A 57671-nucleotide genomic window follows, 5' to 3' on the forward strand; every position below is an offset into this window, starting at 1 on the left:
CATGATCAACCAGGGTCTCACCCAGCCGCTCAGAGGTTAAAACTCAAGCTAGGGCGTGTCCTGCAAGTTCGTCAGGTGAGAGACGCGGGCGAGAGTCCCGGAGGCGGTGCCGCCGTCACGCCCTCATACCGGGCGTATTCGGGCGTTGCGGCGGTGCCGTCTCCGGGGCCCTCGCCTGCCGCTGTCGCCCGACGAGACTTGCAGGACAGGCGCTAGCCGAGCGTGCCGCGGATGTTCGCGTGACCCTTGAGCAGGTTGCGGGCGATCGTGCGGCGCTGGATCTCGTCGGTGCCCTCGTAGATGCGCAGCAGCCGCAGTTCGCGGTACCAGCGCTCGATCGGCAGTTCGCGGGTGTAGCCCATGCCGCCGTGGATCTGCAGCACGCGGTCGACGATCTCGTTGGCCTTGATGCCGCCGTAGAGCTTCGCGATCGACTGCGCCTGCCGCGAGTCCTTCTTCTGGTCGACGAGCCACGCGGCGTGCAGCACGAGCCAGCGCAGCGCCTCGATCTCGACGGCCGAGTCGGCGATCATCCACTGGATGGCCTGGTACTCGGCGATGGGCTGGCCGAACGTGACGCGGTTCTTGGCCTGCTCGATCGCCATCTCGACCAGCCGCTCGACGCTGCCGATCGCGCGGGCGGGCAGCAGGTAGCGGCCCTGGCCGATCCACTGCATCGCGAGGTGGAAGCCCTTGCCCTCCTCGCCGAGGATGTTCTCGTGCGGCACGCGCACGTTGTCGAACACGAGCGCCGCGGGACCCCACTGGCCCATGGTCGGGATGGGCTCGGACTTCCAGCCCATGTCGCGGTCGACGAGGAAGCACGTGACGCCGCCGTCGGCGCCCTTCTCCTTGTCCGTCACCGCGAACACCATCACGAAGTCGGCCTCGTTGCCCTGCGTGATGAACGTCTTCTCGCCGTTGATCACCCACTCGTCGCCGTCCCGGACGGCGGTGGTGCGGATGGCCTTGGCGTCACTGCCGGCGCCGGGCTCGGTGATCGCGAAGCACGACACGCGTTCACCGGAGATCGTCGGCAGCAGGTAGCGCTGCTTCTGCTCGTCGTTGCCGTGGAACAGGATGTTGTCCGCGTAGCCGCCGAAGCGGAACGGCACGAAGCTGCGGCCCAGTTCGGCCTCGAGCAGCGCCGTCATGACCGCGCCGAGACCCATGCCGCCGTACTCCTGCGGCGTCAGCACGCCGAAGAAGCCGGCCTGCTTGGCCTTGTCCTGCAGCGCCTTCAGCTCGTCCCTGGTCAGACCCGGCTGGCCCGCGCGTTCGCGGCGCAGCACCTCGGGCTCCAGCGGGATGATCTCCTTGCGCACGAAGGTCCGCACCCAGTCGCGGATCTCCTTCTGCTCCTCGTCGAGCGTGAAGTCCATTGCTTTCCTCTCAGATGAACGCGTTGACGCCCGTGAGCGCGCGACCGATGAGCAGTTTCTGGATCTGGCTGGTGCCCTCGTAGAGGGTGGTGACCCTGGCGTCCCGCAGGTACTTGCCCACGGGGTACTCGTCGATGTAGCCGTACCCGCCGAAGACCTGGATGGCGTTGTTGGCGACCTTGACCGCCGCCTCGCTGGCGAAGAGCTTCGCCATGCTCGCCTCGGTGCCGAACGGCTGACCGCGGTCGGCGAGATCGGCCACGCGCCACGTCAGCAGCCGGGCGGCGTCGGTCTCCACGGCCATGTCGGCGAGGAGCTCCTGGACGAGCTGGAAGCCCGCGATGGGCTTGCCGAACTGCTCGCGTTCCCCGGCGTACTTCAGCGCGGCCTCCAGGGCACCCCTCGCGGCGCCGACGCAGCCCGCCGCGACGGACATGCGGCCCTTGTCGAGCGCGCCCATCGCGAGCTTGAAGCCCTCGGTGCTGAGCAGGGCGTCCTCCGCCACCTCGACGTCGTCGAGGGTGATCTCGGCGGTGGCCTGGCCGCGCATGCCGAGCTTGCCCTTGATCTCGGTGGCCGTGAAGCCGGGCGCGTCCGTGGGGACGAGGAACGCGCTGATGCCCTTCGGGCCCGGTCCGCCGGTGCGGGCGAACACGAGGGCGACGTCGGCCCACGTGCCGTTGGTGATGAAGACCTTGCGGCCGGTGATCCGGTAGCCGCCGTCCGTCTTCACGGCCTTGGTGACGAGGTTGCCCGCGTCGCTGCCGGTGCCGGGTTCGGTGAGGGCGAAGCAGGCGATCTGCGTGCCGGCGGTGAGGCCGGGCAGCCAGCGCTGCTTCTGCTCCTCCGTGCCGTGCCGGGCGATCGACTTCGCGACCAGCCCGAGCGAGACGGAGATGATGCCCCTGACCGCGCTGTCGCCGCGCGCGACCTCTTCGAGGACCAGGCAGTAGGCGAGGTTGTCGCCGCCGCTCCCGCCGTAGCGCTCGTCGATGCCGAGCCCGAGGAACCCGACCTCGCCCAGGGCGGGGACCAGCTCCCTGTCGATCGCCTCCTCACGGTCCCAGCGCGTGGCGTGAGGCACGATGCGGTCGTCGGTGAACCGCCGGGCCAGCTCCCTGAGCTGCCGGTGTTCGTCCGAAAGCGTTAGATCCACGAACCCTCCCGACTAACCGAACAGTGTTAGGTTAACTCACATGCCCCGGCCGAGCACCCCTCTGCTGAGTCCCGGCCGCATCAGGTCGGTGGCTCTGGCCATCATCGACCGCGACGGCCTCGACGGCCTGTCCATGCGCAAGCTCGCCGCGGAGCTGGGCGTGCAGGCCGCGTCGCTCTACGGGCACGTGCGCACCAAGGACCAGCTCCTGAACGACATCGCGTCGACCGTCCTCTCGGCCGTCGACGTCTCGGGGTTCGAGGTGGACTGGCGCGAGGGCCTGATCCGATGCGCGCGCTCGTACCGTGCGGCCCTGTTGACGCACCCGAACATCGTGCCGTTCCTGGCGTACGGCCCCGCCGGCCGTGACGAGTCCCTCCAACGCCTCGACCTGCTGCACGGCGCCCTCGTTGACGCGGGCTGGTCGCGCCGCGAGGCCACGATGATCGCCGCGGGCCTCATGTACATCGTGTTCGGCGCGGCCTTGAGCTCGTTCTCCAGCGGGTTCTCCTCGGACCCCGCGGACTACGTCGACCGCTACCCGCACCTCGACCGCGCCCACCTGCTGCCGGGCGTCGCCCGCGAGCTCGACCGCGACAGCTTCGAACTGGCGCTCGCGGCGTTCGTCCGCGGCCTTTAGGGTTCTGCCGTGGCTTCCAAGGCGATCGAGCTAGAGGTAGGCGACCAGCTCGTCCGGGTGTCCAACCCGGACAAGCCGTACTTCCCCGCGCGCGGCATCACCAAGGGGCAGGTGGTCGAGTACTACCGCACCGTCGCACCCCACCTGCTGTCGGTGCTGCGCGACCGCCCCGTCGTCCTGAAGCGCTACGTCGACGGCGTCGAGGGCGAGGCGTTCTACCAGAAGCGCGTGCCCAAGGGCGCCCCCGCGTACGTGGAGACGGTGCAGGTCCGCTTCCCCTCCGGCCGTCCCGCCGACGAGATCTGCCCGACCTCGGAAGCCGTGATCGTGTGGGCCGCGAACCTCGGCACCTTCGACTTCCACCCGTGGCCGGTCCGCCGTTCCGACGTCGACCACCCGGACGAGCTTCGCATCGACCTGGACCCGCAGCCCGGCACCGACTTCTCCGACGCCGCCCGCGTGGCGCTGGTCCTGCGCGAGGTGCTCGCCGACGCGGGCCTCACCGGCTACCCCAAGACCTCCGGCGGCCGCGGCATCCACGTCGCCGTGCGCATCCGGCCCGAGTGGGACTTCATCGACGTCCGCCACGCCGTGATCGCGCTGGCCCGCGAGGTCGAGAAGCGCGCCCCGGCCCTCGCCACTTCGGCCTGGTGGAAGGAAGAACGCGGCGAGCGCGTGTTCATCGACTTCAACCAGGCCGCCCGCGACCGGACGATCGCCTCGGCATGGTCGGTGCGCGGCACCCCTCGCGCGACCGTCTCGACGCCGGTCCTGTGGGACGAACTGTCCACTGTGGATCCGGACGACTTCGACGTGCTGACGGTGCCGGGGTACCTCGCCGAGCGCGGTGATCCGCACGCCTCGCTGGACTCGGAGGCGTTCGGCATCGAGACGCTGCTGGAGTGGTACGCGGGTGATCCGCGTGGGGAGATGCCCTATCCGCCGGACTACCCGAAGATGCCGGGCGAGCCGTTGCGCGTGCAGCCCTCCCGCGCCCGCAAGCAGGAGTAACAGGGCACCGTTTGGAGCCGATCCTGTCTGCGTGACAGCGATCGCGACCGTCGTCGCGGACTTGGCCGAGACCGCCGTGCGCTGGGTGAGCGCCTCTTCCGTGCCGATGTCCGGCCTCGTGCGCCGCCGCGTCGAGGACTACCTGCGTGGGCCCGCCTGCGCCTCGCTGCTGGAACTGCTGTGTCAGCTCGACTACACCGAAGAGGGCAAGTTCTACCAGTCGGTGGACAGGGGAGAACTCGCTGAGGCGTTCCGCCGCGAGTTCCAGCGGGCCGTTCGCCACGAGGGCGCGAGGTCCGCCGACTTCGCGTCGTCGTTGTGGTCCGTGATCGAGCAGGACGTGCCGTACCGCGCCGTCGACAGCCGCGACCGGATCCGGATCACCGTGACGGGGCCCGACCGGCCGATCGCGGAACGGCTCGGCCTCGCCGCGGACATCGGCAGGCTGGCGGCGGCGCGGGCCACGGGCGAGGTGATCCGTGCCGCGACGGCGCGTGTCCACGGGCGGTTGGTCATGCCGCATTCGAAGGCCGACTTCCGGTTCCCCGTCGACCAGATCTACGTGCCGCGCAAGCTGCGGTGCGGCGACTGCCCGGTCGACGAGGACGAGGTGGCCGAACGGCGGTTCGTGGTGGTGGGGAATCCCGGTGCGGGCAAGAGCACGTTCATCCGGCGGCTGTTGCACCGCGCGGTTCTGGTGCCACTTCTGGTGCAGCTCAAGCAACACCAGAAGCCGGCGGGTGACTTCGTCACGATCATCGCCGAGGAGCTGCGCACGCTGACCCAGCGGGTGGAGGATCCCCGGCACGTCGCGGACCTGCTCGACGCCGGGGAGGCCTTGGTGGTCTTCGACGGGCTGGACGAGGTCGGCGACATCCAGGCCCGGCGTGCGGCGGTGGCGGCGATCGAGGCGTTCGCGGCTCGCTTCCCGCTGGCTCGCGTCGTGGTGACGTGCCGCCAGGAGAGCTACCCGGTCGCGAAGCTCGACGCCACGACGTTTCCCGTGCACTTGCTGCCGGACTTCGAACCCGATCAGGTCGCGCGGTACGTGCGCACCTGGTTCGGCCTGGTGTACGCGCCGGCACGGGCGAAGGCGTTCCTGCGGGACAGCGAGCACCTGGCGGATCTCCGGTCGAATCCGCTGATGCTCTCCTTGCTGTGCATGCTCTACCAGAACGACGGCTACATCCCCGAGAACGCCGCCGACGTCTACCGCGAGTGTTCCGAACTGATGCTGGTCCGGTGGGACGCCCTGAGCCAGGTGCCGTCCGTGATCCGGTCGGTGAAGTTCGCGAAGTTCCTCGTGCAGGAGCTGGCGCAGCACTTCTTCTTCGCGCTCAACGGGCGGGGGGACGAGGGCGAGAAGACGTTGGAACGCCTGGTGGTCGCTCACCTGCGCGAGCGCGAGGAGGAGGGCAGGCAGTCGTACCACCAGCAGGCGCGCGAGTTCCTGGACTACTGCGCCGAACGCGCGTGGGTGCTCACCCAGGTCGACACCTCGCTGGACGGCGAGCGGCGGTTCGGCTTCACGCACCGGACCTTCATGGAGTACTACACGGCCTGCTACGTCCTGTGCGCCGAGGAGACCGCTGAGGAGATCGTCGACTGCCTGCTGCCGATGATCACGTCGGGCAAGAGCATGGTCGTTCCGCAGATCGCGTTGCAGCTGTACGACAGCTACCGCGCTGACGGCGGTGACGTGTGCATCGGCCTGATGCTGCAGAAGGTGAGGCGCGACCCCAAGGTCACCACGTTCTGCGTGACCTTCCTGGAGCACAACAACCTGCGCAGGGCCACGGCGGAATCGTTGCTGGAACACGCTTTCTGGCTGTTGGGTCACACGGGTGACGAGCGCCTGCTCGCCGCGCTCAAGGCGGCGAGGCGGGTGAAGCGGACGCGCACCGCGGACGTCGGAAGGGCCGTGCTGGCCCGCGCCGAGCCCGGCAGCGACCTCCGGCTCGGCGCGGCCCTCGCCGTCCGCGTGCCGTCGCTCGCGTACGAGGTGCGGTTGGGAGAGGCGCGGCACGGCCTCCTGTCGGCGACCGAGTTCGTGCGGGCGCACGGGATCCGGGCCGCGGTCTACACCCGGCTGCCGGGCGTCGACGGGTACGTGCCCGGCCCCGCCGTCAAGTCGTACGGCGACAGCTGGATCGCGAACGACCTGTTCAGGCATCTGCAGACGTGCTGGCACCTGGTGCTGCCACTGCCCGCCTCCGCGTTGCCGGCGCTCGGCGAGGAAGTCCGGCGGACGGACCGGGCCGCGGCGGCCGCGTCGCGCATCCCGGGTCCGCTGATGCTCGCCGCGATCATCGAGGCCGCGATCGCCGGTCCGAGCCCCGAACTCGCCCGGCGACTGCTGGAGCTCTGCCCGGTGGGCGCCGAACTGGAGCCCTTCCGCGCGATGGTGGGGAGGTGGGGGCGAGGGGAGGCGGAGTTCGTCGATTCCAATCGGTGATGATCACGCCGAGTCGTGCCGTGAATCGTGATGGCGCGGCACGATCGAGTGGCCGGCGGTGCTGGGACGGCTGCTTGCGTTGGGCGGCAACGGAAAATGGGTTCTCGGCGCGATCGGCGGGGATCCGTGTGAGTGAGCCAACCGGCTGTATCGGCGACGGATCCAGTTGCCGACCTCGTAGACTGGGCGAAACGCGAGAGGAGGTCGTCATGTCCCAGCCTTATGTCGTGCGGTACGTCGGCGGTCCCCTCGACGGCAGGGTCGACTCGTTGCCGTCCACGCCGGACGACCCGAAGCAGACCGTCACGTACGTGCACCTGCACGGCGGCCCGAAGATCGTGCACCTGTACGACCTTTCGTACGCGGTCGAGTACGGGTGCGAGTACCGGCTGCGGGCCGGAGAGGTCGAAACGGCCGAGGAGGCCTGAGTTCCGCGCTCGTACGGCCGTGTTCCCTGGTGATGATCTTGTTGCCGACCCTGTGCTCAGAATTGTCGGGGGTGTAGGGCATGCTGACGCACAGGTGTTCGAACGGGGAGGCGGCGCAATGGTGAAGAAGAGCGGGCTGTCGGTGGAGGACGTCGCCGATCTGCGCGCGCAGTTGGACGAGGGCGCTCAGCCGATGGTGTGGTTCACGGCGGCCGCGGTCGGCATGGAGGAGGGCAGGTCGGCGAAGCTGCTGGCCGTCACGGATCCTCCCGAGGGCGACTTCATCCAGGTCCGGCCCACGGGTTCGAAGGACGAGATGTCGTTCGGCCTCGCCGAGCTGACGCTGGAGAAGCCCCCGCCCCGCAAGAAGCCGGCCGCCCCGCCCGCTGCGGCACCGGAGCCGCCGCGCGAGACTGAGGTCATCCACCCCTACGTTCCGGAGGCGCCGGTGAAGCCCGCGGCCCCCAAGCCGAAACCCGCTCCCGCCCCCGCTCCTGTGGAGCAGGCGCCGGCGAAGCCCGCCCGCAAGCCCGCGGCCAAGGCCGCCACCGTCCCCGAGGTCACCGTCACGCTGGTGACGACGGGCGAGGGCGAGTGGTCCGTGGAGGTGCTGCAGGGCACCCGCCGGGCGGTCAAGCCGACACCGGTGCCGCCCGCCGCCGTCGCCCAGGCCGCGAAGCTGCTCACCCCCGAGGTCGCCGAGATCGTCGAGGGCGTCCTGAACGCGGCGCGTGCACAGCAGCTCGCCCGGGTGGAGCAGTTGCGCGCCGAACTGGAGGCAGCGCAGAAGGCTCTGGAGGACCTGGGCGCGTAGCGGTATCACGGGCTGCGACCGCCCCGGTGGTTGTCCCCACGCGTTCGGGTGAGGGGGGTTCCCAGGGCTGGTGCCGGGGCGGACCGTGAGGTCTGCGGAGTTCCCGCGGCAGGTCCGGGTTTTGAGGACGGGGAGGCCCTGATGGGTACGTGTGGGTGCTGTTCCGGGTGCACGGGGCCCGGCTGCGGCTGCTGTTCCAGCTGCTGACACGAAGAATTCGGGCGGGGAGTCCTCAACGCGTCTCGGTTGCGCGAAGGGCTCCCCGTGCCACGTCCCCGGTGCCGTGGGGGAGCGGGCCCGCCTGCTTGGATGGCGGCGTGACCGCGTACGACGTCGCTCGACGCCTGCCCGCCATCCCAGAACTGCACGCGTTGTGCCGTGCGCTGGGTGTGCTGGACGTCGTGCTCGACCCCGGAAGCGAGGACCGCTACCACCTCTACGACTCCGCCTGGGCTCCTGGAGAGCAGCTCGCGTCCATGCGGGACGGTGCGGGCAACGAGTACTCGGTCGTGTTCACGGCCGCGGGGGCGTACGTGCGCGGGTTCGACCACGAGTCGCCGATGAGCCCTTACGCCACCGACGACGAAAAGGCGTGGCCCGGTGTCCTCGACTCCGTGCCTGACGTGTTCCGGCAGTGCGTGGAGGAACCGGCTTTCTCCGACGCGTTGGGCATGCCGTTCGTCACGGTGTGCCTGTGGCGCGAGAACGGCGACACCGTCTGGCGGCACGGCGACATCGCGTTCCCCGAGGAGGGCGACGACGGGGCCGACTGGATGTTCGCCCTGCTGACCGACGGCACGCCCGAGGCGTTCCAGGACTGGGCGCAGGACTACTACGAGATGCCGGTCGACCTCGCCGCGGTGCGGCACGTCCTCACCGGGCGACCGCTGACCGAGGCGGTCGTGATGGCGCTCAACCCGGCCACGACCCTGACCGCTGTCGCTGACGAGGTCGCCGCGACCGGTCACCCGGTCCGCTGACCGGTCAGGGCGGGCAGACGGTGCCGTTCGACGGCACCTTCGCGTCCACCAGGTAGTCCCGCGCCGCCGTGGTCGCACACCCCGACAGTCCCAGCGCACCGTGCCCACTGCCCTGCCACCCGACCAAAGACGACCCGGGCAACCGCTGCGCCGCGTGCTCGGTCCCGGGAGCGGGAGTGGAAACGTCGTTGGCCGTGCTCAGAACCACGACCGGCGGCGCGCTCTTGAGCGGTTCGACCTTCTCGGCCTTGGGCGGCACGAACGGGTTGCAGTGCAGCAGCTGGCGGGCGAACAGGGCGCCGAACATCGCGTGCTTCGACTGCCAGTCGGCGGTGAGGGCCTTCACCCGGTCCGGCGGGATGCGGGTCGCGGTGTCGTTGCAGCCGATGATCAGGCCCGCGTCGAAGCGCGGCGGGTTCTCGTCCAGGTCGTTGACGAGCGGGTCGAGCAGGGTGAACAGGCCCGTGCTGTCGCCGGCGCGGGCCTTGACGAGGGCGTCGGCCAGTGCGGGCCACTTCGCGCGGTCGGCGAGGCCCGCGACGACGGCGTTCAGGGCGGAGCCGGGGGTCAGGTCGACGTACTCGCCGCGCACGCGTCCGGAGCGCAGCTGGGTCAGGAGGGCGGCGACGTCCTCGCGCGGGTTCGCCAGGGCGCAGCCGCGGGTCTTGCAGTCGCGGGCGAACGCGTCGAAGGTCGCCTCGGCCGCGATGGCGCGGGACTCGAGGACGCCCACCTGGTCCAGCGCGGGGTCCGGGGCGCCGTCGAGGACGGTGCGGCCGATGCGGTTCGGGTAGCGCTGCGCGTAGGTCGTGATGACGCGCGAGCCCTCGCCGAGGCCGATGGCGTTGAGGCGGTCGGAGCCGAGGAACTCGCGGAGCCGTTCGAGGTCGGCGGCCGCGCGCCACGAGTCGAACGCGGTCAGCCTGCCCTCGAGGTCGAGGACGCACTCCTGCGACGCCTCGCCGGCGGCGACCACCAGGTTGGACTGCTCGGTCTCGGCCGGGTCGTACTCGACGAGCTGTGCGCGCGTGGCCGGGGGCACGCACGACATGCCGTCCGAACGGCCCGTGCCCCGCCGGTCCACGCCGATGATCGTGTACGTGCTGAGGACGTCCTTCGGCAACGCCGCCGCCAGCCGCGCGGCCTTCAGGGTGCCGGGCTCGCCGCCGGGGTCGGTGACGACGACCAGCGCGCTCTTGCCCGTGCCGACGCGCGTCAGCGCGATGCCGAGCTGACCGCGGCCGGGGCGTCCCGGCGGGTCGAGCACGGTGGTCATGCGCGCGCATTCGTACTTCTGGTCGCCGGGAGGAGCGTCCGCGCCGAAGCGGTCCTTCATCTGCTCGTCGCACTGCGACCACTGCAGCGAGTCCGTCTTGTACTCGCTCAGCGGGGGCACGGGCTGCGGCCCGGCGAGCGCGCTCTGGTCGACGGGCTGGTTCTCCTCACCCTTGACCGCGATCACCGGCCGGTTCGAGGGACCCGCGCTGCACGCCGTCAGCACGCTCACTGCCAGTAGGACCAAGGCAGCGCGACGCACAGATTTCCTCACCTTCATCCACACTCCGGGAGGCTGAGCGTCGCACGCCGCAGGTGAGAACCCAGTGAGTCAGGATGGGGCACATGGCCTCCACCGACCGGCTGTCCGCCGCACGTCTCGCGGGCGGCATCCCGCCGACGGCGCTCGTGCTGCTCGGCATCGTCAGCGTGCAGGTCGGCGCCGCCTTCGCGAAGCAGCTGTTCGCGGTCGCGGGCTCGGCGGGCACGGTGGCGTTGCGGCTGGTCATGGCCGCGCTCATCCTCGTCGCGATCTGGCGCCCGTCCCTGCGGCTCGACCGCCGCACGCTGATCACCGTCGTCACCTACGGCGCGGTGCTCGCCGCGATGAACCTCTTCTTCTACGCCTCGCTCGCCCGCATCCCGCTCGGCGCCGCCGTGACGATCGAGTTCCTGGGACCCCTCGCGGTGGCCGTCGCGGGGTCACGGCGCTGGCTCGACGGCGTGTGGGTGCTGCTCGCCGGAATCGGGGTCGTGCTGCTCACCCGCGTGCAGGGCGGTCTGTTGTGGACGGGCGTGCTGTTCGCGCTCGCCGCGGGCGCGTGCTGGGCGGCGTACATCCTCGTGACGGCCAGGCTCGGCAGCCAGACCACGGACGGCAAGGGCCTCGCGCTCGCGATGGTGGTCGGGTCGGTGGTGGCGCTGCCGTTCGGCGTCACGTCGGCGGGCACCGCGATCCTCGACCCGGTCGTGCTCGCGGCCGGGTTCGCGGTCGCGCTGATGTCGTCGGTCGTCCCGTACTCGCTGGAGCTGCAGGCGTTGCGCCGCATGCCGCCGCGCGTGTTCGGCGTCCTGATGTCGATGGAACCGGCGGTTGCCGCCGTCGCCGGCCTGCTGCTGCTCGGCGAGCAGCTGAAACCCGTCCAGTGGGTCGCCGTCTGCTGCGTGGTGATCGCGTCGGTCGGCGCGACGAGATCGGCCCGGCCCGACGTCTAACGGGCCCGGAGCTCGCCCTTCAGCACCGACGCCACGTCGTAGCGGGCCGGGATCTCGAGCTGGTCGTAGCGGCACGACAGCGGTTCGCGGTCCGGCCGCCACCGCGCGAACTGGCCGTTGTGCCGCAGCCGCACGGGCTGCTCGCCCTCGGTCTGGGTGTAGTGGATCTCCAGCACGCGCTCGGGCCGCAACGCCACGTACTCGGCCTGCTTGCCGCGCCACCGGTTGATCTCGCCGGGGATCCGCTGTCCCGGCTTCGGGTCCGCCCACGGGTGGTCGTCGCCGGTCGTGATCAGCGGTGCCAGCTCGGCGGCCAGCTCACGGCGTTCGGCCGCCTTGAACGAACCGCAGACGCCGATGTGGTGCAGCAGGTCGTCCGAGTCGTAGACGCCGAGCAGCAGCGAACCGACCGCCGTGCCGGGCTCGGTGTCCTTGTGCCAGCGCAGGCCCGCGAGCACGACGTCGGCGGTGCGGGCGTGCTTCACCTTGATCATCGAACGCTTGCCGGGCGTGTACGGGCCGTCCGACGGCTTGCCCATCACGCCGTCCAGCCCGGCGCCCTCGAACAGCCTGAACCACTGCCGCGCCGTCTCGACGGACGTGGTCGCGGGCGTCACGTTCAGCCCCGGCAGGTTCAGCAACGCCTCGCGCCGCGCGACCGTCGGCGACTCCAGCAGCACCTCGGACCCCAGCGCCAGCAGGTCGAACGCGACGAACGTGGCCGGCGTCGACTCCGACAGCATCGTCACCCGCGAGGCCGCCGGGTGGATGCGCTCGGACAACGCGTCGAAGTCCAGCTCGTCGTTCTTCGCGACCACGAGCTCGCCGTCGACGACCACCCGCTCGGGCAGCACGTCGAGCATCGACGCGACGACCTCGGGGAAGTAGCGGTTGAGCGGCTTGCCGCTGCGCGACTGCAGCAGCACCTCGTCACCGGAGCGGAAGACCACGCACCGGAACCCGTCCCACTTCGGTTCGAAGAACAGGTTCGCGTCGTCCGGGATCCCGGCCACCGCGGTGGCGAGCATCGGCTGCAGGGGTGGCGTCAGCGGTAGGTCCACCCGCACATCCTGCCCCTTCAGCTGGAATTCCGCCGCTGGTACCGCAGCAACAGCACGTCGTCCGCGCGCAGCACCGACGCGAGCGCGAGGTCCACGGGCGGGGTCACCGAACCGTGCGCGATCCGCGACGCGCCCCCCACCGCGAGCACCGGGGCGATCGTCAGGTTCAGGGCGTCCACCAGCCCTCCGGCCACCATCGACCCGAACAGCCGCGGCCCGCCTTCGAGGTTGATCCGGTGCAGTCCCCGTGCCGCGAGCGCGGCGACCGCGACCTCCAGGTCGACGTCGGTGTCCCCGGCGACGACCACCTCGGCCGGCAACGAGGGCATCCGGGCGGCCTCGCAGGTGATCACGATCGGCGGCACGGACGTGTCGGTGAACAGCGGCATGTCCGGCGTGAGCGATCCACGGGCCGTCACGACCGCGATCGGCAACGGCCTCGAACGCCGCGCACCCCGGTACCCCTCGGCCAGCACGGTCCCGGCGCCCACCATCACCACGTCCGCGAGCTCACGCCCGAGCAGGTAGATCCGCCGGTCCGCGGGCGAGCCCAGCCCGGCCGAGCGCCCGTCGACCGACACCGCACCGTCCACGCTGGACACGAAGTTCGCGGTCACCCACGTGCGGTCCGGCGGGTAGGCGTACAGCGACTCGAGAGCTGTGTCGGTCATCTCAACGCCCGGTGAGGGCCACAACATCTCCACTGAGCCATCCCACCACGCCGATAAGCTCCCGGCATGCGCCTGTCCGACCGGGATCCCCAGGTCAGTCCCGACGAACTGATCGAGAACCTGGTCCCGCCACCGAGGTTCGACACGGTCAGCTTCGACACCTACATCCCGAACCCGGACGAGCCGTCGCAGGCCGCCGCCGTGGAGGCCGGCAGCCTGTTCGCCGCGCGGGTCAGCACCCGCCGTAGGAAGTGGTCGCTGTTCGGCTCGCGCGAGGAGGAACCGGGCAGGCTCGGCCTCTACCTCGACGGCGGCTTCGGCGTCGGCAAGACCCACCTGCTCGCCTCCCTGTGGCACGCCGTGCCGGGCCCGAAGGCGTACGGCACGTTCGTCGAGCTCACGAACATGGTCGGCGTGCTGACCTTCCCCGAGGCCGTCAAGCGGCTGTCGGGCCACAAGCTGCTCGCCATCGACGAGTTCGAGCTCGACGACCCCGGCGACACGATGCTGGTCACCCGCCTGATCAAGGAGCTGATGGCGGCGGGCGTGCACGTCGCCGCCACCTCGAACACGCTGCCGGACAAGCTCGGCGAGGGCCGCTTCGCCGCCGCGGACTTCCTGCGCGAGATCCAGTCGATGTCGTCGAAGTTCGACGTCGTGCGCGTCGACGGCCCCGACTACCGCCACCGCGGCCTGCCTGAGGCCCCTTCACCGATGTCAGACACCGACTTGGTCGTCAGAGCCTCCAACACCGAGGGTTCGACGCTCGACGACTTCGGCGAGCTGTGCGGGGCGCTGGCCCGCATCCACCCGTCGAAGTACGGCAGGCTGCTCGACGGCGTCACCGCCGTGCACCTCAAGGACGTGAAGCCGGCACCGGACCAGAGCGTCGGGCTGCGGCTCGTGGCGTTCGGCGACAGGCTCTACGACCGCGACATCCCGGTGGCGGTGTCGGGGCAGCCGCTGTCGGAGTTGTTCACCGACGAGATGCTGCGCGGCGGCTACCGGAAGAAGTACCTGCGAGCTGTCAGCCGATTGGTCGCACTGTCGAGGGTTTGACTACGAGGGCGTTCGAGTATCCACTGGAGGACGGGCGGGAATGATGACTTCCCGACGTCCTCCGGAGGCATTGATGCTGAGTGAAGCCGAACGCCGCTCGCTTCAGGAGATCGAGCAGCGGTTGCTCGCGGACGAACCGAGGTTCGCCCGCACGATGAACCGCCAGGTGCATCCCTGGTTGTTCTACGGACTCCTGGTCGTCTTCGGTGGCCTCACGGTGCTGCTGACGGTGATCGGCGCGTTCGGCCCCGCTTTCCAGTGCCTGCTGGTCACGGCGGCGGTGCTGGTGTTCCGCCGGTACCCGCTCCGCCTCCGGTAGCCGGGAAACTCGCTGGCGTTCCCGGCCGGAGCCCCCGACCATCTCCGGCGTGGGTTATCTGGAAGCGAACGGGCTCGCGTACACCCTGCCCGACGGCAGGGAGCTGTTCCGCGACGTCTCGTTCAAGGTGAGCGGCGGGACCGTGGTCGCGCTCGTGGGCGCCAACGGTGCCGGCAAGACGACGCTGCAGCGGATCCTGTCGGGGGAGCTCGTCCCGAAGCAGGGCAGCGTGCACGTGCAGGGCGGGCTCGCGGTGATGCCGCAGTTCATCGGCTCGGTCCGCGACGAGAGCCTCGTGCGCGACCTGTTGCTGTCCGTCGCGCCCGACGCGCTGCGCAGGGCGGCGAAGGAGCTCGACGACGCCGAGCTCGCGTTGATGGACACCGACGACGAAGCCACCCAGATGCGCTACGCCAACGCCCTGACGAGTTACGGCGAGGCCGGCGGGTACGACATCGAGGTCCTCTGGGACACCGTCACCGTCGCCGCGCTCGGCCTGCCCTACGACCGGGCCCGGTTCCGCGAGGTGCGCACCCTCTCCGGTGGCGAGCAGAAGCGGCTGGTCCTCGAAACGCTGCTGCGCGGCCACGAGCAGGTCCTGCTGCTCGACGAGCCCGACAACTACCTCGACGTCCCCGGCAAGCGCTGGCTGGAGGACCGCCTCAAGGCCACCGACAAGGCCGTTCTCGTCGTCAGCCACGACCGCGAGCTGCTGTCCACCGCGGCCACGCACGTCGTCACGGTCGAGGCGCACACCACCTGGACGCACGCGGGCTCGTTCGGGACGTGGCACGGCGCCCGCGCGAAACGCATCGACAGGCTGCTGGAGGACCACCGGCGCTGGAACGAGGAGCACGAACGGCTCAAGGACCTCGTCCGCACGCTCCAGCAACTGGCCAAGTCCTCCGAGGTGATGGCCCAGAAGTACCGGGTCATGGCCGCGCGCCTCGAACGGTACGAGCAGGCGGGCCCGCCGCCGGAGATCCCTCAGGACGAGAAGGTCACCCCGAGGCTCAAGGGCGGTCGCACCGGCGTGCGCGCGATCACGTGCGAGGCGCTCGAGCTGACCGGGCTGATGAAACCGTTCTCGCAGGAGATCTTCTTCGGCGACCGGGTCGCGGTGCTGGGCTCGAACGGCTCCGGCAAGAGCCACTTCCTGCGGCTGCTCGGCGGCGACGACGTCCGCACGACCGGCAAGTGGAAGCTCGGCGCACGCGTCGTGGCCGGCCTGTTCGCGCAGACGCACGAGCACCCGGAGTGGCTCGGCCGCACGCTCGTCGACATCCTCTGGCACGGTGAGGGCCAGCGTTCCGGCAAGGACAGGGGCGCCGCGATGTCGGTGCTGCAGCGCTACGGCCTGCACCAGGCGGGCGACCAGCGCTTCGAGAACCTCTCCGGCGGCCAGCAGGCGCGGTTCCAGATCCTGCTGCTGGAGCTGTCCGGGGCGACGTTGCTGCTGCTCGACGAGCCGACGGACAACCTCGACCTCGCGTCGGCGGAGGCGTTGCAGAACGCGCTGAACGACTTCGAGGGCACGGTCGTCGCCGTCACGCACGACCGGTGGTTCGCGAAGTCGTTCGACCGGTTCCTGCACTTCCGGGCGGACGGCAGGGTGTCCGAAGTGGACGAACCGGTCTGGACATAGGCGCTGTCCTGCAAGCCCGTTCGACTATCGCGAACGAGGCTTGCAGGACAGCGCCTAGCCGAGGTCCCAGCTGACGAAGGCGCCGTCGTCGATCGACCCGCCCGCCTTGCGGTAGGTGGCCTGCGCCGCCGTGTCACCCGCGGCGGTGCCGGTCCACATCGCGTAGCAACCCCGTTCCACGGCAAGGGTCTTCAGCGCTTCCACCAGTGCCGTGCCGATGCCGCGGCGCAGGAAGGAGTCGTCCACGCCCAGCTCGTAGAGGAACATCTCGGTGCCCTTGTCCGGGTGCGTGGTCTCCACCCCGGAGACGAACCCGGCCGGCTGGTCGCCGACGTACGCGATCAGCAGGTGGCTGTGGTCCTGCGCCAGGAACCGCGTCGTCGGGTCCGGCCGCGGCGGCGCGTCGAACAGGTGCGCGGCGGCGAACACGTCGTCGGCGGAGGCGGCGCGGCGGATCTTCATACCGCCAGGCTAGGTCAACTGCGCGGTGCGGGCCCGAAGGCGCGTCAGCGGTCCTCGACGACGGCGGGCAGCTTCCCGTTCTTGACGAGACCGACGAGCGCCGCGTGGTCCGCCTCGGTCTGGTCGGCGTAGTCGAACGCGTACTTGGCGAACGCCTCGTCCAGGTCGTTGCCACCGCCGTTCTGGAAGTACCCGGCGAGCAGGCGCGGGTCCAGCGAACGGGTGTGCGCGCGGGCCAGCAGCGCGCCGGCGAAGCGGCCGTAGTCGTCGAGGTCGTCGCGCTTGAGCGTGGTCGCGTCGATCTCGCCCTTGCGGTTGCGGAACTGCCGCACGATGAAGTGCCGGCCCTCGATCGTCGTCCAGCCCAGCAGGATGTCCGTCTCCGCCTGCACGAGCCGGGCGCCGTGCACGATCCGCTTGCCCTCGTGCTTGGCGGGCTCGACGTCGAGGAACGGCTGCAGCGCGGACGGCCTGGCCTCCTTGGCCTGCAAGACGAGGGCTTCGGAGCCGTTGCCGTGCAACAGGATCAGGTAGTTGCGCAGTCCGACGCTGCCGGTGCCGACGACGCGGAACGCCACGTCCGACACGCCGTAGCGCATGATCAGGTTGGTCCGCGACTCGCGCAGGGTGTCCACGTAGGACGGCAGCGAGGCGATCACGGCCGCGGCGGTCGGGGGAGTGGCCTCGGTGAAGGTCGGCGGGTTCGTGATGAACCGCCACTTCTCGCCGTCGTGCGCGGTCCACTTCGCGGCGAACTTCGCGCTCGTGTTCTTGCGCGACTTCTCGGCGGCCTTGGAGAAGTCGTTGATCAGGTCGTCGGCCTTGACCTTCGACAGCGTCGACTCGTCGCCCAGCGCGGTCCACGAGTCCATGAACGGGATCTCCGCGAGGTGCTTGATCGTGCCCCGGTAGGCGCTCACGGCGTCCTCGGCCGCGTCGCGGCAGCCCTTGTCCGACACGCCACCGACCCGGCCCGCCAGCACCAGGGACGCGACCAGCCTCTTGAGGTCCCACTCCCACGGGCCGGGCAGCGTCTCGTCGAAGTCGTTGATGTCCATGACGATCTGGCCCTCGGGCGTGCCGTAGAGGCCGAAGTTCGCCGCGTGTGCATCACCGCACAACTGAGCGTGAAGTCCCGTCGAGCACCCGGCGGCGAGATCACCCGCCTGCAGCCCGGCGGCGCCGCGGAAGAACGCGAACGGGTTCTCGAGCATCCGCCCGACCCGCAACGGGATCAGGTTCTCGATCCGGCCCTCGTTGCTGGCACGCACGAACTCCAGCACGGACGGGCGCTTCGGGGCGAGCGACATGGGCCGGTGCGCCTTGAAGTCCACTGAGGACCGCAACGCACGGCCCCTGGCGTAGACCTCTTCCGGCTCGACCCATCTGCCCAAAGCGGCGGCGGCCCGCGCACGCACCCGTTCACCCATGCAGGTCATGATGCATGCGGCGGACGGGCAAAGTGGCCCGTCCGCCGCATTTGTGACCTAGCCAGGCGTGGAAATAGTCCTAAACAGGACGAACGACCTCGGCGATCGCCCGGACGCCCAGATCGATCTCGTCGCGCGTGATCACCAACGGCGGCGCGACGCGCAACGTCGACGCGTGCGTCTCCTTGCACAGCACCCCGCGGGTCGCGAGGGCCTCGGACGCGGCACGGCCGACCGGGCCGCCCGGCGCGATCTCGACACCGGCCCACAGCCCGCGCCCGCGCACCTCGGCCACCCCGTGCCCGACGAGCTTGTTCAGTTCCGCGTGCAGGTACGCGCCCTGCCGGCGCGAGCGCTCCTGGAACTCACCGGTCGCCAGCAGCCGCACGACCGCGCGGCCGACCGCGCAGGCCAGCGGGTTGCCGCCGAACGTCGACCCGTGCTCACCCGGCTTCAGCACGCCCAGCACCGCGCGCGACCCGACCACGGCGGAGACCGGCAGGATGCCGCCGCCCAGGGCCTTGCCGAGCGTGTAGAGGTCCGCGCGCACGCCCTCGTGGTCCAGCGCGAACAGCTCGCCGGTGCGGCCTAGCCCGGACTGGATCTCGTCGGCGATCATCAGCACGTCGTGCTCGTCGCACAGGCGGCGGATCCCGGCCAGGTACCCGGCGGGCGGCACGACGACGCCGGCCTCGCCCTGGATCGGCTCCAGCAGCACGGCGGCGGTGCGCGGCGAGATCGCGGACTCGATCTCGTCCAGGGCGCCGTACTTGACGACCTTGAAACCGGGCGTGAACGGCCCGAAGTCGTTGCGCGCCGTCTCGTCGGTCGAGAACGACACGATCGTCGTGGTGCGGCCGTGGAAGTTCGACCCGGCGACGATGATCTCGGCGGTGCCCTCCGGCACCTTCTTGACCTGGTACGCCCACTTGCGCGCGACCTTGATCGCGGACTCGACGGCCTCGGCGCCGGAGTTCATCGCGAGCACCATCTCGGTGCCGGTCAGGGCCGCGAGCTCGCGGCAGAACAGGCCGAACTGGTCGTGGTGGAACGCGCGGCTGGTCAGCGTGACGCGGCCGAGCTGCTCGACGGCGGCGGCCACCAGGGCGGGGTGGCGGTGCCCGAAGTTCAGCGACGAGTAGCCGGACAGGAAGTCCAGGTAGCGGCGTCCTTCGACGTCGGTGACCCACGAGCCCTCGCCGTGCGAGATCACCACCGGGAGCGGGTGGTAGTTGTGCGTGCTCCATTCTTCGTCCATGGCGACGTAGTCAGCGCTAGCCAAATTCATGGTCTCCGAGGTCGAGTGCGCAGCGATGGCGGTCATCCTCCAAGGCTAGGGGCCGGAACATGCGATTTCATCCGTCAAGCATTGCGCACTGCCTCAGTTCGTTGCGTAGATTCACCAATCAGTGGTGATGTCTTGCACAACAGGCGGACTGGGCGGTGAATCGCTACGGTCTGATGATGGCGAAGAAGTCGGTTCGTGATGCCCTGCGTCTCGATGAGGTGGACCTCTCCACCCTCGACCCGGCCGGTCGGCCGATCGGCCCCAGGAACAAGAAGGAGGCGGCCGAGGACCTGGTCGCCACCGGTGAGGAGCTGGACGGCCTGCAGGAAGCGCTGTACGCGGAGAATTCTCGCGCGGTGCTGCTCGTGCTGCAGGGCATGGACACCTCGGGCAAGGGCGGCGTGGTCAGCCACGTCATGGGCCTGGTGAACCCGCAGGGCGTGCGCATCGCGTCGTTCAAGAAACCGACCGCCGCCGAGCTCCGCCACCACTACCTCTGGCGCATCCGCAAGGTCCTGCCCGAGAAGGGCCGTATCGGCGCGTTCGACCGCTCCCACTACGAGGACGTGCTCGTGCCGAAGGTCGAGCGCCTGATCAACGCCGCGGAGCTCCGCACGCGGTACAAGGAGATCAACGAGTTCGAGCGGGAGCTCGCGGACTCCGGCGTCACGCTGATCAAGTGCTTCCTGCACATCTCGCCGGAGGTCCAGAAGGAACGGCTGCTCGCGCGCCTGGACGACCCGAGGAAGAACTGGAAGTACAACCCCGCGGACATCGACGTCCGGTCGAAGTGGTCGAAGTACCAGGACGCCTACACGCAGGCGTTGAAGAACTGCCGGGACACGCCCTGGTACGGCATCCCGTCGGACCGCAAGTGGTACCGGAACTGGGCGATCAGCCAGTTGTTGCTGGAGACGCTGCGCGAGATGGACCCGAAGTTCCCGCCGCCCGCCTACGACCTCGAGGCCGAGAAGGCCCGGTTGGTCAACAACGACCCGTTGCGCTAGACGCAATCTTGATTGCACCTATTGCCTGGCCGTAGTGGTCTGGGCCAGTGTGGGTCGCGCCGCCGCCGAAAAGCTTATCCCGGAGGTGCGGACGTGGGTGTGGACCGGCGACGATTTCTCGGAGCCATGGGCGTAGGAGCTGGACTGCTGATGACCGGAGGGACCGCTGAGGCGGCTGCCGCCACCCGGAGAGTGTTCTTCGGCGCCTACACGACGTGGAGCGGGGGAGCCAAGGGCATCGGCATCGGCACCTACGACACCGCGACCGGGCAGCTCAGGACCACCGGCACGATCACGGGCGTGGTCAACCCGTCCTTCGTGATCGAGTCACGGGACGGCAGGTTCCTCTACGCCGTCAACGAGAACACCAAGGGCGAGGTCACCGCGATCGACGCGGCCACGCTGAAGGTGATCAACAAGCAGCCGACCGGTGGTGCCGACCCGTGCCACCTGACGCTCGACCCGTCCGGCAAGCACCTGATCACGGCCGACTACTCGTCCGGCTCGCTCAGCGTCTTCCCGGTCAACGCGGACGGCAGCCTCGGCGCCCGCACGCAGAAGGTGCAGCACAAGGGCACGGGTCCGGACCCGGAGCGCCAAGAGGGCCCGCACGCGCACCACGTCGTGTTCGACCCGGCCGGCAAGTACGCGGCGGCAGTCGACCTCGGCGCGGACTCGGTGTTCTTCTACTCGTTCACCGGCGGGAAGCTGACGCAGGTCTCGCAGGCCAAGGTCAAGCCGGGCGCCGGGCCGCGCCACATCGCGTTCCACCCGAACGGCAGGACGGCCTACGTCGCGAACGAGCTGGACTCGACCATCGTGTCCTGCGCCTACGCCGACGGGAAGCTCACGCCGGGTCAGGTGCTGCCGACCGCGCCGTCCGGGGGCGTGAAGAACTACCCGGCCGAGGTGCTGGTCTCGGGTGACGGCAAGCACGTCTACCTGTCGAACCGCGGGCACGACAGCATCGCGCACTTCGCGGTCGACGGCACGGGGCTGACGCTCGTCGGCACGACGCCGGTCGGCGGCAAGTACCCGAGGCACATCACGTTCGACCCGTCCGGGGCGTTGCTGTTCGCCGCCAACCAGAACTCGAACAACGTCACGTCGTTCACGGTGGACAAGGCGACCGGGAAGCTGACCCCGTCCGGCACGGCGCTGCAGACCGCCATCCCGGTCTGCGTGCTGCCCACCCGACTGGGTTAACGCCCTTCAGCGCGACCGTCCACAGTGGTACTCCGGCTACATGGGAATCATGGCCGGAGTACTCGCACTCGCCTTGCTGGCGCCCGCACCGATCGCCCCGGAGTACGTCGCACTCGGCGACTCCTACGCGTCCGGGGCGGGCGCCGGTTCCTATGTGGACGGCTCGTGCCGCCGCAGCGCGAACGCCCATCCCGCCCTGCGCGGCCGGGAGTTCGCGTCGTTCAAGTTCGTGGCCTGCAGCGGGGCGACCACGAAGTCGCTCAGGCCGCAGCTCAGGGCGCTGACACCCGCCACGACGCTGGTCACGATCACCATCGGCGGCAACGACCTCGGGTTCGCCGACGTGCTGACGACCTGCACCCTCAACGGTGACGCGGCCTGCTCGAAACGGGTCGCCACGGCCGTCGGCTTCGTCCACGGGCAGTTGCCCGGCCGGCTCGACACCACCTACGCCGCGATCAGGACGGCGTCGCCGGCGCTCAACGACGCCGCCGACCAGCTCTCCGACGAGATCGCGAAGGCCGCCGGACGCGCCGGTGCGCGGTACGTCGACGTGAGGGAAGCGTTTGCGGACCACGGCGTGTGCGCTGAGCAGCCCTGGATCACCGGGCTGACCAGCCCGACCGCAGACTCCTACCACCCGAACGCGGCAGGTCAGGCCGCCTACTTCGCGGCACTGGGCTCCTGACCGCCGGTATCCCGCTCGGCTCAGGGGCACTTCCCGTGTGATCATGCGCCGGTGAATGTGGCAGGGAGTCTTCTCAGGGAGGTCACGGCCACCCGGTACGTCACCCCGTTCCGCGAGGGCGGGTCGATGCCGGGGCTGGTCGAGGCCGACGACCTGGGTATGTACGTGGTCAAGTTCCGGGGCGCCGGACAGGGCGTCAAGGTGCTGGTCGCCGAGATCGTCGTGGGCGAGCTCGCGCGCAGGCTGGGCTTCCGGATACCCGAGATCGTCCTGGTGCACCTCGACCCCGAGCTGGCGCGCGCCGAACCCGACCAGGAGGTCCAGGAGCTGCTGCGGGCCAGCGGCGGCCTCAACCTCGGGCTCGACTACCTGCCCGGCTCGTTCGACTTCAACCCGGTCGTGCGCGATCCCGGAGCCGAGCTCGCGTCGAGGCTGCTGTGGTTCGACGCGCTGGTGCTCAACGTGGACCGCAGCTGGCGCAACCCGAACATGCTGCTGTGGCACCGCGAACCGTGGCTCATCGACCACGGCGCCGCGCTGTACTTCCACTACTCGTGGAGTGAGGATCGCCCGGCTACCAAGGACTACCGCTACGACGCCTCGGACCACGCGATGCTGCCCAACGCGGCCTCGGTGTCCGAAGTGGACGCGGAGATGGCGGGCAGGGTCACACCGGAGCTGCTGGACGAGGTGCTCGCGCTCGTCCCCGACGAGTGGCTCGAAGGCGATCCGGCTGAACTTCGCCAGCGCTACAAGGACTTCTTCACCTACCGCCTCGCGAACCGCGGCTGGGTCGACTCGCTGGAGGCCGCGCGTGCCGCACGTGTTTGAGTACGCGCTGCTGCGGGCCGTGCCGCGGCAGGAGCGTGGTGAGTTCATGAACGTCGGCGTGATCGTCTACTGCGCGCCGTTGGACTTCCTGTGCGCCAAGACCCATGTGGACGGTGACCGGCTGCGGGTGCTGGACCCGCACCTCGACGTCGAGGTGCTCGAGAGCAGTCTCGAGCACCTCGCGAACTCGTGCGACGGCGCTCCGGCGGCCGGCCCGGTCAGCGGCACGACCGTCGGGCAGCGCTTCCGCTGGCTGACGGCGCCGCGCAGCACGATCGTGCAGACGTCCCCCGCTCACACGGGCTGGACCGACGACCCGTCCGCCGAGGTCACCAGGCTTTTCGAGGCGTTGGTGCTGCCACCCCGGTAGGTTTCCTCGCAACCTAAGGGGACGAACGGCGTCCCTAGTTGCAAAGCGAAACTTGAAGCGATCGGGGTTGGCGACACATGAGCGCTGGGTATCACCACGGCTACCAGCAGCCGCGGCGTCCCATGCCGCCGCAGCGGCCGATGAAGAAGAAGAGGCGTCCGGGACGCGTCATTCTGGTGCTGCTGCTCGTCCTGGTCCTGGGAGCCGTCGGATTCGGGTTCTACGTCGACTCGACGCTGACCCGGATCAACGCGCTGCCGGACTACGAGGGCCGTCCCGCCGAGACGCCGGGCACCACGTGGCTGCTCGTCGGATCGGACGCGCGGGAAGGCCTGACGCAGGAGCAGAAGGACGCGCTCGCCACCGGTGACGCCGCCGGACGGCGGACCGACACCATCATGATGCTGCACCTGCCGGACAACAGCGCGGCCAAGCCGGTGCTGGTGTCGATCCCGCGTGACTCCTACGTCGCGATCCCGGAGAACGGGCGCAACAAGGTCAACGCGGCGTACGCGTTCGGCGGGCCGCAGATGCTCGTGCAGACCGTCGAGGGCGCCACCGGCGTGCGGATCGACCACTACATGGAGATCGGCTTCGGCGGGTTCTCCGACATGGTCGACGCGGTCGGCGGTGTCGACCTCTGCCTCGACCAGCCCATCAAGGACCCGCTGGCCGGCATCGACCTGCCCGCGGGCTGCCAGGAGCTCGACGGGCCGCAGGCTCTCGGGTTCGTGCGGACCCGCGCGTTCGCGACGGCCGACCTGCAGCGCGTGCAGAACCAGCGCCAGTTCCTGTCGGCGCTGTTCGCGAAGGTCAAGAGCCCGGCCACGCTCGCGAACCCGTTCCGCGTCATCCCCCTGATGAACGCGGCGTCCGGAGCGGTGTCGGTCAACGACGACGACCACGTGTGGCACCTGGCGAGCGTCGCGCTCAACATGAGCGAGGCGACGAGCGGGACGGTGCCGGTGGGCGGCACGCCGACGGTGCCCGGTGCGGGCTCGGTCGTGCAGTGGAACAAGGAGAAGGCGTCACAGCTGTTCGACCTGATCAGCAAGGACCAGCCGGTGCCCGCCGAGCTGATCGCCCCTCCGAAGTAGTTCTCAGGACTTGACCGGCTCGGGCGTGGGCTCCGAGCTCGTCAAACCGGCCTCCTGCGTGATGCCTTCGAGCTCGCGCAGGAGGTCGTCGTAAATAGGTGTCGTGGACATGGCTGTGGGTCCCCCTCGTACGGATCTTCCCCCGTTCAGGTGACGGGAGCTTACGCCTCTTTACCCAGCCGTTCGGCCACATATGCCCCCTCGGCGCTAAATGTTGGCTAAAGCCATCTTGTGACCAGGCGTTATGTGGGTTCTCCACATGTTGACCCCGTCACAACACGCCTACCGTTCTCGGCATGTCGAGTGTCACGGGTCACACCGCGCTGATCACCGGAGCCGCGAGCGGCATAGGCCTGGCCTGCGCCCGCGCGCTGGCCGAGGAGGGCGCCGAGGTCCACCTGGTCGACCTCGACCCGAAAGTCCACTCCCTCGCCGAAGAACTCGGCGGCGTCGGCCACGTCCTCGACCTCACCGGTCCTGTCGACGCGTTGCCCGCCGAGATCGACGTCCTCGTCAACAACGCCGGCGTGCAGCACGTCGCGCCCATCCACGAGTTCCCCGTCGAGCGCTTCTCGACGATGCTGGAACTGATGGTCGGGGCCGCGTTCCGCCTCACCCGGCACGTGCTGCCGCACATGTACGAGCGCGGCTGGGGCCGGCTCGTCCACATCACCAGCGTGCACGGCGTCCGCGCCTCCGCGTTCAAGTCCGCCTACACCGCCGCGAAGCACGGCCTGGAGGGGTTCTCCAAGGTCGCCGCGCTGGAAGGCGCTCCGCACGGCGTGACCTCCAACTGCGTGGCGCCCGGGTACGTCCGGACCCCGTTGGTGGAGAAGCAGATCGCGGACCAGGCGAAGGTGCACGGGATCCCCGAGTCGGAAGTGCCCGAGCGGATCTTCCTCCAACGCAGCGCGGTCAAACGGATGATGGAGCCTTCCGAGGTGGCCTCCGCGGTGCTGTGGTTGTGCGACAACAGTTTTGTCACCGGTACGTCGTTGGCCGTCGATGGCGGCTGGTCAGCTCAATGAGGAGTTGTCGATGATCAAAAAAGTGGTAGGCGCTTCGCTCATCGGAACAACTGTCGAGTGGTACGACTTCTTCCTCTACGGCTCGGCAGCCGCTCTGGTGTTCAACAAGCTGTTCTTCCCGACGGCGGACCCGTTGAACGGCACGCTGCTCGCGTTCACCACCTACGCGATCGGCTTCCTCGCCCGTCCGCTCGGCGGTGTGGTCTTCGGCCACTTCGGCGATCGCCTGGGGCGCAAGAAGTTGCTGGTGCTGTCGTTGCTGCTGATGGGTGGCGCGACGATGCTGATGGGCGTGCTGCCGACCTACGCGTCGGTGGGCGTCCTGGCGCCCATCCTGCTGACGTTCCTGCGGCTGGTGCAGGGCTTCGCGCTCGGCGGCGAGTGGGGCGGGGCTGTGCTGATCGTCTCCGAGCACGGTGACGCGAAACGGCGGGGGTTCTGGGCGTCGTGGCCGCAGGCCGGTGTGCCGTGCGGGAACCTGCTGGCGACGGGTGTCCTGGCGATCCTGGCGGCCGTGCAGTCGGACGAGGACTTCCTCGCGTGGGGCTGGCGCATCCCGTTCCTGCTCTCCGGTGTGCTCGTCGTGATCGGGCTGTGGATCCGGCTGACGGTGTCCGAGTCGCCGATCTTCCTGGCGGCGCAGGAGAAGCGCGCGAAGGAGCCCGTGCAGGAGAAGGCGCCCGTGCTCGAGCTGCTCAAGCACAACTGGCGCGAGGTGCTGATCGCGATGGGCGCCCGGTTCGCCGAGAACGTGTCGTACTACGTGATCACGGCGTTCATCCTCGTCTACGTGGTGACCGGGCTCGGGCTCTCGAAGTCGGTGGGGCTCAACGCGGTGCTCATCGCCTCGGCCGTGCACCTCGTCACGATCCCGGTGTGGGGTCATCTGTCCGACAAGTTCGGGCGGCGGTCCATCTACCTCGTCGGCGCCGTCGGCATGGGCGTCTGGATCTTCGCGTTCTTCGCGTTGCTCGACACGAAGGACCCGGTGCTGATCACGCTGGCGACGACGATCGGGCTGGTGCTGCACGGCGCGATGTACGGGCCGCAGGCGGCGTTCTTCTCGGAGCTGTTCGGGACGCGGGTGAGGTACTCGGGCGCGTCGGTCGGCTACCAGCTGGCGTCCATCGCGGCGGGCGCGCTGGCCCCGCTGATCGCGACGGCGTTGCTCAAGGCGTACGGGGCCTCGCTGCCCATCTCGATCTACGTGGTGATCACGTGCGTGATCACGGTGGTCGCGATCGTGCTGGCGAAGGAGACCCGTGGTGCGGATCTGGAGGATCGTGACAGGGTTGGGGTGTGACACGACGGCGTGAGGCCGAACTGGCGGCGTTGTTCGAGACCGCGTCCGAGCTCGCGGGCATGCGCGAGCTGGACGCGGTTCTCCGCTCGATCGTGCGCAGAGCGCGGACGCTGCTCGGGACGGACGTCTCGTACCTGTCGATGAACGACCCGGCCGGCACCTACATGAGGGTGACGGACGGGTCGTTCTCGCCGTTGTTCCAGAAGGTCCGGCTGGGACTGGGCGAAGGTCTCGGCGGACTGGTCGCGCAGACCGCCCGCCCGTACGCCACCCCCGACTACTTCGCGGACGCCCGGTTCAACCACACGAGGCCGATCGACTCCGCGGTGCGGGACGAGGGCCTGGCGGCGATCCTGGGCGTGCCGCTCAAGCTCGACTCGAAGGTCATCGGCGTGCTGTACGCGGCCGACCGCACCTCGCGGGAGTTCCCGCCCGAGGAGGTCGCGCTGCTGCAGTCGCTGGCCGACCACGCGGCCATCGCGATCGACACGGCGTCGTTGTTCGCGACGATCCAGTCGCACAACGAGGCCATGAAACGGGCCGAGGAGGCGCACGACAGGCTCACGGACCTGGTGCTGCGCGGCGGATCCTCGGCCGAGGTCGCCGCGGCGGTGGGGGAGTTGCTCGGCGGGCCGGTCGACGTGTTCGACGTCGTGCCTCCTGCCGCGGTGCGGGCCAACGGGCGGGCCGTGCGGCTCGGTGACGTCTGGGTGTGCGCGGTGCTGGCGGGCTCGGAGCTGCTGGGCGGGATCGCGTTGTCCGGGCGTCCCGACCTGACCGACGCGGACGTGCGGGTGTTCGAGCGGTCGGCGGCGGTGACGGCGTTGCTGTTGCTGCTGCGCCGGACCGTGGCCGAGGCGGAGAACAAGGTCCGCGGCGAGCTGATCACCGACATCCTGGACGGGCGCGACGCCGCCGGGCTGCTCGCGCGGGCGCGCCGGGTCGGGGTCGAGCTCACCGATCCGCACGTGGTGCTGGTGGCGGACGGCAACCTCTCCGGCGCGACGCACTACGCGTCAGTCCACAGAGGACTGGCCGGGTCGCGCGGCCGGGACGTCGTGCTGGCGTTGCCCTCGGTGTCCACGCACGTCGCACGTGAGGTGGCCAAGGCCCTGGACGCGACGGTCGGTGCGTGCGGGCCGGTCACGGGACCGGCGGCGATCGCGACGGCCTACGAGGAGGCGCGGCGGTGCCTGACGGCGTTGCGGCAGCTGGGCCGGGACAAGGACGCCGCGACGATGGACGACCTCGGGTTCGTCGGCGTGCTGCTGGGAGATCGGGCGAACGTCTCCGGCTACGTGCGGTCGGTGCTCGGGCCGGTGCTCGACTACGACACCGAGCGCGGCACGGACCTGGTGCACACGCTGGAGGTCTACTTCCGCTGCGGCGCGAACCTCAGCCGTGCCAAGGCGGAGCTGCACCTCCACGTCAACACGGTCACGCAACGACTCGACCGGGTCACGTCGCTGCTCGGCGACTGGCAGTCGCCGGACCGCGTGCTGGAGGTGCAGCTCGCCCTGCGCCTACTTCGCCTGCAGGGCTGAGTCCGGCACGGCGTCGCCGGCGGCCGCGTCGGAGTTGCCGAACGGCTTGGCGATCACCATGTACACCAGGCCGATGCCGACCACGAGCACACCGGACAGGATGACGATGTAGTTGTCGTACCAGGGCGCGTCCGGGGTCCTGGGCCACACCATGTTCACCATCGCCGCCACGCCGTACGCGAGCGCCAGCACGTTGACGACCAGGCCCCACCGGCCGAGCGTGAACTCACCCGAGGGCGTCCAGCCCTTGAGCCTCGCCCGCAGCGCCGCGAACACGACCATCTGGAAGCCCAGGTAGATGCCGAGCGTCGCGAACGAGACGATCTTGTCCAGCGCGTTCGTGGACAGCATCGACGCGATCACGATGACCGCCGGGACGACACCGGCGAGCGCCAGCGCGTACGGCGGGATGTGGCGCTTCTTGTTGAACTTCGCCAGCGCCCTGTGCCCGAACACCATCTTGTCGCGCGCGTAGGAGTACGTCAGCCGGGAAGCCGCCGCCTGCAACGACATCGTGCAGGACAGGAACGAGATCAGCACGACCGCGATCACGATCTTGTAGCCGACCGGGCCGAACGCGGTGGTGAGGACGTTGGTGACCGGGTCGGCGTCCTCGCCGCTGATGACCTTGCCGAAGTCCGGCACCGCCAGCAGCAGCGACAGGCACGCGAACGTGGCCGCCGCGCCGCCGATGTAGATGGTGCGGCGCATGGCCTTCGGGATGACGCGGCCGGGATCCTTGACCTCCTCCGCGGTGTCCCCGCACGCCTCGAAGCCGTAGTACTGGTACAGGCCGATGATGCCCGCCGCGAAGAACGCCGGCAGGTAGCTGCCGGAGCCCTCCGCGCCGAAGCTGTCGAACAGCACGCCCAGGCCGTGCACGCGGTTGTCGACGAGCAGCCAGATGCCGACCACCAGCGCACCGATGATCTCCGCGGCGAACCCGAAGATCGCGGCCCACGACAGCACCTTGGTGCCGGCGTAGTTGATCAGGGTCGAGACCACGATGATCGCGATCGCGCACAGCACGGTGTTGCCGACGTTGGCCGTGTAGCCGAGCAGCGTCGCCAGGTAGGGGCCGGCGCCGTAACTGACGGACGCGATGGTGACCAGCAGGGCGATCATGTAGACCCAGCCGGTCATCCACGCCCAGCGCTTGCCCCACAACCGGCGTGCCCAGGGGTACACGCCGCCCGCGACCGGGTACTGCGCCACGAGCTCGCCGAAGATCAGCGCGACCAGGAACTGGCCGACGCCCGCGACGACGAAGCTCCAGATCATCGGCGGGCCGCCCAGGGCGAGGGCGACGCCGAACAACGTGTACGTGCTGACCACGGGGGAGAGGTAGGTGAAGCCCAGCGAGAAGTTCGCCCAGGGGCTCATGTCCCGCTTGAACTCCGAGGTGTACCCCAGGTCCTTGAGGCGGTCCTCTGCGGTCGCCGTCATCCTCAGGCCCCCTTGATCAGGTCGGCGGCGCGTTCTCCGATCATGAGCACCGTGACCATCGGGTTCACGGTGGGCATGGTGGGGAACACGGACGCGTCGACGACGCGGAGGCCTTCGAGTCCGATGACCTTGAGATCACCGTCCACAACGGACCCGATGGCGCACGTGCCGGCCGGGTGGTAGACGGTGTGGGCCGCCTTGCGGCCGTACTCGGAGAGCGCCTCGTCGCTGGTGACGTCCGGACCAGGCGCGATCTCCCGCTTGAGCCACGACTTCAGCGGCTCCTGCTCGGCGATCTCGCGCGCGATCCGGAAACCGTCGACCAGAGTCTGCTCGTCGTAGCCGTCGGGGTCGGTGAAGTACCCGAAGTCGAGCGCGGGCTTCTCGGCGGGATCGCTGGACTTCAGCCACAGCCTGCCCTTGCTGTGCGGCCTGGGGATGTTCGGCGTCATGCAGACCCCGTGCTCCACCTTCGGGTAGCCGAGGCGTTCCGTGTTGGTGGTGAACGGGATCTGGTAGAAGTGGAACATCAGGTCCGGCCGCGGGTCGGAGGAGTCGCGCCGGACGAACAGACCGGCGTCGGAGTCCATCACCGAGTTCTCCGGCAACGGTTTCGTGGTCTCCCAGACGATGACCGACTCCGGGTGGTCGAGCAGGTTCTCGCCGACACCCGGCAGGTCGTGCTTCGGTTCGATGCCGATGCTGCTCAGGTGCTCGGCGTCGCCGACGCCCGAGAGCATCAGCAGCCGGGGCGTGTCGATCGCGCCCGCGCAGAGCAGGACCTCCTTGTTCGCCTCGACGTAGCCCTTGTCGGTGTGCACGCCGATCGCGCGGTCGCCGTCGAACTCGATCCTGCTCGTCCACGTGTTGAGGAGCAGCGTCAGGTTCTTGCGCTCCAAGATCGGGTGCACGTAGGCCGTGGACGCCGACGAACGCTGGTTGTTCTTCTCCGGGTGGTAGGCGATGGAGAAGAAGCCGACGCCGTCCTGGAAGGGGGCCGCGTTGAAGTCGTCGATCTCCGGGACGCCGACGGCCTCCTTGGCGGAGACCACGAAGTCCTCGGCGATCGGGTTCCGGTCCTTGTCCACCACCGGGATGATGTTGAGCTGGACCTTGTCGTAGTACGGGCCGACCGCGTCCCACGTCCAGCCGTGGCCCCAGCCGTCGAGGTCCTGCGGCAGCGGCTGGAAGCAGATCAGCGTGTTGTGGCTGGAACACCCGCCGAGCACCTTGGCCCGGCTGTGCCGGATGTGCGAGTTGCCGCGCGGCTGCTCGACCGTCGGGTAGTCGTAGTCGTACTCGGTCTCGAGCAGGTTGATCCAGTTGCGCAGGTTCAGGATCTTCTCGTCACCGACGTCGGACGGACCGCCCTCGACGACCGCGACCGTGACGGAGGGGTCCTCGGTCAGCCGGGCGGCGAGCACGCACCCCGCCGTGCCGCCGCCGACGATCACGTAGTCGTACGCGGTCACTTCGAGTCCCTTCGCGCGAACCAGTTCTGGGCTTGTGGCTTGAGGTTCTGGTACACGTGCTTGGGTTCGGTGTACTCGTGCAGCCCGGCGGTGCCGAGTTCGCGGCCGACGCCGGAGCGCTTGAACCCGCCCCACTCGGCCTGCGGCAGGTACGGGCCGAACTCGTTGACCCAGACCGTGCCGTGGCGGAGCTTCTTCGCGACGCGCTGCGCCTTCTCGAGGTCCTGGCTCCAGACGCCGCCCGCGAGGCCGTACTCGGTGTCGTTGCCGAGCCTGATCGCCTCGTCCTCGGTCTCGAACCGCTCGGCGGTGATGATCGGGCCGAACGTCTCGTCCTGCACGAGCCTCATGTCCCTGGTGCAGTCCGCGTAGACGGTGGGGCGGAAGAAGAACCCGTTCTGCAACTCGGGTTCGTCGGGACGCTTGCCACCGGCCTTGAGGGTCGCGCCCTCCTGCCTCGCGATCTCGACGTAGCTCTCGACCTTCGCGCGGTGCTCGGCGCTCACCAGCGGTCCGGACTCGGTGTCCTCGTCGAACCCGTTGCCCAGCTTGATGAGATCGGCCCGGCGCGCGACCTCGTCCACGAAGTCGGCGTAGACGCTGGAGTGCACGATGAGCCGCGTGCCCGACGAGCAGACCTGGCCGGCGTGGAAGAACGCGGCGGTGAGCGCGTAGTCGACGGCGACGTCGATGTCGGCGTCCGCGAAGACGATGTTCGGGTTCTTGCCGCCGAGTTCGAGGGCGACCTTCTTCACGGTCTTCGCCGCCGACGCCATGATCCGCTGACCGGTCGCGAGGCTGCCGGTGAACGAGATCAGGTCGACGTCGGGGTGCTCGGACAGCGGCGCGCCGACCTCGGGGCCCGTGCCGAGAACCAGGTTCGCGACGCCGTCGGGCAGTCCGGCCTCCGTGAGGAGCTCGAACAGCCTGATCGTCGTGAGCGGGGTGATCTCACTGGGCTTGGCCACCAGCGTGTTGCCCGCGAGCAGGGCCGGCGCGACCTTCCAGGACATCTGCAGCAGCGGGTAGTTCCACGGCGCGATCAGGCCGCAGACGCCGACGGGCTCGTAGTCGACGCGGCTGATGACGTCCTCGGGGACGCCCTGGACGATCTTCGGGTGCAGCAGACCGGCGAGGTTGCCGTAGTAGCGGAACACGGCGGCGACGTCGTCCACGTCGATGCGGCTCTCGACCAGGGTCTTGCCGGTGTCGAGCGTCTCGGTGCGGGCGATGTCCTCCTTGTCGCGCTCCAGGAGGTCGGCCACGTGGTTCAGCACGGCGGCGCGGTGCTCGGGACTGGCGTGCGGCCAGTCGCCGTGGTCGAAGGCGTTCCTGGCCTTCCCGATCGCGGCGATCGCCTGTTCGCGGGTTTGGTCCTCGATCTCGGTGAGAACACTCTGGTCGAACGGATTGATGATCTGCCGCACCGGCGACACGGGGGCCTCCCTGTTCGTCTGTCCACGAAGGACATCGGGGTGTAGCCGGTCGCCGGTGGCGGTAAACCGTGACGACCGTCTCCTACTTCAGGTTCCTGCGGAGCCTGGTGAAAAGCCGTGCGTTGCTCATGGCCACGATGCCCACGACGTCGTCCGGGTTCTCATCGTCTCGATAGGTCGCCACGAACTTCCTGTCCTCGATGGACCCATCTTCGACGCGAACGTCACGCGTCGCTCGTCCGATGAACTGAATTCGCACGCCGTACTGGTCGGACCAGACGTATCCGCCGCCGGTGTGCGTCGCGACGGTCTCGCCCGCGAGCAGGTTGCGGGTGGCGACCTGTGCCTGTTCGGTCGCCGACGTCCAGTGCTCGGCGCGGTGCCCGGCGCAGTTCGCGACGTCGCCGACCGCGACGATGTTCCTCACATTCGTCACGCCTCCCGCGTCGCACAGGACGCCGTTGTCGAGACGGACCGGCCCGCCGGCGAGCCAGTCCGTCGCCGGACGCGTGCCGATGCCCGCGACGACGACGTCGGCGTTGACTTGACGGCCGTCAGCGAGGTTGATCCCGCCGTCGACGTTGACTGAATCAACATTGATTCCTGTGATCAACGTTGATCCGTGGTCGCCGTGCAGATGTCCACATGCTGCACCCATCTCGGCGCCGAGGACGCGTGTGAGAGGCGTGGGGAGTGCCTCGACGACGGTGACGTCCTTGCCCAGAGCGCGCGCACTGGACGCGATCTCGGCACCGATGAACCCGGCGCCGATGACCCCGACGTGCTGCGCGGCCCCGAACGCCTCGCGGAGCTTGATCGCGTCGTCCAGCGTGCGCAGGACGTGCGTGCCGGGGATCGTGCGCGGCAGGCCGCCGGTCGCGATGACGATGCCGTCGGCCTCGACGACCGAGTCGTCGCTGAGCGAGATCTCCCGGGTGGAGAGCAGTCCGGTCGCCCGCACGCCGAGGCGCCACTGCGCGTCGAGCGCGTCGATGTCCTCCTGGTCCGCGAGCGGCACCGCCTCGACCTTGCCGAGGAGGAAGTCCTTCGAGAGAGGAGGCCGGTCATAGGGCAGGTGGATCTCGTCGCCGATGACGACGAGCCGCCCGTCGAACCCTTGCTGGCGCAGTGCCTGCGCCGACCTCAGACCGGCCAGTGATGCACCGATGATCGCGATCGTCCTCACGCCACGTCCTCGTTCACTTCGACATCGACATAGACCTCTCCATCATTCACAAGAACGGGATAGGTCCTCACGGCTCTTTTGGCGGGCAGACAAGTCGGCTCGCCGGTGCGAAGGTCGAAGGCGGCGGCGTGCAGCGGGCACTCGACGAAGCACCCCTCCAGCCAGCCCTCGCTCAGCGAGGCGTCCTGGTGGGTGCAGGTGTCGTCGATGGCGTAGACGACGCCATCGGCGTTGAAGACGGCTATCGGGGCGTGAGGGCCGACGATGCGAACCGCCTCCCCTGGGGGCAGGTCCATGAGAGCGCAGGCGCGGATCATCGTCGGCCTCCGTTGCGTGACGCGACACACGTTCCGAATGACGCAACACAATGTCCGGCTCGGAAGACCCGCCGTCAAGAGTCCAGCAGGTTGTTTTGCCTGTCGATTACTGTTGCGCGATGGGCAACTCCGACTCGGCAGCTCAGGTGCAGTCCGTCGACAGAGCCATCAGCGTGCTGGAACTGCTTGCCCAAGGCGAGGCCGGTATCACCGAAATCGCTGGTGAGCTGGGTGTGCACAAGTCCACGGTGTCGAGACTCGTCTCGGTGTTGGAGGCGCGCGGCCTGGTGGAGCAGCTCGGCGAGAGGGGCAAGTACGCCATCGGTTTCGGCGTGGTGAGGCTGGCCGGCGCCGCCACCGGCCGCATGGACCTCACCAAACTCGGCCAGCCCGTCTGCCAGACCCTCGCGGACTCCTTCGGCGAGACCGTCAACATCGCCGTCCACGACGCCGGCGTCGCCATCAACATCACCCAGGCCCGCGGCTCCGCGGCCGTCTCCGCCGTGAACTGGATCGGCCAGCGCACCCCGTTGCACGCCACCTCGTCCGGCAAGGTCCTGCTGGCCTACCTGCCCGCGGACGAGCGGGCGCGGCTCGTCTCGTTGCCGCTCGACTCCTACACCGAGAAGACCGTGGTGGACGGCGCCCAGCTGCTGACCGAGCTGGACGCGGTGGCCTCGCAGGGGTTCGCCGCGTGCTTCGAGGAACTGGAGCTGGGGCTGCACGCCGTCGCCGTCCCGGTGCGCGGGCACCGGGGCGAGGTGGTCGCGGCGATGAGCGCCTCCGGGCCGTCGTACCGGTTGTCGCGGCAGCGGGTCGAGGAGATCGTGCCGGCGATGTCGACGGCGGCCGCGGACCTCTCCGCGCAGCTCGGCTACTTCGCGGGCTGACGGCGGGAGATCGGCCGACGGGGAGTCCGGGACACCGGGCTCCCCGTTCTCGTCGGGGCCGAACCTCCCGCTTCGCCCGGTTCGTCCCGCCGTCGAGCCCCGGTCGCGCGAACGGCGGTCTTGACACCCGGGGTGCGTCGGCCGCAGCTTGTTGCTGATAGCGGAACGAGTTCTGCGACTCGCAACTGCGGCGAAGGGGTGTCCTGATGCCTGGTGAAGTGCCTCGCGTGGTGCTCGTGGGAGCGGGGATCGTCGGATGCGCGCTGGCCGACGAGCTCACCGACAAGGGCTTCACCGACGTCACGGTCCTCGACCAGGCCTCCGGTCTCGCGGTCGGCGGGTCCAGCGGCCACGCGCCCGGCCTGGTCTTCCAGACCAACTCGTGCCGCAGCATGACGCAGTTCGCGCGCTACACCGTCGAGAAGTACACGGCCCTGGGCTGCTTCGACCAGATCGGCGGCCTGGAGATCGCCACCAGCCCCGAACGGCTCGCCGACCTGTCCCGCAGGCAGGGCTGGGCCACGTCGTGGGGCGTGGAGAGCCGGTTGGTCGACGCGGACGAGGTCGCGCGGCTGCACCCGTTGCTGGACCGGGACAGGCTGCTCGGCGGGTTCCTGATCCCGTCCGACGGCCTGGCCAAGCCGGTGAAGGCCTCCGAGGTCCAGGCCCAGCGCGCGATCGGGCGGGGCGCGCGGTTTGCTTTCGGGCAGAAGGTCGTCGCGGTCGAGACGAGCGGCGACCGCGTCACCGGGGTGCGCACCGAGACCGACGTCTTCCCGGCCGACGTCGTCGTGTCGTGCGCCGGGATGTGGGGACCGGTGCTGGGCGAGATGGTCGGCCTGACCGTGCCGCTCGTGCCGATGGCGCACCAGTACGTGTTCACCGGCGACCTGAACGCCGACGCGGAAGCCTTGGCGCGCCAGCCGATCCTGCGGCACCAGGAAGCCGACCTGTACTTCCGCTCGCACGGTCAGGCGATCGGCATCGGCGCGTACGGGCACAAGCCCATGCCGATCTCCGCGCACGACATCACCGGCTCGGAGCTGCCGTTCACCGAGGAGGACTTCGAGGCGTCGTGGGAGTCGGCCGTCGAGCTGATCCCGGCGCTGGCGGAGGCCGGGGTCGACCGCGGGTTCAACGGGCTGTTCTCGTTCACCAGCGACGGGATGCCGTTGCTGGGCGAGCACCCCGGGCTGAAGGGCTTCTGGGTGGCGGAGGCGGTGTGGATCACGCACTCCGCCGGCGTGGCGCGGTCGATGGCCGAGTGGATCGTGGACGGGCAGCCGGAGCTGGACCTGCACTCGAGCGACCTCAACCGGTTCGAGCAGGTGCAGCTCGCGCCCGACTACGTGCTGGAACGCAGCTGCCAGAACTTCGTCGAGGTCTACGACCTGCTGCACCCGTTGCAGCCCATGGAGAGCCCGCGGCCGATCCGCACCAGCCCCTTCCACAGCAGGCAGCAGGAGCTCGGCGCGTTCTTCCTGGAGGCGTCCGGCTGGGAGCGGCCGCACTGGTACGAGGCCAACGCCGGCCTGCCCGAGGTCGCCGAGGTGCCCGCCCGCGACGAGTGGGCGAGCCGCTACTGGTCACCGATCTGCGGGGCCGAGGCGCTGGTGACGCGCAAGCGGGTCGCGCTGTTCGACATGACACCGTTGAAGCGGCTGGAGGTAAGCGGTCCGGGAGCGCTGGAGTTCTTGCAGCGCATGACGACGAACAACCTCAACCGCAAGCCCGGCGCGGTCGTCTACACGCTGCTGCTCGACGAGCAGGGCGGTGTGCGCAGCGACCTCACGATCGCGCGCCTCGGCGCCACCACGTTCCAGGTCGGCGCGAACGGCAACCTCGACCTCGACTGGCTCACCCGGCACGCGCCCGACGACGTGTTCATCAAGGACATCACCGCCGGAACGTGCTGCATCGGCCTGTGGGGGCCGCTGGCGCGCGATCTGATCAACGACGTCCCGCACACCCTCGACACGCGGAAGGGCTACTTCACCGCGCAGAAGGCGTTCGTCAAGAACGTCCCGGTGACGGCGCTGCGACTGTCCTATGTGGGCGAACTCGGCTGGGAGCTCTACACCACCGCCGATCTCGGCCCGAAGCTGTGGGACACGCTGTGGGAGGCCGGGCAGCGGCACGGCGTCATCGCGGCGGGGCGTGGCGCGTTCTCCAGCCTGCGCCTGGAGAAGGGCTACCGGTCGTGGGGCACGGACGTGACGACCGAGCACGACCCGTTCGAGGCGGGGCTGGGGTTCGCGGTGCGGCAGGACAAGGAGTTCCTGGGCAAGGGGTCGCTGCACAACCTGACCTCGACCAAGAAGCTCACCTGTCTCACGATCGACGACCCGCACAGCGTCGTGCTCGGCAGTGAACCCGTGTTCCACCAAGGCGAACCGGTCGGGTACGTGACGAGCGCGGCCTACGGGTACACGACAGGGCTGAACATCGCCTACGCCTGGCTGCCCAGCGAGATCGACGACGAGGTGGAGATCGAGTACTTCGGCCGGCGCGTCACCGCCCGGCCGGCACCGGAACCGTTGTTCGACCCCGAGATGAAGCGACTCCGGGCGTGACCTACGACGTCATCGTGATCGGCCTCGGTGGCATGGGTAGTGCCGCCGCGTACCGGCTCGCCCAGCGCGGCCAACGGGTCCTGGGCCTGGAGAAGTTCTCGCCCGTGCACGCGCGGGGATCGAGCCACGGCGGGTCGCGCATCACGCGGCAGGCCTACTTCGAAGACCCCGCCTACGTGCCGTTGCTGCTCAGGGCCCACGAGATGTGGGACCAGATCGAGCGCGACAGCGGCGAGCGGATCTTCCACCGCGTCGGCGGGATCATCGTCGGCGGGCCCGAGTCCGAGGCGATCAGGGGCAGCAGGGCCAGCGCCGAGCAGTGGGGCATCAGGCACGAGATGCTGGACGCGGGGGAGATCCGCGCCCGCTTCCCCCGGCTGAACCCGGTGCCGGACGAGATCGCGTTGTACGAGGAGGGCGCCGGGCTCGTCGTGCCGGAGTCGGCCGTGCGGGCCCACCTCGCGCTCGCCGAGCGGGCAGGCGCCGAACTGCGCTTCGAAGAACCGGTCACGCACTGGGAACCCGGCAGGGTCACCACGACCCGCGGCACCTACGAGGCCGGGCACGTCGTCGTGTGCCCGGGCCCGTGGGCACCGGAACTGTTGGGGCACCTGGGAATCCCGTTTGAGATCGAACGGGCGGTGCAGTTCTACTTCACACCGCGCGAGGACTTCCGCGACCACCCGATCTACATCTGGGACCGTGCGGACGGCACGAAGTTCTACGGCTTCCCCGAACTCGACGGCGCCGTGAAGGTCGCGTTCCACCACGGCGGCCAGATCTGCACGCCCGAGACCATCGACCGCACCGTCCACGGCCACGAGGTCGAGGCGATGGCGAACGCCACCAGGTCACCGATGCCCGGCGTCGCCGGACCGTTCCAGCGCGCCGCGACCTGCCTGTACACCAACACCGCGGACCGGCACTTCGTCCTGGCCCGCGAGCACGGCGTGACCGTCGCGTGCGGCTTCTCGGGGCACGGCTTCAAGTTCGTGCCCGTCGTCGGCGAGATCCTGGCCGACCTCACGATCGACGGGGCCACGCGGCACCCGATCGCCCTGTTCGACCCTGCTCGCTTGAGAGGCGGAGCATGACCGGCAGCCTGATCTCCACCCTTGAGGGCCGCTACTACACCGACCCCGCGATCTTCGCGCGGGAGCAGGCGAACATCTTCGAGGAGATGTGGTTCTGCGCGGTCCGCGCGGGCGACCTCCCGAACGCCGGTGACTTCCGCACCGTGCAGGTCGGACGGGAGAGCGTGCTCATCGCGCGGGACCGGCGCGGGGCGCTCAACGCGTTCCTGAACGTGTGCCGGCATCGGGGCGCGCGCATCTGCGTCGACGAGGCCGGAAGCGTCAAACGGGCGTTCCAGTGCCCTTACCACGCCTGGACGTACGCGTTGGACGGCAACCTGATCGCCGCACCCAATCTCACCTCAATGCCGGACGTCGATCGCGTTGAGTACGGACTGAAAAAGGTGCATCTGCGCGAATGGCTCGGCTACGTGTGGGTGAACCTCGCCGAGAATCCTCCGAGCTTCGAGGACGACGTGCTGAGCGCCGTCACCGAACGTTTGGGAACGCTCGACGCCATCGACGGCTACGAGATCGACCAGTTGTCCGTGGGCAGGCGGATCGTCTACGACGTCAAGGCGAACTGGAAGCTCATCATCGAGAACTTCATGGAGTGCTACCACTGCGCGACCATCCATCCCGAGCTCACCGAGGTGCTGCCCGAGTTCGCCGACGGCTACGCGGCGCAGTACTACGTCGGGCACGGCGCCGAGTTCGGTGACGACGTCAAGGGCTTCACCGTCGACGGCGGCGAGGGTTTCGGGAAACTGTCCGCGCTGGAAGAGGAACGCGACAGGAAGTACTACGCGATCACCGTCAAACCGCAGGTGTTCATCAACCTCGTGCCGGACCACGTGATCGTCCACCGGATGTACCCGCTGGCCGCGGACCGGACGGTCGTCGAGTGCGATTGGCTCTACGCCAAGGAAGTCGTCGACACCGGCCGTGACGTCTCTCGCTCGGTCGAGCTGTTCCACCGGGTGAACGAACAGGATTTCGAAGCCTGCGAGCGATGTCAGCCCGCCATGGCCTCCCGCGCCTACGCGCAGGGCGGGGTGCTGGTGCCCTCGGAGCACCACATCGGCGGATTCCACGCCTGGCTGGTCCACAAACTGGAATCAACCGACTAGGGGATCGACTGCTCACCCGTGCACGCGAAAGCTTGCACGGGTGATGGAGCAGCCCGACCTCTTGCTCCCCGAAAGGGAGCCCGACCTCCTCCGCCGCATCCGGCTCCTGGCCGAGCGCGCGGAGCGGACGGCGCACGACAGGTCCAACTTCGTGGGACCGCCGCCGTCGCAGCAGCACCTCGACATCCTCGCGGAGATCAAGAAGCTGACGGACGAGATGACCGCGACGGTGTCCGGACACGCGAGACGGGCCGAGGCTCTGCCCCGGCCCGCCAGACCCGCGGACGATCTGATCCCGAACGGGTAGAGGTCAGCGGCGCTGGCCGCGCACCATCTTCACGAGACCCTTCATGCTCTCCTCGAGCCCGGAGCCGAACGGGTTGTCGTGCACCAGGTAGGTCCACGTCGAGCTCGGGCGCTTGACCCCGGCGTCGGCGAGGTCGTAGCCGTCGTCGGTGATCTTGGCGGCCTCGTACTTCTCCCTGGTGAGCTCCCAGGACTCCGGCACGATCTTGTTGAACGCCGGGATGGCCTCGCGGTGGAACTCGTCGAGCGGGTTCTGCCGTGCCAGCGCGCGCAGGTGGATGCCCTCGCGCAGGTCCGACAGGAACGTCAGGTGGTGCGTCCACAGGTCGTCGAGGAAGAACAGCGTGATCTTGCGGGCGGCGTCGGAGGCGACCTCGTCGGAGACGCCCTCCTTCTCGCCGACCTTCTCGAACGCCGCGTCCGTGCGCAGCACGACGTCGCGGTGCTTGAGCAGGATGTCGCGCTGGTGCTCGATCAGCTTGTTGTAGCGCCACGTGTTGCGGTGGATCTCCAGGTTCACGCCCTCGGCCACGCGCTGCGCGTGCTCGAAGGTGTGCAGCAGGCCCTTGTCGTGCACCCGGCCGTCGTTGTCCACTTCGGACGGATCCTCGGCGTCCGGCGCGTACTGCGTGATCAGGTCGTCCTGCATGGACGAGAAGAACACCGAGCCGCCGGGGTCGCCCTGACGGCCCGCGCGGCCGCGCAGCTGGTCGTCCAGGCGCGAGGACGAGTGGCGCCCGGAGCCGATCACGTACAGGCCGCCCAGCTCGGCGATCCGGTCGTGGTCCTCGCCCTCGTGGCCGCCGAGGCGGATGTCCGTGCCGCGGCCGGCCATCTGCGTGGAGACCGTGATGCGCTGGTGCGAACCGGCGTCGGCGATGATCGACGCCTCCTCGGCGTCGTTCTTCGCGTTGAGCACCACGCACTCGATGCCGGCGGCGCGCAGCTTGGAGGAGATCCGCTCCGACTCGGCGACGTCGAGCGTGCCGACGAGGATCGGGCGGCCGGTCTCGTGGACCGTCTTGATCTCCTCGACGATCGCGTCTTCCTTCTGCTCCAGCGTCGCGTAGAGGCGGAAGTGCTCGTCCTCGCGGATGTTCTCCTTGTTCGGCGGGATCACGAGCACCTCGAGCTCGTAGAACTCCCGCAGCGTCTCCGCGACGGCGACGGCGGTACCGGTCATGCCGCAGCGCGTCGGGTAGCGCGACAGCAGCGCCTGCACCGTCATCGAGTCGAGGATCTCGCCCGACTCGGTGGTCTGGACGTTCTCCTTGGCCTCGACCGCGGCCTGCAGGCCGTCCGGCCACCGCTGCAGCTTCGCGACACGGCCACGCGTGTCGTTGATCAGGTGCACCTTGCCGTCACGCACGATGTAGTCGACGTCGCGGTGCAGCAGCACCTGCGCGTGCAGCGCCACGTTGACCTTGGACAGCGTGGACGTGACGTGCTCCTGCGAGTACAGGTCGATCTCGCCGAGCGCGCGCTCGACGGCCTCGGACCCCGCACCCGTGAGGAAGACGTTGCGCTCCTCGTCGTCGATCTCGTAGTGCAGCTCCTGCCGCAGCCGCTTCACCAGGTCGGCGATGACGGGGTCGGCCGCCTCCGCGCTGGTCGACCCGGCGAGCACGAGCGGCACGCGGGCCTCGTCGACGAGCACCGAGTCGGCCTCGTCGATCAGCGCGACCTCCGGCTCCGGCACGATCAGGTCGTCGGGGCTCGTGACGATCCGGTCCCGCAGGATGTCGAACCCGATCTCGCTGACCGGCGCGTACGTGACCTCGCACTGGTAGGCCTCGCGGCGCTCCTCGGCCTTCGAGCTGCCGTTGATCCAGCCCGCCGTGACGCCGAGCAGCCCGTACAGCGGCCGCATCCACTCCGCGTCGCGCTGGGCCAGGTAGTCGTTGACGCTGACGACGTGGACGCGCTTGCCCTTGATCGCGAACCCGGCCGCCGCCATCGCGCCCGCGAGCGTCTTGCCCTCACCGGTCGCCATCTCGACGACGAGCCCGCTGAGCATGCCGAGCGCACCCAGCACCTGCACGTCGAACGGACGCTGCCCGATGGCGCGCTCGGCGGCCTCCCGGGTCAGCGCCACGAGTTCGGTGTCCGTGCTCTTCTCACGCAGCTTCGTGGCGTGTTCCGTCAGCTCCTCGTCGCTGAACGCCTTGAACGCGTCAGCGTGTTTCTCCACGTCCGCGAGCATTGCCTGGAACGGGGCGAGGTCGACAGAGCCCGGTTTCTGCGCGAACCTGCGCATCCGCTGCTTGAAGCGCGCCATGAGAGTGGTCACGACGCGCCAACGTACGGCATCGGCTCCAGGTTCCGCAGAGGTCTTGACTGTGAAGGCCCGATTTGTCCGTCAGGTCGGGCCTTCACAGCCTCTGATCAGGCTCGTTCCGGCTGGTGCGTCTCCGGCAGCTTGATCACCGACACCAGCGTGCACAGGCCCATGACCAGCAGGAACGCCGACACGGACATCGACGTCCCGGTCGCGCCCAGCAGCGCGGTCATCACGAACGGCGTGCCGCCGCTGACCAGGATCGACGCCAGCTGGTACGCGAGAGAAGCGCCCGAGTACCGGACGTGCGGCTCGAACAGTTCACCCAGGTAGGCGGCGATCGGCCCGTACACGAGAGAGGACGCGACGCCGCCGATCGTGTTCGCGACGAACAGCAACAGCAGCGAGGCCGTGTCCACGAGCAGGAAGTACGGGAACGCCCACACGATCAGGCCGACGGTGCCCGCGATGATCAGCGGACGGCGCCCCAGGCGGTCGCTGAGGTGCCCGGCGTAGAGGATCACCGGGATGCTCACGAGCGACGACAGCAACGTCACGACCAGCACCGATTCACGGGAGAGCCCGAGCGTCGTGGTCGCGTAGGACAGCACGCCCGCGATCGAGACGTAGAAGATCGCGTTGGACGCGAACATCAGGCCCGCGCCGAGCAGGATCGGCTTGCGGTGCGTCCGGAGAGCCTCCTTCAGCGGTGCGTGCTTCACGGCCGGTGCGTCCGCACGGCGCTGCTGCATCTCCTTGAAGACCGGGCTGTCCTCGACCTTCAACTGGATGAACAGCACCACGGGGAAGAGGAGCGCGCTCGCCAGGAACGGCACACGCCAGCCCCACGACGCAAACGCTTCCGGCGAGAGAGTCGTCGTGGCACTGATGAAGGCGACGTTGCCCAGCAACACGCCGATCGGAACGCCGGCCTGCCCGAACGTGCCCGCGAAGCCGCGCTTCTTCGGCCCTGCCGACTCCGTCAGCAGCAGGACCACACCGCCCCACTGGCCGCCGACCGCGATGCCCTGCAGGAAGCGCAGCAGCACCAGCAGGAGCGGCGCGCCGACGCCGATGGACGCCGTGGTGGGCAGCAGGCCGATGAGGAACGTGGCCGCCGCCATCAGCCCGAGGCAGATGACGAGGGCCGGTTTGCGGCCGACCTTGTCGCCGACGTGCCCGAACACCAGGCCGCCGAGCGGGCGCGCGATGAAGCCCGCCCAGAACGTGCTGAAACTGAGGAGCAACGCCACGACAGGCGTCGCCTCGGGGAAGAACAGCTTCGGGAACACCAGTGCCGCGGCGGTCGCGTAGATGAAGAAGTCGTACCACTCGAGACTCGAACCGACCAGCCCGGCTGCCATGAGCCGGCGCAGGGACTTCTGTTCCGCAGGGGCGACGCTGACCACGGATTCTCCTTCACCACGTGTCGATGAACGGGCGTTTCTTCCCTTGAGGGCGGGAAGTTGCAGGGGCCAGCGCCGCGGCGATCCAGCGGCGGGTGTCGGCCGGGTCGATCACGTCGTCGATCTCGAAGACCGAGGCGACGTTGAGGGCTTTGCCGTGCTCGTAGGCCATCGCGACCATCTGCTCGTAGCGCTGCTTGCGCTCGGTCTCGTCCTCGATGGCGTCGAGTTCTTTCCTGAAGCCGAGTTTGATGGCGCCCTCGAGTCCCATCGGACCGAACTCGCCGGTGGGCCAGGAGATCGCGAACCGCGGCACCTTGAGGCTGCCTCCCGCCATGGCCTGCGCCCCCAGCCCGTAGGCCTTGCGCAGCACGACGAGTCCGAAGGGGACGGTGAGGTTGGCGCCCGTCACGACCATGCGGGTGAGGTGCCGGACGGTGGCGGTGCGTTCGGCGTCCGGGCCGACCATGAACCCCGGGGTGTCGGTGAGCGAGACGACAGGGACGTCGAACGCGTCGGCGAGTTGGAGGAAGCGGGCGCACTTGTCGGCGGCGTCGGCGTCGATGGCGCCGCCGTTGACCTCGGGGTCGTTGGCGATGAGGGCGATGGGGCGGCCTTCGACACGGACGAGGGCGGTGACGATGGCCTTGCCGAAGCCTTCACGCAGTTCGAGGACCGAGCCGGTGTCGGCGAGGGTGGTGATGAGGGCGCGGACGTCGTAGGCGCGCAGGCGGTTCTCGGGGACGGCGTGGCGGAGGAGCCGCTGGTCCGCGCAGGCCCACTCGGTCGATGCGCCCTGGAAGTACGAGAGGTACTTCTTCGCGACGGCGACGGCCTCTTCCTCGGACGCCACCACGACGTCCACCACGCCGTTGGGCACCTGCACGTCCAACGGCCCGATCTCCTCGGGCCGGAACACCCCCAGCCCGCCGCCCTCGATCATCGCCGGCCCGCCCATGCCGATGTTCGCGCCCTCGACCGCGATGATCACGTCGCACGTGCCGAGCAGCACCGCGTTGCCCGCGAAGCACCGCCCCGCCACCACCCCGATCAACGGCACCTGCCCGCTGAGCTGCGCGAACGCGTGGAACGAGCCGCAGTCGAGACCGCTGACCATGCTGTGGTCGGTGTCACCGGGCCGCCCGCCACCGCCCTCGGCGAACAACACCACCGGCAGGTTCTCCTGCTGCGCCAACGCGAACAGGCGGTCCTTCTTCTGGTGGTTGCGCATGCCCTGCGTACCGGCGAGCACCGCGTAGTCGTAGGACATCGCCACGACCCGTGCACCGTTCACGACGCCGATCCCGGCCACCATGCCGTCAGCGGGCGTGCGCTCGATCAGGTCTGGAAGCGAACGTCGTGCGCGTTGAGCCGCGATCGCCAGCCCGCCGTACTCGACGAAGTCAGAACAGAGATCGGCGATGTTCTCCCGCGCGGTCCGCCCGCCCCGCGCGTGCCGTTTCGCGGCGGCGTCCGGGCGGGAGAAGTCGTGCCGTGCCAGCACTTCGGCGAGATCCGGCCGCACCAGCGAAGGGTCCGCCGCAACAACGTCCTCAGTGGACTCGCCCACGCCGGACGCGAGCACCTGACCCTCGGACACGGTGTCCCCGACCGACACCAGCACCTCGCCGGACACCCGCACGACGTGCTGCATCTTCATCGCTTCCAGCACCACTGAGTCGGCGGAGACGTCGACCACCGTGCCGGCCAGCGGGGCCCGCATGCCCGAGACCGGCTCCTCGACCACGAAGTCGGTCGTCGCGCCCACGACGTCGCGCACGAGCAGCCCGCGGAGGAACTCTAAGTTCGTGGGGACACCCTCGATCCGGAACTCGCCCAGCGCCCGCCGCGCGCGGTTCAGGGCCACGTCCAGGTCCTCGCCGTGCACCACGAGCTTCGCGAGCAGCCCGTCGTACCGCGTCCCGACCCGATAGCCGACGTACCCGTGCGTGTCGACGCGGACGCCGGGCCCGGAAGGCGGTGCGAACGCGTCCAGGACACCGCCCGCGGTCTGGTTGACCCGCACCTGCACGGCCGCACCACGATCAACAGGCGTGAAGTCCACATCACCGCCCCAGGCGAGCAGCAGCTGCGTGCGCACGAGGTCCACTCCGGACACCATCTCGGTCACCGTGTGCTCGACCTGCAGGCGCGGGTTCACCTCGAGGAACGCGAACGAGTCCCCGGACACGAGGAACTCGACCGTGCCGACGCCCGTGTAGCCGACGGCCGAGGCGATCGACACCGCCGCCGCGTGCAAGGCCTCGCGCAGCAGCGGGTCCAGCAGGGGAGCGGGCGCGATTTCCACGACCTTCTGGTGCCGCAGCTGCAACGAGCAGTCGCGGTCGCCGACCACGGTCGTCCCGACGAGCTGCACTTCGACGTGCCGGGCGGAGGGCATCAACCGTTCGAAGTAGACGTCGTCGTTCCCGAACGCCGCCAGCGCCTCCGCCCGGCACGCCTCGACGGCGCTGTCGAGGTCCTCGGCCGAGAAGACCGCCCGCATGCCCTTGCCGCCACCGCCGGCGACCGCCTTGACCATCACGGGGAACGTGCCGGGTTCGGCGTCGAGCACCGGGATCCCCAGCGACGCAGCCAGTTCCCGTGCTCGCCGCTTGTCACCGAGCAGTTCCAGAACGTCAGCGGACGGTCCGACGAACGCGAGTCCGCGAGCGGAACACGCCCGAGCGAACGCGGCGTTCTCGGACAGGAATCCCCACCCGGGGTGCACGGCCTGGCACCCGGCGGCGGCGTCCAGCAACTGGTCCACGTCGAGGTACGGAGAGGGCCCGCGCAGCGCCACGGCACGGTCGGCCAGAGACACGTGCAGCGAGGAAGCGTCGTCCTCCGCGTACACCGCCACGGTGCGAATCCCCAGGTCAGCCGCCGCGCGCAGCACGCGGACAGCCACCTCACCCCGGTTGGCGACGAGCAGCACGGGTTACCTCCTGAGCGACCGCTTAGTATGTGACGGCGATCGCATGTTGCCATCCGAAGTCAACGGAAGTCCATACGGAACCGATCGGGGGGTTGAGGCGTCAACGGAACACTTCGCCGCGAATGGGCGATCCAGTTGGCAGACTCCCCGCAAACATGCGAAGGGCTTTCAGGAGGCCGCAGTGGTGTTCAAGAGGATGATGCGCGCGTTCGGCGTGGGCGGGCCGACTGTCGACACGGTGCTGACGAACCCCAACGTCAGGCCCGGCGAGGTGCTGTCCGGCGAGGTGCGCATCGCGGGCGGCGACCACCCGGCCGAGATCGACCACGTCACGCTCGCGCTGCTCACCCGCGTCGAGGTCGAGAGCGGCGACAACGAGTACAACACCAACATGGAGTTCCACAAGTTCTCCGTGGGCCAGCGGATCATGGCGCAGCCGCACCAGAACCTCTCGCTGCCGTTCCAGGTCCCGGTGCCGTTCGAGTGCCCGCTCAACGTCGTGGGCGGCATGCAGCTCAACGGCATGCAGCTGGGCCTGCGCACCGAGCTCGAGGTCCGCGGCGCCGTCGACCCCGGCGACCTCGACCCGATCTGGGTGCACCCGCTGCCGTCGCAGGACGCCGTGCTCCAGGCGTTCGGGCAGATGGGCTTCCGCTTCACCAAGGCGGACAACGAGCGCGGCCGCATCCACGGCGTGCCGCAGCAGCTGCCGTTCTACCAGGAGATCGAGTTCTACCCGCCGCCGCAGTTCGCGGGCCGCGTCAAGCAGGTCGAGCTGACGTTCGTCACGACGCCGGGCGAGCTGCACGTGATCCTCGAGGCCGACAAGCGCGCCGGCCTGCTCCGCTCCGGTGGTGACGCCTACGGCCGGTTCGCCGTGTCGCACCAGCAGGCCGTCGGCACGGACTGGACCGCCACGATCAACCAGTGGATGGCGCAGGTCTCCGGCAGCCGCTGGTAACCCGAAAGGTCTACTGCGTTACGCCTCGTGCTGCGTGTTCTGTCCGCTGAAGGGATGATCTCGGCCAAGATCCGAAATCATCGCGGAGGAGGCGGTCATGGGCATCGGCAGCATCATCGGTGCGCTCGTCATCGGTCTGATCCTGGGCGTGCTCGGCCGGCTGTTCGCGCCGGGCAAGCAGAGCATCCCGATCTGGCTGACGATCATCGTCGGCATCGCGGCCGCGTTCGTCGGCACGTGGATCGCGCGCCTGCTCGGCGTCGAGGACACGCCCGGCATCGACTGGATCGAGCTCATCGTCCAGATCGTGGTCGCCGCGATCGGCGTCTCGGTCGTCGCCGGGATGTACGGCAGGAAGTCGGTCAGTTAGGCCGGACCATCCGCAGGACGAGGTCGGCGTACATCGCGCCGATCTCGTCCGGGGTGCGCTTGCCCTCCGGCTGGTACCAGCGCGCGACGTCGATGCACAGCGACAGCACCGCCAGGGTCGCGCCCTTGAGGTCCGGGACGTCGAACACGCCCTCCCGCACACCGTCCGCGATGTAGGACCGCATCCGCTGCTCGATCTGCCGGCGCAGCTCCGCCACCTGTGCGTGGTGTTCGGGAGAGAGCGCGCCGAGCTCGTACTGCACCACCCGCGCCGTCGTGTGGAACTCCGCGTGCCATCCCGCGAACGTCGCCACGGCGTTCTTCAGCCGCTCCACCGCGCCGTCGCCCTCGATGCTCGACAGCAGCGCGAGCGACGTCTCGTGGCCGACGAGCGAGATGTTGAAGAGCAGCTCCTCTTTGGACCTGTAGTGGATGTACACGGCCGCCGGCGACATTCCGGCCAGTGAGGCGATGTCCCGGGTCGTCGTGGCGTGATATCCCTTGCCTGCGAACGCCTGGACGGCCGCGATGAGCATCCGGCGGGCGGCCTCGGGCGTGACCGTGCTCCACGTCTTGTCGAGCAGCGCGAACCCGTCCAGTCCGGTCGTCGTCATCGGGTGGCTCCCAGCGTGTTGACAGGTGATGGATCGTACTGCACGCTAAGCGTGCGCTTAGCGCTAAGCAACCGCTTAGTATGGAGGTTAGTCGTGCAGCGGACGCTGTTCAACGAGGATCACGCCGCGTTCCGGGAGTCGGCGAAGGCGTTCGTCGAGCGCACGATCACCCCGAACATCGAGAAGTTCATCGAGCAGCGGGTGATCGACAGGGACGTGTGGCTGGAGGCCGGGCGCCAGGGCCTGCTGGGCCTCGAGATCCCGGAGGAGTACGGCGGCAGCGGCGCGAACGACTACCGCTTCAACACCGTCTTCGCCGAAGAGCTGTGCCGGGTCAACGCCGCCGTCGCGTCGTCGCTCGGCATCCACGGCGACGTCGTGGCGCCCTACCTCGTCGACCTGTGCACCGAGTCGCAGAAGCAGCGCTGGCTGCCCGGCATGTGCACCGGCGAGATCAAGACCGGCATCGCGATGACCGAGCCGTCCGGCGGCTCCGACCTCGCCGCGCTGAAGACCAACGCCGTGCGCGACGGTGACGACTGGATCCTCAACGGCTCCAAGACGTTCATCACCAACGGCTACACCGCCGACATGATCGTCGTCGCGGCCCGCACCGACCCGTCCAAGGGCGCGCGCGGCATCACGCTCTTCGCCGTCGAGAACGGCATGCCCGGCTTCGAGCGCGGCCGCAAGCTCGACAAGGTCGGCCAGCACCCGTCCGACACCGCGGAGCTGTTCTTCTCCGACGTGCGGCTCTCGCAGGAGCACGTCATCGGTGAAGAGGGCCAGGGCTTCATCTACATGATGGAACGCCTGCCGCAGGAGCGGATCGGTGGCGCCATCTCGAACCTCGCGCACGCGCAGGGCGTCTTCGAGGAGACGCTGGAGTACGTCAAGGAGCGCAAGGCCTTCGGCCAGGCGATCGGCAAGTTCCAGCACAACAAGTTCCTGCTCGCCGAGCTGCGCACGAAGCTGGACGTCTCGCAGGCGTTCATCGACACGCTGACGATGCAGCACGTGCGCGGCGAGCTGAGCCCGGTCGAGGCGGCGCAGGCGAAGTACTGGAGCGCCGACATCGAGAACGAGGTCATCGACGCCTGCGTGCAGCTGCACGGCGGCTACGGCTACATGACCGAGTACCGCGTCGCCCGCGCGTGGATGGACGCCCGCGTCACGAAGATCTGGGCGGGTTCCAACGAGATCATGAAGGAACTCATCGGCCGCGACCTGGGCCTGTAAGGAGAACGGCATGCCAGAAGCAGTCATCGTCTCCACCGCCCGGTCGCCGATCGGCCGTGCCCGCAAGGGTTCCCTCGTCTCGATTCGGCCGGACGACCTGGCCGCGCAGGTGATCTCGGCCGCGCTGGGAGACCTCCCGGCGTCCGAGATCACCGACCTGCACCTCGGGTGCGCCGAGCCGCAGGACGAGCACGGTCAGAACGTCGCGCGCCGCGTCGCCGTGCAGCTCGGCCACGACTCCCTGCCCGGCACGACTGTGAACCGGTTCTGCGCCTCGTCGGTGCAGACCGCGCGGATGGCCTTCCACGCCATCAAGGCGGGGGAGGGGAACGCGTTCATCTCGGCCGGTGTCGAGTGCGTCTCGCGCTACATGCACGCCGGTGCGCCGTCGTTCAACCCGCTGTTCGCCGAGGCGCAGCAACGGACTCTGGACACGGCCGCGTCGAACGCGCCGTGGACCGACCCCAGGCTCGAAGGCAAGCTGCCCGACTACTACATCGCGATGGGCCAGACGGCCGAGAACGTCGCGACGCAGATGGGCATCTCGCGCCGCGACCAGGACGAGTTCGGCGTGCGGTCGCAGAACCTCGCGGAGAAGGCGATCGCGGACGGGTTCTTCGCCCGCGAGATCACGCCCGTGACTTTGCCCGACGGCACCGTGGTCTCCACGGACGACGGCCCGCGCGCCGGGGTGACCCTGGAAGCCGTGTCGTCGCTGAAGCCCGTCTTCCGGCCCGAGGGCACGATCACCGCCGGCAACTGCTGCCCGTTGAACGACGGCGCAGCCGCTGTCGTGATCATGAGCGACGTGCGGGCGCGTGAGCTCGGCCTGACCCCGTTGGCGCGCATCGTGTCCACGGGTGTCTCCGGTCTCTCGCCGGAGATCATGGGCCTCGGCCCGGTCGAGGCCACGAAGCAGGCGCTCGGTCACGCCGGTCTGTCCATTTCGGACATCGACCTGGTGGAGATCAACGAGGCGTTCGCGGCGCAGGTGCTCGGGTCGCAGCGCGAGCTGGGCATCGACATCGACCGGCTCAACGTGCACGGCGGCGCCATCGCCCTGGGCCACCCGTTCGGCTCGACCGGCGCGCGGATCATGACGACGCTGATCAACGGCATGCAGACCCGCGACGCCCAGTTCGGCCTCGAGACGATGTGCGTCGGCGGCGGTCAGGGCATGGCGATCATCCTGGAAAGGCTTTCCTGATGGGCATTCTCGACAAGTTCCGCCTCGACGGGAAGGTCGCGATCGTCACGGGCGCGTCCTCGGGCCTCGGCGTCGCGTTCGCTCGCGGACTGGCCGAGGCGGGCGCGGACATCGTGCTCGCGGCCCGCCGCGCGGACAAGCTGAAGGACACGGCCGCGCTGGTCGAGTCCACCGGTCAGCGCGCGTTGGTCGTGCAGGCCGACGTCTCGAAGCCCGAGGACTGCCGTGAGGTGGCCCGGGCGGCGGCCGAGTTCGGCACCGTCGCCGTGCTGGTGAACAACGCGGGTGTCGCCTCGGCGGTGCCGGCGTCCCGCGAGACGCCCGAGGAGTTCCGCGGCGTCCTCGACGTGAACCTCAACGGCGCCTACTGGATGGCCCAGGCCGCCGCGTCCGTCATGAAGTCCGGCGGCTCGATCATCAACATCTCGAGCGTGCTCGGCCTCGTGACCGGGGGCATCCCCCAGGCCGCGTACTCGGCGTCCAAGGCCGGTCTGCTCGGTCTGACGCGGGACCTGGCGCAGCAGTGGACCGGGCGCAAGGGCATCCGCGTCAACGCCATCTGCCCCGGCTTCTTCGCCTCCGAGATGACCGACCAGTACCCGCCCGGATACCTCGAGAAGATCCAGGCGACTCTGCCATCCGGGCGAATCGGCGACCCGGAGGAACTCGCTTCCGCCGTTCTGTTCCTGGCGTCCCCGGCGGGCGGTTACGTTACCGGCGAGACGCTCGTCGTCGACGGTGGTGCCGTGATCGTCTGACTCCAGGGGGAGCCGTGCGGGAGCCCGAGTTCAAGGTCGTCGACCCGCGAAGACGGTTCCTGCTGTGGTTCGTGCCGCCGCTGGCGGTGTTCGTGGCCGGGCTGGTGGTGCTGCTCGTTTCTGGGCACGTCACCGGCCCGTTCCGATCTGTGACGGTCGTGCGGGCGCTGTTCGCGTCCAAGCGCGACTTCTTCCAGGACGAGCAGGTCAAGCGGATCCTGATGGCGCGCGGCTACCAGGTGCACGTGACGCCGATCGGCTCCCGCGACCTGGCCGACAAGCCGGACCTCGACTCGTACCACTTCGTGTTCCCTTCGGGGCACGTGGCGAACGAGCACGTGAAGTCCCGCCGTGCGGGCAAGCACGTCGTGCCGTACCGGCCGTTCTTCACCCCGGTCGTGCTGGCCACGTTCCGCGAGTACGCCGAAGCGCTGAAGCGCGCGGGGGCCGCGAAATCCCACGACCAGAGCGAGAAGCCGCTCTACTACACCCTCGACATGTCCGCGTTCACGACGCTGGCCACCGAGGGCAAGAAGTGGAGCGATTACCAGCTCTCCAACGGCAACCGGATCATCGTGCAGTCGCCGGACCCCTGCAAGGCCTACTCCGGCGCGACGCTCGTCGGGTTCTTCGCCACCGCCTTCGGTGACGACCCGCCGCAGACCGTCGAAGCCGCGGAGAAGCTGGCACTGGACGTCAAACCGTTCGTCGACGCGCAGGGGCAGGCCGGCGAGGACATGGCCCCGAAGTACTTCGTGCCGGAGGGCCGGACGCACGCCGTCATCGCGGTGATCTACGAACACCAGTACATCGCCTACCAGTTGCGGCAGAAGAGCGTCGACACCGAACGCGTGCTGCTCTACCCCGAGAAGCAGCACCAGAGCACGCCCGAGCTGATCTCGTTCACGCCGGAGGGCGACCGGATCGGCGAGCTGATGATGAACGACCCGGAACTGCGCCAGCGCGCGGTCGAACTGGGCTTCCACTCGCTCGGCTGGAACGGGGAGACCGGCACCGACTTCGGCGGCTACATCAGCGGCCGCGGCCTGCCCGAACCACCGGCCGGGGAGAAGGGCAGGGTGCAGCTGCCCAAGGCCGAGCTGTTCGAGCGCATGCTCGACGTCGTCGGCGAGTGCAAGTGAAGGTCGTGGCCGCGGTCCTGCTGCTCCTGCTGACCGCGTGCACGTCGAGCACGCCGCCGGTGCGGCTGACGGTGCTGGCGAGCACGGAACTGGCCGACCTCGGCCCGGTGCTCGCGGAGCTGAAGAAGGCCACCGGGATCGAGCTCGCGGTGGAGCACCGAGGCACGGTCGAGGCGAGCAGGTCCCTCGGCGGGTTCGACCTGGCCTGGTTGTCCACCAACAGGTTCCTGCGGCTGCGAGGTGCCGAGCCCGAGCTGGCGACGAGCGTCATGACGTCCCCGGTGGTGCTCGGCGTGAAGCGCGACAAGCGGGCGGTGCTGGGCGAGCGGCCGACGTGGGCGGACGTCGCCGATCGAGCCGCCCTGGGCCAGTTCCGCTACGGCATGGCCGATCCGCGCGTGTCCGGTGGCGGGATGGCGGCTCTGATCGGCGTCGCGACGGCGGCCGCGGGCACCGGCGCTCCGTTGCGGCCCGAGGACGTGAGCTGCGACCGGTTGCAGGGTTTCCTGGCGGGGCGGGCGTTCGACGTGCCGGACCCGGTCGGTGAGTTCGCTCGCCGGTCCGATGTGGACGGACTGGTCGCGCACGAGTCGGAGTTGTTGTCCCTGAACGCTTCCCTGCCGGAACCGCTGGAGATCGTCTACCCGCGTGACGGCATCGTCCTGTCGGACTACCCGCTCATGCTCCTGAAGCCCGAGCGCCGAGCCGTCTACGACCGCGTCGTGGAATGGCTTCGCGCGCCCGCCGCCCAGCAGATGATCGCCGACCGCACCTGGCGCCGCCCGGTCGAACCCTCCGTGCAGCGCGACGAGAAGCTGCGCGCCGACCTCGGCACCGCGCTCTACTTCCCGGACAGCTCCGAGGTGATCGACCGGCTGCTGCTGTTCCACGACCGCGCGGGAGAGGGCCGTCAGGTGGTCTTCGTGCTGGACTACTCGACGTCCATGCGGGGCGCGCGACTGGCCGGGCTGCGGGAGGCTTTCGCGTCCCTCAACGGTTTCGACCGCTTCTACGTCGGAGAGACGGTGACGATCGTGCGGTTCGCGGGCACGGTGCTGGAGGAACGCTCGATCACCGTGCGCGGACGCGAGGACCTCGACGCGCTGCTGGCCGTCGTCGCCTCCGAGGACCTGCGGGACAACACCGCGATCTGGGCCGCGCTGGAACGGGGGCTGCAGCTGGCCAGGGGGGAGACGGCGGTCGTGCTGATGACCGACGGTGAGAACAACGCGGGCCCGTCGGTGGACGAGTTCCTGCGGGTGGGCAGGGGAGAGGTGCCGGTGTTCCCGATCCGGTTCGGCGAGGCCTCCACGGCCGAGCTGGACCGGGTGGCGCAGGCGAGCGGCGGCCGTCTCGTGGAGGCGGGCGCCAAGTCGTTGCTGGAGGCGGTGAGAGAGATCCGTGGATGTCGATAGAGCTCTGTGGTGGTCGGTCTCGTGGGGCTGGATCCTGCTCTGGGCGGTGACGCTGCTCGCGCTGATCGTGGTGATCGCCCTCGGCTGGCGCTGGCTGCGCCGCCGCGAACCCGAACCCGAGGTCCCGGGCCTGCTGTTCTACGTGCACGGCCAGCGAATGATCAACCTCTGCAAGGTGGGCCGCTACGACGACGCGGTCACCCGACAGTTCGTCAAGCAGATCACCGTCACCAAGGGCGGCAAACTCCAGGTGGGCCCCAGCGAGTTCGGCATCGGCGTGGACGGCTCGGTCGTCGAGCAGAACACCGACACCTACGAGAAACCCGCCACCGAGATCGACGTCATCGGCGTCGTGCTCGCCGGTCTGCGCGCGGGCCACGGCGTGGTGGACGTCGACCTGACCACGAAGACCATCACGGCCGACGAGTCGTGGCGACGAGGAAGAGCCAAGCGCCTCAATGACATCCGCGACTACGTGTCGCTCCACGGCCGTTTCGAGGCCAACGCCGGCGAAGACCCGGCCGTGCTGATCGCCCCCGTCGGCGAACACAAGGTGCGGGTGGAGTGCGACCGCGCGAGCCTGCGCGACACACTGCCACCGGGCCAGTTCAACGCCCGCTGCCTGGGCAAGGTCCAGTCGTGGAACGCCGCGACCGGCGAGATCGTCGTCCTGCCGGTCGTCGTATTCCAGTAGACGCGTGGGGGACGATCAGCACGTGATCGCTTTGGACGAGGTGCTGGTCGTCGACGTGGAGTCGACCTGCTGGGAGGGCACGCCCCCTCCCGGCGAGGTCTCGGAGATCATCGAGATCGGCATCTGCCCGCTCTCGGTGGCCTCCGGCGAGCGCGGCGAGCGCCGTTCCGTGCTGGTACGGCCTTCCCGGTCGTCCGTCAGTCCTTTTTGCACCTCGCTGACGACGCTGACGGCCTCCCAGGTCGCCTCCGGCATGCCGTTCGCCGAGGCGTGTGCCCTGCTGCGCAAGGAGTTCCGCTCGGACCGCCGAGTCTGGGCCTCCTACGGCGACTACGACCGCAAGATGTTCGAACGCCAGTGCGCCGACTTCGGCGTCCGCTACCCGTTCGGCCCCCGCCACCTCAACGTCAAGACGTTGTTCGCCCTGGTGCACGCACTGCCGCGCGAGGTCGGGATGGCCGAGGCGGTGCGGCTCGCCGGCCAGGAGCTCGACGGCACCCACCACCGGGGCCACGACGACGCGTTCAACATCGCCGGACTGCTGTCCGGCCTGATCCGCCGCTGAGATCACCTGTTCGGAGGATTCCAGTCGATCCCGACGGTGCACACTCGGGTTTCGTCCCTCCACACCGTGATGGCGAACGTGCCCGCGTCCGCGGACACCCGCGTGAGGTACTCGGTCGCGCAGGCCACCGTGTAACGCGACTTCCAGTCGGTTTCTTTCTTTATGTACCAACCATGATCCGTCACGGACTCGACGTAGGCGAGGGTGAGCCGGCCGTTCTGACTGCGGCGGTGGTACTGGATGCTGTGGACGTACTCCATGCAGTGGACGGTCCTCAGCAGACTCCGCCACCGTGATTCACGAATGTCAGATCTCGTCCGTAACGTTTGGGGCATGTCCGACCCCACGTTCCGGCAGGTGCGCCTTGGTGAGGCTCTCAAGAGGCTGCGCGAACGGTCGGGCCTCAGCCAGCGGGAGGCGGCGTACCGGCTGCGGTACAACTACCAGAAGTTGAGCCGCATCGAGAACGGCCAGTTGCCGGAGTACCACGGCATGCGCGCGATGCTCGACCTGTACGGCGTGCTCGTGTCGGAGGAGACGCCGTTCATCGAGATGTGGGAACGTGCCAGCGAGAAAGGCTGGTGGCATCCCTACGGCATCGAGGACCTCGGCTATATCAGCCTCGAGCACGACGCCGTCCGGGTAAGTGCCTTTTCCCTGGGCTACATCCCCGGCCTGCTGCAGACCGAGAGCTACATGCGGGCGGTGTTCCAGGGCTGGCAGGTTCAGCGATCACGGAAGTGGATCGAGAACGAGGTCGCGGTTCGCGTTCGACGGCAGGAACGCCTTGCCGGTGAGCTGAGGTATCACGCGATCATCGCCGAAACGGCCTTCGCTCAGGCAGACCGTGAGCAGTTGCTGCACATCAACGACGTGGGTCAGCAGGCCAACGTATCGGTGCAGGTGCTGCCGAACGCCGCAGGTCTGAACGACGGGTACAACGGATCGTTCCTCCTGCTGGATTTCGCTTACCCAGGTGACATGACCGTGCTCTACGTGGAGCATCCCGCTGGAGCCGCGCACGTCGAGAATGTTGCGCAGGTGAAGGCCAGTAAACTGGTCTTCAAGCACCTCTCGAAGCTGGCGCTGACTCCAGACGAGTCCGCCGAGTGGGTCGGGAGGTTGGCTGCCGAGAGGTAGGGATTGACATGTGGCGCAAGAGCAGCCGCAGCAATGGCGCGCAGGGTTCCGACTGCGTGGAGATCGCCCTGGACGGCTCCGCTGCTCGTATCCGTGACTCGAAAGGTCAGGCGGACACCACTGTCGCGGCGCCCGCCTGGAGTGCGTTCCTCTCGATGGTCAAGAACGACCAGTTCAGAAGCTGATCACGTCGGCGGTGTCCGGGTTCGCCTTGCCGGCCAGGACCGCCTGCCACACCTCGACCAGCTCATCAGGCCCGCTGTGGTTCGCGATCGCGACCCAGCTGCTGGCCTGAGCGGTGAAGCCCCGCCACGCCTCCCCGAACCGCTGAGCCAGCCCGTCCGCCCCCCAGTCGGCTGTCCGCTTGCGCAGCTGGTCCGGTGCGAAGAAGAACTCCGAGCGCCCGTCCTGCGAGGCGGCCTGGTGGGTGAGGCCGATCGAGATGTCCTTCACCAGGTCCGGGCCCAGCCGGTCGTGCAGCGCCGAGCGCACCTCGGCCGACCCGCTGAAGTCCAGGTACGCGCTCGGCTCGGCGTCCACGTCGGCGCCGTAGGGGAGCACGGTGTCGTAGAGTCCCAACCCAGCCGTGAATTCCACGTTGCGGGGCGACGTCAGGCCGACGAGCCGCACGCCCTGACCGCGCAGGCACTGCGCCGTGCCGAACGCCGTCTTGCTGGAGGCCGAAGACACGACGACCGTCCGCGCGCCGTAGAACGAGTTGTCGGCCAGCCGATCCGCCAGCAGGAACGAC

54 protein-coding genes (1 of these 54 running past the window's edge) are annotated in these 57671 nt (G+C 69.2%); 35 read left to right on the forward strand and 19 right to left on the reverse strand.

The window, feature by feature from the left end:
* Positions 1–212: 212 nt before the first annotated feature.
* A complete protein-coding gene (locus tag IE307_RS45755; protein ID WP_191305783.1) occupies positions 213–1382 on the reverse strand; it encodes an acyl-CoA dehydrogenase family protein in 1170 nt (389 codons plus the stop codon).
* 10 nt (positions 1383–1392) lie between these two features.
* Positions 1393–2538, reverse strand: coding sequence for an acyl-CoA dehydrogenase family protein (locus tag IE307_RS45760; protein ID WP_191305784.1), 1146 nt, complete (start codon positions 2536–2538; stop codon positions 1393–1395).
* Positions 2539–2578: 40 nt separating this feature from the next.
* Here IE307_RS45760 and IE307_RS45765 point away from each other — a divergent pair, with 40 nt between their 5' ends.
* From IE307_RS45765 to IE307_RS45790, 6 genes are all read left to right on the forward strand, one after another.
* The gene (locus IE307_RS45765; RefSeq protein WP_191305785.1) at positions 2579–3178 is read left to right on the forward strand and encodes a TetR family transcriptional regulator; all 600 of its coding nucleotides are present in this window, start codon (positions 2579–2581) and stop codon (positions 3176–3178) included.
* A 9-nt stretch (positions 3179–3187) separates the two neighbouring features.
* Complete coding sequence (ligD, locus tag IE307_RS45770) at positions 3188–4189, forward strand: non-homologous end-joining DNA ligase (RefSeq protein WP_191305786.1); 1002 nt, start codon at positions 3188–3190, stop codon at positions 4187–4189.
* A gap of 31 nt (positions 4190–4220) precedes the next feature.
* Positions 4221–6644, forward strand: a complete 2424-nt coding sequence (locus IE307_RS45775) for an NACHT domain-containing protein (RefSeq protein ID WP_191305787.1) — start codon at positions 4221–4223, stop codon at positions 6642–6644.
* A gap of 209 nt (positions 6645–6853) precedes the next feature.
* A complete protein-coding gene (locus IE307_RS45780; RefSeq protein ID WP_191305788.1) occupies positions 6854–7072 on the forward strand; it encodes a DUF8847 domain-containing protein in 219 nt (72 codons plus the stop codon).
* Positions 7073–7190: 118 nt separating this feature from the next.
* Positions 7191–7886, forward strand: a complete 696-nt coding sequence (locus tag IE307_RS45785) for a DUF6319 family protein (RefSeq protein WP_191305789.1) — start codon at positions 7191–7193, stop codon at positions 7884–7886.
* 317 nt (positions 7887–8203) lie between these two features.
* Entirely contained in the window at positions 8204–8866 is a 663-nt protein-coding gene (locus IE307_RS45790; protein WP_191305790.1) for a hypothetical protein, read from the forward strand.
* A 4-nt stretch (positions 8867–8870) separates the two neighbouring features.
* Here IE307_RS45790 and IE307_RS45795 read toward each other — a convergent pair whose 3' ends face one another.
* Positions 8871–10373, reverse strand: a complete 1503-nt coding sequence (locus tag IE307_RS45795; protein WP_229905686.1) for an alpha/beta fold hydrolase — start codon at positions 10371–10373, stop codon at positions 8871–8873.
* A gap of 113 nt (positions 10374–10486) precedes the next feature.
* On the opposite strand from IE307_RS45795, the gene IE307_RS45800 reads away from it, so the two are divergent.
* The gene (locus IE307_RS45800) at positions 10487–11356 is read left to right on the forward strand and encodes an EamA family transporter (RefSeq protein ID WP_229905687.1); all 870 of its coding nucleotides are present in this window, start codon (positions 10487–10489) and stop codon (positions 11354–11356) included.
* On the opposite strand, the gene IE307_RS45805 is transcribed toward IE307_RS45800, so the two are convergent.
* On the reverse strand, positions 11353–12417 hold the full coding sequence (locus IE307_RS45805; RefSeq protein ID WP_191305793.1) for an ATP-dependent DNA ligase: 1065 nt from the start codon (positions 12415–12417) through the stop codon (positions 11353–11355). The genes IE307_RS45800 and IE307_RS45805 overlap by 4 nt on opposite strands.
* 17 nt (positions 12418–12434) lie before the next feature.
* Complete coding sequence (locus IE307_RS45810) at positions 12435–13088, reverse strand: dihydrofolate reductase family protein (protein ID WP_229905688.1); 654 nt, start codon at positions 13086–13088, stop codon at positions 12435–12437.
* Positions 13089–13154: 66 nt separating this feature from the next.
* On the opposite strand from IE307_RS45810, the gene zapE reads away from it, so the two are divergent.
* The 3 genes from zapE to IE307_RS45825 all read left to right on the forward strand — a co-directional run bounded on the left by zapE (position 13155) and on the right by IE307_RS45825 (position 16111).
* Positions 13155–14147: a cell division protein ZapE gene (gene zapE / locus IE307_RS45815; protein ID WP_191305795.1), complete on the forward strand. Its 993-nt coding sequence runs from the start codon at positions 13155–13157 to the stop codon at positions 14145–14147.
* A gap of 73 nt (positions 14148–14220) precedes the next feature.
* Positions 14221–14466 (forward strand): DUF3040 domain-containing protein, encoded by a 246-nt coding sequence (locus IE307_RS45820; protein WP_191305796.1) that lies wholly within the window; start codon positions 14221–14223, stop codon positions 14464–14466.
* 49 nt (positions 14467–14515) lie between these two features.
* Positions 14516–16111, forward strand: a complete 1596-nt coding sequence (locus IE307_RS45825; RefSeq protein ID WP_191305797.1) for an ABC-F family ATP-binding cassette domain-containing protein — start codon at positions 14516–14518, stop codon at positions 16109–16111.
* Positions 16112–16165: 54 nt separating this feature from the next.
* On the opposite strand, the gene IE307_RS45830 is transcribed toward IE307_RS45825, so the two are convergent.
* From IE307_RS45830 to rocD, 3 genes are all read right to left on the reverse strand, one after another.
* Complete coding sequence (locus tag IE307_RS45830; protein WP_191305798.1) at positions 16166–16573, reverse strand: GNAT family N-acetyltransferase; 408 nt, start codon at positions 16571–16573, stop codon at positions 16166–16168.
* A 44-nt stretch (positions 16574–16617) separates the two neighbouring features.
* Positions 16618–18003 (reverse strand): DUF2252 domain-containing protein, encoded by a 1386-nt coding sequence (locus IE307_RS45835; protein WP_191305799.1) that lies wholly within the window; start codon positions 18001–18003, stop codon positions 16618–16620.
* Positions 18004–18082: 79 nt separating this feature from the next.
* Positions 18083–19291: an ornithine--oxo-acid transaminase gene (gene rocD / locus IE307_RS45840; protein ID WP_191305835.1), complete on the reverse strand. Its 1209-nt coding sequence runs from the start codon at positions 19289–19291 to the stop codon at positions 18083–18085.
* 176 nt (positions 19292–19467) lie between these two features.
* On the opposite strand from rocD, the gene IE307_RS45845 reads away from it, so the two are divergent.
* From IE307_RS45845 to IE307_RS45885, 9 genes are all read left to right on the forward strand, one after another.
* On the forward strand, positions 19468–20298 hold the full coding sequence (locus IE307_RS45845; protein WP_191305800.1) for a PPK2 family polyphosphate kinase: 831 nt from the start codon (positions 19468–19470) through the stop codon (positions 20296–20298).
* A gap of 150 nt (positions 20299–20448) precedes the next feature.
* Complete coding sequence (locus IE307_RS45850) at positions 20449–21504, forward strand: lactonase family protein (RefSeq protein WP_229905689.1); 1056 nt, start codon at positions 20449–20451, stop codon at positions 21502–21504.
* 49 nt (positions 21505–21553) lie between these two features.
* On the forward strand, positions 21554–22192 hold the full coding sequence (locus IE307_RS45855; RefSeq protein WP_229905690.1) for an SGNH/GDSL hydrolase family protein: 639 nt from the start codon (positions 21554–21556) through the stop codon (positions 22190–22192).
* A 51-nt stretch (positions 22193–22243) separates the two neighbouring features.
* Positions 22244–23023, forward strand: a complete 780-nt coding sequence (locus IE307_RS45860; protein WP_191305803.1) for a HipA family kinase — start codon at positions 22244–22246, stop codon at positions 23021–23023.
* Entirely contained in the window at positions 23007–23393 is a 387-nt protein-coding gene (locus IE307_RS45865) for a DUF3037 domain-containing protein (RefSeq protein WP_191305804.1), read from the forward strand. The genes IE307_RS45860 and IE307_RS45865 overlap by 17 nt, the downstream gene beginning before the upstream one ends.
* Positions 23394–23470: 77 nt before the next feature.
* On the forward strand, positions 23471–24490 hold the full coding sequence (locus IE307_RS45870) for an LCP family protein (RefSeq protein ID WP_191305805.1): 1020 nt from the start codon (positions 23471–23473) through the stop codon (positions 24488–24490).
* A gap of 296 nt (positions 24491–24786) precedes the next feature.
* Positions 24787–25518, forward strand: coding sequence for an SDR family oxidoreductase (locus IE307_RS45875; protein ID WP_191305806.1), 732 nt, complete (start codon positions 24787–24789; stop codon positions 25516–25518).
* Between the two features lie 10 nt (positions 25519–25528).
* The gene (locus IE307_RS45880; protein WP_229905691.1) at positions 25529–26821 is read left to right on the forward strand and encodes an MFS transporter; all 1293 of its coding nucleotides are present in this window, start codon (positions 25529–25531) and stop codon (positions 26819–26821) included.
* Complete coding sequence (locus IE307_RS45885) at positions 26818–28365, forward strand: helix-turn-helix domain-containing protein (RefSeq protein ID WP_229905692.1); 1548 nt, start codon at positions 26818–26820, stop codon at positions 28363–28365. The genes IE307_RS45880 and IE307_RS45885 overlap by 4 nt, the downstream gene beginning before the upstream one ends.
* Here the strand turns inward: IE307_RS45885 and IE307_RS45890 are convergent.
* From IE307_RS45890 to IE307_RS45910, 5 genes are all read right to left on the reverse strand, one after another.
* Positions 28345–29811, reverse strand: coding sequence for an APC family permease (locus IE307_RS45890; RefSeq protein ID WP_191305808.1), 1467 nt, complete (start codon positions 29809–29811; stop codon positions 28345–28347). The two genes, IE307_RS45885 and IE307_RS45890, sit on opposite strands and share 21 nt — an antisense overlap.
* A gap of 2 nt (positions 29812–29813) precedes the next feature.
* Positions 29814–31283: a GMC family oxidoreductase gene (locus IE307_RS45895; RefSeq protein WP_229905693.1), complete on the reverse strand. Its 1470-nt coding sequence runs from the start codon at positions 31281–31283 to the stop codon at positions 29814–29816.
* Positions 31280–32719: an aldehyde dehydrogenase family protein gene (locus IE307_RS45900; RefSeq protein WP_191305809.1), complete on the reverse strand. Its 1440-nt coding sequence runs from the start codon at positions 32717–32719 to the stop codon at positions 31280–31282. The genes IE307_RS45895 and IE307_RS45900 overlap by 4 nt, the downstream gene beginning before the upstream one ends.
* A gap of 82 nt (positions 32720–32801) precedes the next feature.
* The gene (locus tag IE307_RS45905; protein ID WP_191305810.1) at positions 32802–33905 is read right to left on the reverse strand and encodes an NAD(P)/FAD-dependent oxidoreductase; all 1104 of its coding nucleotides are present in this window, start codon (positions 33903–33905) and stop codon (positions 32802–32804) included.
* The gene (locus IE307_RS45910; protein ID WP_191305811.1) at positions 33902–34222 is read right to left on the reverse strand and encodes a bifunctional 3-phenylpropionate/cinnamic acid dioxygenase ferredoxin subunit; all 321 of its coding nucleotides are present in this window, start codon (positions 34220–34222) and stop codon (positions 33902–33904) included. The genes IE307_RS45905 and IE307_RS45910 overlap by 4 nt, the downstream gene beginning before the upstream one ends.
* Before the next feature lie 119 nt (positions 34223–34341).
* On the opposite strand from IE307_RS45910, the gene IE307_RS45915 reads away from it, so the two are divergent.
* The 5 genes from IE307_RS45915 (at position 34342) to IE307_RS45935 (ending at position 40195) form a co-directional block, all read left to right on the forward strand.
* Entirely contained in the window at positions 34342–35112 is a 771-nt protein-coding gene (locus IE307_RS45915; protein ID WP_191305812.1) for an IclR family transcriptional regulator, read from the forward strand.
* Positions 35113–35318: 206 nt separating this feature from the next.
* Entirely contained in the window at positions 35319–37685 is a 2367-nt protein-coding gene (locus IE307_RS45920; protein WP_191305813.1) for a GcvT family protein, read from the forward strand.
* Positions 37682–38779 (forward strand): N-methyl-L-tryptophan oxidase, encoded by a 1098-nt coding sequence (gene solA / locus IE307_RS45925; protein WP_268250499.1) that lies wholly within the window; start codon positions 37682–37684, stop codon positions 38777–38779. Before IE307_RS45920 ends, solA begins: the two co-directional genes overlap by 4 nt.
* Positions 38776–39888 carry an aromatic ring-hydroxylating oxygenase subunit alpha gene (locus tag IE307_RS45930; protein ID WP_191305814.1) on the forward strand — a complete coding sequence of 371 codons (1113 nt, stop codon included), beginning with the start codon at positions 38776–38778 and terminating at the stop codon, positions 39886–39888. The genes solA and IE307_RS45930 overlap by 4 nt, the downstream gene beginning before the upstream one ends.
* A 43-nt stretch (positions 39889–39931) precedes the next feature.
* Entirely contained in the window at positions 39932–40195 is a 264-nt protein-coding gene (locus IE307_RS45935) for a hypothetical protein (protein WP_229905694.1), read from the forward strand.
* Between the two features lie 3 nt (positions 40196–40198).
* On the opposite strand, the gene secA2 is transcribed toward IE307_RS45935, so the two are convergent.
* The 3 genes from secA2 to IE307_RS45950 form a co-directional block, all read right to left on the reverse strand.
* Complete coding sequence (gene secA2 / locus IE307_RS45940; RefSeq protein WP_229905695.1) at positions 40199–42484, reverse strand: accessory Sec system translocase SecA2; 2286 nt, start codon at positions 42482–42484, stop codon at positions 40199–40201.
* Between the two features lie 95 nt (positions 42485–42579).
* Positions 42580–43881 carry an MFS transporter gene (locus IE307_RS45945; protein WP_229905696.1) on the reverse strand — a complete coding sequence of 434 codons (1302 nt, stop codon included), beginning with the start codon at positions 43879–43881 and terminating at the stop codon, positions 42580–42582.
* A gap of 10 nt (positions 43882–43891) precedes the next feature.
* Positions 43892–46816 (reverse strand): carboxyl transferase domain-containing protein, encoded by a 2925-nt coding sequence (locus IE307_RS45950; protein ID WP_191305816.1) that lies wholly within the window; start codon positions 46814–46816, stop codon positions 43892–43894.
* Between the two features lie 181 nt (positions 46817–46997).
* Between IE307_RS45950 and IE307_RS45955 the strand changes: the two genes are divergently transcribed.
* Together IE307_RS45955 and IE307_RS45960 are read left to right on the forward strand one after the other, a co-directional pair.
* The gene (locus tag IE307_RS45955) at positions 46998–47777 is read left to right on the forward strand and encodes a sporulation protein (RefSeq protein WP_191305817.1); all 780 of its coding nucleotides are present in this window, start codon (positions 46998–47000) and stop codon (positions 47775–47777) included.
* A 97-nt stretch (positions 47778–47874) separates the two neighbouring features.
* Positions 47875–48147 carry a GlsB/YeaQ/YmgE family stress response membrane protein gene (locus tag IE307_RS45960; protein WP_191305818.1) on the forward strand — a complete coding sequence of 91 codons (273 nt, stop codon included), beginning with the start codon at positions 47875–47877 and terminating at the stop codon, positions 48145–48147.
* Here IE307_RS45960 and IE307_RS45965 read toward each other — a convergent pair.
* Positions 48140–48760, reverse strand: coding sequence for a TetR/AcrR family transcriptional regulator (locus IE307_RS45965; RefSeq protein WP_191305819.1), 621 nt, complete (start codon positions 48758–48760; stop codon positions 48140–48142). The two genes, IE307_RS45960 and IE307_RS45965, sit on opposite strands and share 8 nt — an antisense overlap.
* 93 nt (positions 48761–48853) lie before the next feature.
* Here IE307_RS45965 and IE307_RS45970 point away from each other — a divergent pair, with 93 nt between their 5' ends.
* From IE307_RS45970 to IE307_RS46000, 7 genes are read left to right on the forward strand one after another with little or no spacing between them, the layout of a single operon-like run.
* Complete coding sequence (locus IE307_RS45970; RefSeq protein WP_191305820.1) at positions 48854–49999, forward strand: acyl-CoA dehydrogenase family protein; 1146 nt, start codon at positions 48854–48856, stop codon at positions 49997–49999.
* A gap of 10 nt (positions 50000–50009) precedes the next feature.
* Positions 50010–51206 carry an acetyl-CoA C-acetyltransferase gene (locus IE307_RS45975; protein WP_191305821.1) on the forward strand — a complete coding sequence of 399 codons (1197 nt, stop codon included), beginning with the start codon at positions 50010–50012 and terminating at the stop codon, positions 51204–51206.
* Positions 51206–51964 (forward strand): SDR family NAD(P)-dependent oxidoreductase, encoded by a 759-nt coding sequence (locus tag IE307_RS45980; RefSeq protein ID WP_191305822.1) that lies wholly within the window; start codon positions 51206–51208, stop codon positions 51962–51964. The genes IE307_RS45975 and IE307_RS45980 overlap by 1 nt, the downstream gene beginning before the upstream one ends.
* A 14-nt stretch (positions 51965–51978) precedes the next feature.
* A complete protein-coding gene (locus tag IE307_RS45985; protein ID WP_191305823.1) occupies positions 51979–53106 on the forward strand; it encodes a hypothetical protein in 1128 nt (375 codons plus the stop codon).
* Positions 53103–54521, forward strand: a complete 1419-nt coding sequence (locus tag IE307_RS45990) for a vWA domain-containing protein (RefSeq protein WP_191305824.1) — start codon at positions 53103–53105, stop codon at positions 54519–54521. Before IE307_RS45985 ends, IE307_RS45990 begins: the two co-directional genes overlap by 4 nt.
* Positions 54508–55215 carry a BatA domain-containing protein gene (locus IE307_RS45995; protein ID WP_191305825.1) on the forward strand — a complete coding sequence of 236 codons (708 nt, stop codon included), beginning with the start codon at positions 54508–54510 and terminating at the stop codon, positions 55213–55215. The genes IE307_RS45990 and IE307_RS45995 overlap by 14 nt, the downstream gene beginning before the upstream one ends.
* 4 nt (positions 55216–55219) lie before the next feature.
* A complete protein-coding gene (locus IE307_RS46000) occupies positions 55220–55780 on the forward strand; it encodes a 3'-5' exonuclease (protein WP_229905697.1) in 561 nt (186 codons plus the stop codon).
* Between the two features lie 2 nt (positions 55781–55782).
* Here IE307_RS46000 and IE307_RS46005 read toward each other — a convergent pair whose 3' ends face one another.
* Positions 55783–56040, reverse strand: coding sequence for a hypothetical protein (locus IE307_RS46005; RefSeq protein ID WP_191305826.1), 258 nt, complete (start codon positions 56038–56040; stop codon positions 55783–55785).
* A gap of 73 nt (positions 56041–56113) precedes the next feature.
* On the opposite strand from IE307_RS46005, the gene IE307_RS46010 reads away from it, so the two are divergent.
* Both IE307_RS46010 and IE307_RS46015 read left to right on the forward strand, forming a co-directional pair.
* Complete coding sequence (locus IE307_RS46010) at positions 56114–56920, forward strand: helix-turn-helix domain-containing protein (RefSeq protein ID WP_191305827.1); 807 nt, start codon at positions 56114–56116, stop codon at positions 56918–56920.
* 8 nt (positions 56921–56928) lie between these two features.
* On the forward strand, positions 56929–57105 hold the full coding sequence (locus IE307_RS46015) for a DUF397 domain-containing protein (protein ID WP_191305828.1): 177 nt from the start codon (positions 56929–56931) through the stop codon (positions 57103–57105).
* Here the strand turns inward: IE307_RS46015 and IE307_RS46020 are convergent.
* Positions 57095–57671: the 3' portion of a DUF2855 family protein gene (locus IE307_RS46020; RefSeq protein WP_191305829.1), read on the reverse strand. 479 nt of this gene lie beyond the right edge of the window; only the last 577 of its 1056 coding nucleotides appear in the window; the start codon falls outside the window, past its right edge — the gene reads right to left on this strand; the stop codon is at positions 57095–57097. The genes IE307_RS46015 and IE307_RS46020 overlap by 11 nt on opposite strands.

Origin of the sequence: Lentzea cavernae (assembly GCF_014653695.1) — a bacterium.
GTDB classification, from domain to species: Bacteria; Actinomycetota; Actinomycetes; order Mycobacteriales; family Pseudonocardiaceae; genus Lentzea; species Lentzea cavernae.

What these genes read in the sequence shown, in the direction of transcription:
- IE307_RS45755 (WP_191305783.1), bottom strand. Translation starts at nt 1,382, where the DNA reads ATGGACTTCACGCTCGACGAGGAGCAGAAGGAGATCCGCGACTGGGTG.
- IE307_RS45765 (WP_191305785.1), top strand. Translation starts at nt 2,579, where the DNA reads ATGCCCCGGCCGAGCACCCCTCTGCTGAGTCCCGGCCGCATCAGGTCG.
- IE307_RS45780 (WP_191305788.1), top strand. Translation starts at nt 6,854, where the DNA reads ATGTCCCAGCCTTATGTCGTGCGGTACGTCGGCGGTCCCCTCGACGGC.
- IE307_RS45785 (WP_191305789.1), top strand. Translation starts at nt 7,191, where the DNA reads ATGGTGAAGAAGAGCGGGCTGTCGGTGGAGGACGTCGCCGATCTGCGC.
- IE307_RS45800 (WP_229905687.1), top strand. Translation starts at nt 10,487, where the DNA reads ATGGCCTCCACCGACCGGCTGTCCGCCGCACGTCTCGCGGGCGGCATC.
- IE307_RS45810 (WP_229905688.1), bottom strand. Translation starts at nt 13,088, where the DNA reads ATGACCGACACAGCTCTCGAGTCGCTGTACGCCTACCCGCCGGACCGC.
- zapE (WP_191305795.1), top strand. Translation starts at nt 13,155, where the DNA reads ATGCGCCTGTCCGACCGGGATCCCCAGGTCAGTCCCGACGAACTGATC.
- IE307_RS45820 (WP_191305796.1), top strand. Translation starts at nt 14,221, where the DNA reads ATGCTGAGTGAAGCCGAACGCCGCTCGCTTCAGGAGATCGAGCAGCGG.
- IE307_RS45830 (WP_191305798.1), bottom strand. Translation starts at nt 16,573, where the DNA reads ATGAAGATCCGCCGCGCCGCCTCCGCCGACGACGTGTTCGCCGCCGCG.
- IE307_RS45835 (WP_191305799.1), bottom strand. Translation starts at nt 18,003, where the DNA reads ATGGGTGAACGGGTGCGTGCGCGGGCCGCCGCCGCTTTGGGCAGATGG.
- rocD (WP_191305835.1), bottom strand. Translation starts at nt 19,291, where the DNA reads ATGAATTTGGCTAGCGCTGACTACGTCGCCATGGACGAAGAATGGAGC.
- IE307_RS45845 (WP_191305800.1), top strand. Translation starts at nt 19,468, where the DNA reads ATGGCGAAGAAGTCGGTTCGTGATGCCCTGCGTCTCGATGAGGTGGAC.
- IE307_RS45850 (WP_229905689.1), top strand. Translation starts at nt 20,449, where the DNA reads ATGACCGGAGGGACCGCTGAGGCGGCTGCCGCCACCCGGAGAGTGTTC.
- IE307_RS45855 (WP_229905690.1), top strand. Translation starts at nt 21,554, where the DNA reads ATGGCCGGAGTACTCGCACTCGCCTTGCTGGCGCCCGCACCGATCGCC.
- IE307_RS45870 (WP_191305805.1), top strand. Translation starts at nt 23,471, where the DNA reads ATGAGCGCTGGGTATCACCACGGCTACCAGCAGCCGCGGCGTCCCATG.
- IE307_RS45875 (WP_191305806.1), top strand. Translation starts at nt 24,787, where the DNA reads ATGTCGAGTGTCACGGGTCACACCGCGCTGATCACCGGAGCCGCGAGC.
- IE307_RS45880 (WP_229905691.1), top strand. Translation starts at nt 25,529, where the DNA reads ATGATCAAAAAAGTGGTAGGCGCTTCGCTCATCGGAACAACTGTCGAG.
- IE307_RS45890 (WP_191305808.1), bottom strand. Translation starts at nt 29,811, where the DNA reads ATGACGGCGACCGCAGAGGACCGCCTCAAGGACCTGGGGTACACCTCG.
- IE307_RS45910 (WP_191305811.1), bottom strand. Translation starts at nt 34,222, where the DNA reads ATGATCCGCGCCTGCGCTCTCATGGACCTGCCCCCAGGGGAGGCGGTT.
- IE307_RS45915 (WP_191305812.1), top strand. Translation starts at nt 34,342, where the DNA reads ATGGGCAACTCCGACTCGGCAGCTCAGGTGCAGTCCGTCGACAGAGCC.
- IE307_RS45920 (WP_191305813.1), top strand. Translation starts at nt 35,319, where the DNA reads ATGCCTGGTGAAGTGCCTCGCGTGGTGCTCGTGGGAGCGGGGATCGTC.
- IE307_RS45930 (WP_191305814.1), top strand. Translation starts at nt 38,776, where the DNA reads ATGACCGGCAGCCTGATCTCCACCCTTGAGGGCCGCTACTACACCGAC.
- IE307_RS45935 (WP_229905694.1), top strand. Translation starts at nt 39,932, where the DNA reads ATGGAGCAGCCCGACCTCTTGCTCCCCGAAAGGGAGCCCGACCTCCTC.
- IE307_RS45960 (WP_191305818.1), top strand. Translation starts at nt 47,875, where the DNA reads ATGGGCATCGGCAGCATCATCGGTGCGCTCGTCATCGGTCTGATCCTG.
- IE307_RS45965 (WP_191305819.1), bottom strand. Translation starts at nt 48,760, where the DNA reads ATGACGACGACCGGACTGGACGGGTTCGCGCTGCTCGACAAGACGTGG.
- IE307_RS45975 (WP_191305821.1), top strand. Translation starts at nt 50,010, where the DNA reads ATGCCAGAAGCAGTCATCGTCTCCACCGCCCGGTCGCCGATCGGCCGT.
- IE307_RS45980 (WP_191305822.1), top strand. Translation starts at nt 51,206, where the DNA reads ATGGGCATTCTCGACAAGTTCCGCCTCGACGGGAAGGTCGCGATCGTC.
- IE307_RS46005 (WP_191305826.1), bottom strand. Translation starts at nt 56,040, where the DNA reads ATGGAGTACGTCCACAGCATCCAGTACCACCGCCGCAGTCAGAACGGC.
- IE307_RS46010 (WP_191305827.1), top strand. Translation starts at nt 56,114, where the DNA reads ATGTCCGACCCCACGTTCCGGCAGGTGCGCCTTGGTGAGGCTCTCAAG.
- IE307_RS46015 (WP_191305828.1), top strand. Translation starts at nt 56,929, where the DNA reads ATGTGGCGCAAGAGCAGCCGCAGCAATGGCGCGCAGGGTTCCGACTGC.